At 59.8% G+C, this 50757-nt stretch carries 49 protein-coding genes and 8 pseudogenes; 27 read left to right on the forward strand and 30 right to left on the reverse strand.

Annotated features, from left to right (window positions below; translation table 11 throughout):
- Nucleotides 1–91 precede the first annotated feature (91 nt).
- Together tnpB and ALC15_RS44355 are read right to left on the reverse strand one after the other, a co-directional pair.
- Nucleotides 92–391 carry an IS66 family insertion sequence element accessory protein TnpB gene (tnpB, locus tag ALC15_RS44350; RefSeq protein ID WP_157348978.1) on the reverse strand — a complete coding sequence of 100 codons (300 nt, stop codon included), beginning with the start codon at nucleotides 389–391 and terminating at the stop codon, nucleotides 92–94.
- Nucleotides 388–525 carry a hypothetical protein gene (locus ALC15_RS44355; protein ID WP_157860968.1) on the reverse strand — a complete coding sequence of 46 codons (138 nt, stop codon included), beginning with the start codon at nucleotides 523–525 and terminating at the stop codon, nucleotides 388–390. The genes tnpB and ALC15_RS44355 overlap by 4 nt, the downstream gene beginning before the upstream one ends.
- Nucleotides 526–593: 68 nt before the next feature.
- Here ALC15_RS44355 and ALC15_RS42505 point away from each other — a divergent pair.
- A pseudogene (locus tag ALC15_RS42505) lies at nucleotides 594–770 on the forward strand (transposase); the annotation flags it as partial.
- On the opposite strand, the pseudogene ALC15_RS36560 reads toward ALC15_RS42505, so the two are convergent.
- The 3 genes and pseudogenes from ALC15_RS36560 to ALC15_RS36570 all read right to left on the reverse strand — a co-directional run.
- Nucleotides 768–1298 (reverse strand): annotated as a pseudogene (locus ALC15_RS36560) (transposase family protein); the annotation flags it as partial. The pseudogenes ALC15_RS42505 and ALC15_RS36560 sit on opposite strands and share 3 nt — an antisense overlap.
- A gap of 62 nt (nucleotides 1299–1360) precedes the next feature.
- Nucleotides 1361–3307, reverse strand: a complete 1947-nt coding sequence (locus ALC15_RS36565; RefSeq protein WP_050631469.1) for a glycosyltransferase — start codon at nucleotides 3305–3307, stop codon at nucleotides 1361–1363.
- The gene (locus ALC15_RS36570) at nucleotides 3304–4668 is read right to left on the reverse strand and encodes an HlyD family secretion protein (RefSeq protein ID WP_244486421.1); all 1365 of its coding nucleotides are present in this window, start codon (nucleotides 4666–4668) and stop codon (nucleotides 3304–3306) included. The genes ALC15_RS36565 and ALC15_RS36570 overlap by 4 nt, the downstream gene beginning before the upstream one ends.
- 1164 nt (nucleotides 4669–5832) lie before the next feature.
- On the opposite strand from ALC15_RS36570, the gene ALC15_RS45245 reads away from it, so the two are divergent.
- The 4 genes from ALC15_RS45245 to ALC15_RS45615 all read left to right on the forward strand — a co-directional run bounded on the left by ALC15_RS45245 (nucleotide 5833) and on the right by ALC15_RS45615 (nucleotide 9367).
- Complete coding sequence (locus ALC15_RS45245; RefSeq protein WP_200914732.1) at nucleotides 5833–6714, forward strand: hypothetical protein; 882 nt, start codon at nucleotides 5833–5835, stop codon at nucleotides 6712–6714.
- Nucleotides 6711–7229, forward strand: coding sequence for a GGDEF domain-containing protein (locus ALC15_RS45250; protein WP_200914733.1), 519 nt, complete (start codon nucleotides 6711–6713; stop codon nucleotides 7227–7229). Before ALC15_RS45245 ends, ALC15_RS45250 begins: the two co-directional genes overlap by 4 nt.
- A gap of 151 nt (nucleotides 7230–7380) precedes the next feature.
- On the forward strand, nucleotides 7381–9009 hold the full coding sequence (locus ALC15_RS36580) for a putative bifunctional diguanylate cyclase/phosphodiesterase (protein WP_050631471.1): 1629 nt from the start codon (nucleotides 7381–7383) through the stop codon (nucleotides 9007–9009).
- Nucleotides 9010–9199: 190 nt separating this feature from the next.
- Nucleotides 9200–9367: a hypothetical protein gene (locus ALC15_RS45615; protein ID WP_210168618.1), complete on the forward strand. Its 168-nt coding sequence runs from the start codon at nucleotides 9200–9202 to the stop codon at nucleotides 9365–9367.
- A 1171-nt stretch (nucleotides 9368–10538) separates the two neighbouring features.
- Here the strand turns inward: ALC15_RS45615 and ALC15_RS48020 are convergent.
- Nucleotides 10539–10739 (reverse strand): annotated as a pseudogene (locus tag ALC15_RS48020) (transposase); the annotation flags it as partial.
- A gap of 646 nt (nucleotides 10740–11385) precedes the next feature.
- On the opposite strand from ALC15_RS48020, the gene ALC15_RS45620 reads away from it, so the two are divergent.
- From ALC15_RS45620 to ALC15_RS36600, 4 genes and pseudogenes are all read left to right on the forward strand, one after another.
- A complete protein-coding gene (locus tag ALC15_RS45620; protein ID WP_050631473.1) occupies nucleotides 11386–11640 on the forward strand; it encodes a hypothetical protein in 255 nt (84 codons plus the stop codon).
- Between the two features lie 1209 nt (nucleotides 11641–12849).
- Nucleotides 12850–12975: pseudogene (locus ALC15_RS47355) on the forward strand (IS110 family transposase); the annotation flags it as partial.
- Between the two features lie 181 nt (nucleotides 12976–13156).
- Nucleotides 13157–13389, forward strand: a pseudogene (locus tag ALC15_RS48025) (transposase); the annotation flags it as partial.
- Nucleotides 13390–13769: 380 nt separating this feature from the next.
- Nucleotides 13770–14018 carry a hypothetical protein gene (locus ALC15_RS36600; protein WP_050631475.1) on the forward strand — a complete coding sequence of 83 codons (249 nt, stop codon included), beginning with the start codon at nucleotides 13770–13772 and terminating at the stop codon, nucleotides 14016–14018.
- Nucleotides 14019–15117: 1099 nt separating this feature from the next.
- Here the strand turns inward: ALC15_RS36600 and ALC15_RS36605 are convergent.
- The 8 genes and pseudogenes from ALC15_RS36605 to ALC15_RS36645 all read right to left on the reverse strand — a co-directional run.
- A pseudogene (locus ALC15_RS36605) lies at nucleotides 15118–15409 on the reverse strand (integrase core domain-containing protein); the annotation flags it as partial.
- A 126-nt stretch (nucleotides 15410–15535) separates the two neighbouring features.
- The gene (locus ALC15_RS45625) at nucleotides 15536–15793 is read right to left on the reverse strand and encodes a hypothetical protein (RefSeq protein WP_050631476.1); all 258 of its coding nucleotides are present in this window, start codon (nucleotides 15791–15793) and stop codon (nucleotides 15536–15538) included.
- Nucleotides 15794–15879: 86 nt separating this feature from the next.
- Nucleotides 15880–16276, reverse strand: a pseudogene (locus tag ALC15_RS46785) (hypothetical protein); the annotation flags it as partial.
- A gap of 158 nt (nucleotides 16277–16434) precedes the next feature.
- Entirely contained in the window at nucleotides 16435–16704 is a 270-nt protein-coding gene (locus ALC15_RS36620) for a WGR domain-containing protein (RefSeq protein ID WP_050631478.1), read from the reverse strand.
- Between the two features lie 583 nt (nucleotides 16705–17287).
- Nucleotides 17288–18592 (reverse strand): T6SS phospholipase effector Tle1-like catalytic domain-containing protein, encoded by a 1305-nt coding sequence (locus ALC15_RS36625; protein WP_244486422.1) that lies wholly within the window; start codon nucleotides 18590–18592, stop codon nucleotides 17288–17290.
- Between the two features lie 111 nt (nucleotides 18593–18703).
- Nucleotides 18704–20263 (reverse strand): ThiF family adenylyltransferase, encoded by a 1560-nt coding sequence (locus ALC15_RS36630; RefSeq protein ID WP_094194345.1) that lies wholly within the window; start codon nucleotides 20261–20263, stop codon nucleotides 18704–18706.
- A gap of 441 nt (nucleotides 20264–20704) precedes the next feature.
- Nucleotides 20705–21142: a putative metal-binding protein gene (locus tag ALC15_RS36640; RefSeq protein WP_050631481.1), complete on the reverse strand. Its 438-nt coding sequence runs from the start codon at nucleotides 21140–21142 to the stop codon at nucleotides 20705–20707.
- Nucleotides 21142–21561 (reverse strand): hypothetical protein, encoded by a 420-nt coding sequence (locus ALC15_RS36645; protein ID WP_128089680.1) that lies wholly within the window; start codon nucleotides 21559–21561, stop codon nucleotides 21142–21144. The genes ALC15_RS36640 and ALC15_RS36645 overlap by 1 nt, the downstream gene beginning before the upstream one ends.
- Nucleotides 21562–21729: 168 nt before the next feature.
- On the opposite strand from ALC15_RS36645, the gene ALC15_RS36650 reads away from it, so the two are divergent.
- From ALC15_RS36650 to ALC15_RS36665, 4 genes are read left to right on the forward strand one after another with little or no spacing between them, the layout of a single operon-like run.
- Nucleotides 21730–21924: a ribbon-helix-helix domain-containing protein gene (locus tag ALC15_RS36650; protein ID WP_094194346.1), complete on the forward strand. Its 195-nt coding sequence runs from the start codon at nucleotides 21730–21732 to the stop codon at nucleotides 21922–21924.
- Complete coding sequence (locus ALC15_RS36655; RefSeq protein ID WP_050631484.1) at nucleotides 21921–22538, forward strand: GNAT family N-acetyltransferase; 618 nt, start codon at nucleotides 21921–21923, stop codon at nucleotides 22536–22538. The genes ALC15_RS36650 and ALC15_RS36655 overlap by 4 nt, the downstream gene beginning before the upstream one ends.
- Nucleotides 22539–22540: 2 nt before the next feature.
- Nucleotides 22541–23041 carry a helix-turn-helix domain-containing protein gene (locus ALC15_RS36660; protein WP_050631485.1) on the forward strand — a complete coding sequence of 167 codons (501 nt, stop codon included), beginning with the start codon at nucleotides 22541–22543 and terminating at the stop codon, nucleotides 23039–23041.
- Between the two features lie 13 nt (nucleotides 23042–23054).
- Entirely contained in the window at nucleotides 23055–23978 is a 924-nt protein-coding gene (locus tag ALC15_RS36665; RefSeq protein ID WP_063781919.1) for an ImmA/IrrE family metallo-endopeptidase, read from the forward strand.
- A gap of 494 nt (nucleotides 23979–24472) precedes the next feature.
- Here ALC15_RS36665 and ALC15_RS36670 read toward each other — a convergent pair whose 3' ends face one another.
- Nucleotides 24473–27910, reverse strand: coding sequence for a CHAT domain-containing protein (locus ALC15_RS36670; RefSeq protein ID WP_050631486.1), 3438 nt, complete (start codon nucleotides 27908–27910; stop codon nucleotides 24473–24475).
- 18 nt (nucleotides 27911–27928) lie between these two features.
- Nucleotides 27929–29248 (reverse strand): alpha/beta hydrolase, encoded by a 1320-nt coding sequence (locus ALC15_RS36675; protein WP_128089681.1) that lies wholly within the window; start codon nucleotides 29246–29248, stop codon nucleotides 27929–27931.
- A gap of 216 nt (nucleotides 29249–29464) precedes the next feature.
- Between ALC15_RS36675 and ALC15_RS48190 the strand changes: the two genes are divergently transcribed.
- A complete protein-coding gene (locus ALC15_RS48190; RefSeq protein ID WP_128089684.1) occupies nucleotides 29465–29566 on the forward strand; it encodes a hypothetical protein in 102 nt (33 codons plus the stop codon).
- Between the two features lie 73 nt (nucleotides 29567–29639).
- Here ALC15_RS48190 and ALC15_RS36680 read toward each other — a convergent pair whose 3' ends face one another.
- Nucleotides 29640–30761 (reverse strand): hypothetical protein, encoded by a 1122-nt coding sequence (locus ALC15_RS36680; RefSeq protein WP_050631488.1) that lies wholly within the window; start codon nucleotides 30759–30761, stop codon nucleotides 29640–29642.
- Nucleotides 30762–30916: 155 nt separating this feature from the next.
- Between ALC15_RS36680 and ALC15_RS36685 the strand changes: the two genes are divergently transcribed.
- The 3 genes from ALC15_RS36685 to ALC15_RS36695 are packed head-to-tail and all read left to right on the forward strand — an operon-like array spanning nucleotide 30917 to nucleotide 34109.
- On the forward strand, nucleotides 30917–31915 hold the full coding sequence (locus ALC15_RS36685; protein WP_050631489.1) for a hypothetical protein: 999 nt from the start codon (nucleotides 30917–30919) through the stop codon (nucleotides 31913–31915).
- Nucleotides 31916–31962: 47 nt separating this feature from the next.
- The gene (locus tag ALC15_RS36690) at nucleotides 31963–32394 is read left to right on the forward strand and encodes a hypothetical protein (RefSeq protein ID WP_128089682.1); all 432 of its coding nucleotides are present in this window, start codon (nucleotides 31963–31965) and stop codon (nucleotides 32392–32394) included.
- Complete coding sequence (locus ALC15_RS36695; RefSeq protein ID WP_050631491.1) at nucleotides 32391–34109, forward strand: hypothetical protein; 1719 nt, start codon at nucleotides 32391–32393, stop codon at nucleotides 34107–34109. Before ALC15_RS36690 ends, ALC15_RS36695 begins: the two co-directional genes overlap by 4 nt.
- Here ALC15_RS36695 and ALC15_RS36700 read toward each other — a convergent pair.
- From ALC15_RS36700 to ALC15_RS36715, 5 genes are all read right to left on the reverse strand, one after another.
- Complete coding sequence (locus ALC15_RS36700; RefSeq protein ID WP_128089683.1) at nucleotides 34084–35265, reverse strand: radical SAM/SPASM domain-containing protein; 1182 nt, start codon at nucleotides 35263–35265, stop codon at nucleotides 34084–34086. The genes ALC15_RS36695 and ALC15_RS36700 overlap by 26 nt on opposite strands.
- 245 nt (nucleotides 35266–35510) lie before the next feature.
- Entirely contained in the window at nucleotides 35511–35717 is a 207-nt protein-coding gene (locus ALC15_RS36705; RefSeq protein WP_050631493.1) for a hypothetical protein, read from the reverse strand.
- Nucleotides 35718–36001: 284 nt separating this feature from the next.
- Nucleotides 36002–36928 carry a nucleotidyl transferase AbiEii/AbiGii toxin family protein gene (locus tag ALC15_RS36710; protein ID WP_244486423.1) on the reverse strand — a complete coding sequence of 309 codons (927 nt, stop codon included), beginning with the start codon at nucleotides 36926–36928 and terminating at the stop codon, nucleotides 36002–36004.
- A complete protein-coding gene (locus ALC15_RS46790) occupies nucleotides 36835–37047 on the reverse strand; it encodes a hypothetical protein (protein WP_244486424.1) in 213 nt (70 codons plus the stop codon). Before ALC15_RS46790 ends, ALC15_RS36710 begins: the two co-directional genes overlap by 94 nt.
- Before the next feature lie 9 nt (nucleotides 37048–37056).
- Nucleotides 37057–37692: a DUF6088 family protein gene (locus ALC15_RS36715; RefSeq protein ID WP_244486425.1), complete on the reverse strand. Its 636-nt coding sequence runs from the start codon at nucleotides 37690–37692 to the stop codon at nucleotides 37057–37059.
- 151 nt (nucleotides 37693–37843) lie between these two features.
- Between ALC15_RS36715 and ALC15_RS36720 the strand changes: the two are divergent.
- From ALC15_RS36720 to ALC15_RS42525, 3 genes and pseudogenes are all read left to right on the forward strand, one after another.
- Nucleotides 37844–38638: pseudogene (locus tag ALC15_RS36720) on the forward strand (type IV toxin-antitoxin system AbiEi family antitoxin domain-containing protein).
- Nucleotides 38639–39038: 400 nt separating this feature from the next.
- Complete coding sequence (locus ALC15_RS36725) at nucleotides 39039–40352, forward strand: DUF2130 domain-containing protein (protein ID WP_050631508.1); 1314 nt, start codon at nucleotides 39039–39041, stop codon at nucleotides 40350–40352.
- 219 nt (nucleotides 40353–40571) lie between these two features.
- The gene (locus ALC15_RS42525; protein WP_094194347.1) at nucleotides 40572–40835 is read left to right on the forward strand and encodes a hypothetical protein; all 264 of its coding nucleotides are present in this window, start codon (nucleotides 40572–40574) and stop codon (nucleotides 40833–40835) included.
- Between the two features lie 41 nt (nucleotides 40836–40876).
- Here the strand turns inward: ALC15_RS42525 and ALC15_RS36730 are convergent, their stop codons facing one another.
- The 4 genes from ALC15_RS36730 to ligD all read right to left on the reverse strand — a co-directional run bounded on the left by ALC15_RS36730 (nucleotide 40877) and on the right by ligD (nucleotide 42739).
- Nucleotides 40877–41065 carry a DUF3606 domain-containing protein gene (locus tag ALC15_RS36730; protein WP_050631509.1) on the reverse strand — a complete coding sequence of 63 codons (189 nt, stop codon included), beginning with the start codon at nucleotides 41063–41065 and terminating at the stop codon, nucleotides 40877–40879.
- 315 nt (nucleotides 41066–41380) lie between these two features.
- Nucleotides 41381–41548: a hypothetical protein gene (locus tag ALC15_RS44615; protein WP_162240541.1), complete on the reverse strand. Its 168-nt coding sequence runs from the start codon at nucleotides 41546–41548 to the stop codon at nucleotides 41381–41383.
- A complete protein-coding gene (locus ALC15_RS36735) occupies nucleotides 41548–41853 on the reverse strand; it encodes a hypothetical protein (RefSeq protein WP_050631495.1) in 306 nt (101 codons plus the stop codon). Before ALC15_RS36735 ends, ALC15_RS44615 begins: the two co-directional genes overlap by 1 nt.
- 58 nt (nucleotides 41854–41911) lie before the next feature.
- Nucleotides 41912–42739: a non-homologous end-joining DNA ligase gene (gene ligD / locus ALC15_RS36740; RefSeq protein WP_347336349.1), complete on the reverse strand. Its 828-nt coding sequence runs from the start codon at nucleotides 42737–42739 to the stop codon at nucleotides 41912–41914.
- Between the two features lie 319 nt (nucleotides 42740–43058).
- Here ligD and ALC15_RS36745 point away from each other — a divergent pair, with 319 nt between their 5' ends.
- From ALC15_RS36745 to ALC15_RS42530, 4 genes are read left to right on the forward strand one after another with little or no spacing between them, the layout of a single operon-like run.
- Nucleotides 43059–43343: a hypothetical protein gene (locus tag ALC15_RS36745; RefSeq protein WP_050631496.1), complete on the forward strand. Its 285-nt coding sequence runs from the start codon at nucleotides 43059–43061 to the stop codon at nucleotides 43341–43343.
- Entirely contained in the window at nucleotides 43344–45059 is a 1716-nt protein-coding gene (locus ALC15_RS36750; RefSeq protein ID WP_050631497.1) for a DNA polymerase/3'-5' exonuclease PolX, read from the forward strand. It begins immediately after the preceding gene.
- Nucleotides 45056–45295, forward strand: a complete 240-nt coding sequence (locus ALC15_RS36755) for a DUF2171 domain-containing protein (protein ID WP_050631498.1) — start codon at nucleotides 45056–45058, stop codon at nucleotides 45293–45295. The genes ALC15_RS36750 and ALC15_RS36755 overlap by 4 nt, the downstream gene beginning before the upstream one ends.
- A 57-nt stretch (nucleotides 45296–45352) precedes the next feature.
- Complete coding sequence (locus tag ALC15_RS42530) at nucleotides 45353–45556, forward strand: hypothetical protein (protein WP_094194348.1); 204 nt, start codon at nucleotides 45353–45355, stop codon at nucleotides 45554–45556.
- Nucleotides 45557–45579: 23 nt separating this feature from the next.
- On the opposite strand, the gene rnhB is transcribed toward ALC15_RS42530, so the two are convergent.
- The 3 genes from rnhB to ALC15_RS36770 all read right to left on the reverse strand — a co-directional run bounded on the left by rnhB (nucleotide 45580) and on the right by ALC15_RS36770 (nucleotide 47287).
- Nucleotides 45580–46440 (reverse strand): ribonuclease HII, encoded by an 861-nt coding sequence (rnhB, locus tag ALC15_RS36760; RefSeq protein ID WP_050631499.1) that lies wholly within the window; start codon nucleotides 46438–46440, stop codon nucleotides 45580–45582.
- Nucleotides 46441–46653: 213 nt separating this feature from the next.
- Nucleotides 46654–47070 (reverse strand): hypothetical protein, encoded by a 417-nt coding sequence (locus ALC15_RS44620; RefSeq protein ID WP_050631500.1) that lies wholly within the window; start codon nucleotides 47068–47070, stop codon nucleotides 46654–46656.
- Nucleotides 47071–47086: 16 nt separating this feature from the next.
- Nucleotides 47087–47287: a hypothetical protein gene (locus ALC15_RS36770; RefSeq protein WP_050631501.1), complete on the reverse strand. Its 201-nt coding sequence runs from the start codon at nucleotides 47285–47287 to the stop codon at nucleotides 47087–47089.
- Between the two features lie 211 nt (nucleotides 47288–47498).
- On the opposite strand from ALC15_RS36770, the gene ALC15_RS36775 reads away from it, so the two are divergent.
- Genes ALC15_RS36775 through ALC15_RS36785 form a run of 3 tightly spaced genes read left to right on the forward strand, consistent with a single transcriptional unit; the run spans nucleotide 47499 to nucleotide 49924 of the window.
- Complete coding sequence (locus ALC15_RS36775) at nucleotides 47499–48533, forward strand: Cj0069 family protein (RefSeq protein ID WP_050631502.1); 1035 nt, start codon at nucleotides 47499–47501, stop codon at nucleotides 48531–48533.
- A gap of 3 nt (nucleotides 48534–48536) precedes the next feature.
- Nucleotides 48537–49133, forward strand: a complete 597-nt coding sequence (locus ALC15_RS36780) for an ABC transporter ATP-binding protein (RefSeq protein WP_050631503.1) — start codon at nucleotides 48537–48539, stop codon at nucleotides 49131–49133.
- On the forward strand, nucleotides 49130–49924 hold the full coding sequence (locus tag ALC15_RS36785; protein ID WP_050631504.1) for an ABC transporter permease: 795 nt from the start codon (nucleotides 49130–49132) through the stop codon (nucleotides 49922–49924). The genes ALC15_RS36780 and ALC15_RS36785 overlap by 4 nt, the downstream gene beginning before the upstream one ends.
- 208 nt (nucleotides 49925–50132) lie before the next feature.
- Here the strand turns inward: ALC15_RS36785 and ALC15_RS36790 are convergent, their stop codons facing one another.
- Nucleotides 50133–50747, reverse strand: coding sequence for a hypothetical protein (locus ALC15_RS36790; RefSeq protein WP_050631505.1), 615 nt, complete (start codon nucleotides 50745–50747; stop codon nucleotides 50133–50135).
- Nucleotides 50748–50757: the final 10 nt, after the last annotated feature.

Genomic DNA, 50757 nt, shown 5'->3' on the forward strand with positions numbered 1-50757 from the left:
TTCGTTGAGCCCCTCAATACTGACCTGCGGCGGCCCAAGGGCCATGCCGGCACAGTAGCTTTCGTCGAACATCCAATTGGGAACCTCGCGGCTAAACCCACGCCGCTCCTCGGTATAGATGCACTTCAAATCCTTGCCGCGTCGGAAAGGTGCGACCTGAAGCGTCCGCCGAAAAAGCAGATGCCACGGATATGCAATTGTCGCGCTTCGAAGACTGTATGCAGAATGTCGCGTGTTGGCGGCGCTTGGAGCGGAAGATGTAAAGTCCGCCGTCGAACGGATCGGCTCCAAACGCCTCGCTCACCAGCATCGCCAGCGAGTCCATCCCGCGACGGAAATCGACCGGCTGCGTCGCGATCCAGATCGACAACCCGGGTCGCAGCCCGATCATCGGCCAACCGTCCCGACTGCCGCCAGCACCTCGCACAGCGCCCGCCGGTCGACCGTTCCCCTGACACGGATGCGAACCGCGCCGACCTCGATCTCGATTGCCGCCTGCTCCTCGCGCGTGTTCGCCGTCAGCACTCTTGAGACAGATTGAAGGGTTTTCCGGAAGGAGGATTTCTGGTTCATCGTAGCCACCAGGAGCGAAGATGAAGCAGAAATCCGGGCCGCGTAAGCCGGCGGCTGAACAAGTGTTGAAGGACATCCGGCGCCAGACCCGTCGGCATTACTCTGCGGAAGAGAAGATCCGTATTGTGCTGGAGGGGCTGCGGGGCGAGGAGAACATCTCCGAGCTCTGCCGCCGCGAAGGCATCGCCGCCTCGCTCCCTTGATACGGCGGTGGTAGCCCTTTCGTGCAGTTCAACGTAAGCGAACTTGGAGGTTCGGTCGATCGCCACGAACATGTGGAGCTTACCCTGTTCGGTCCGCACCTCGGCGATATCGATGTGGAAGAAGCCGATCGGGTAGCTCTTGAACCTCTTCTTTGCCGGTCTGTCGCCTTCGACGTCCGGCAGTCGGCCGATACCGTGGCGCTGCAGACAGCGGTGCAGTGATGAGCGTGTCAGTTGCGGGATGGTCGGCTGCAGTGCATAAAGGCGGTCATCAAGCGGCAATAGCGTGTAGCGCCGGAAGGCGACGATAACCGCCTCCTCTTCGACGGACAGTACCGTTGATTTTGCCCGCTTGGGGCCGGTTGGGAGGTCGGCGACCGAGGTCCGCTTCTTCCACTTGGCGACGGTCTTCTGGTTGATGCCGTAGCGCTTTGCCAGCGTTCTCAGGCTCGCTTGACTATGCTGTATCGCTCGACGGATCGCCTCTGTCGTCGTGGCGCTCCCATGAAGAACCTGGCCCATAGTGCATCCTTTGATTCGGCAGACAAGAATGCCCCATCAAAACCCGGGATCAAACATCCTAGCTAACCGAACAGCCGCATCAGCAACGCCTTGCCGACCGGCGCCGCGCGCACGCCGTGGAAGGCGCGGACATATTCGCCGGCATAGAATGCGCGCACGACATTGACCCGCGTCGCCACCGCGTCCTCGAAGCGGACGCCGAAGCCGTCGCGGGTGCGGCGGACGACGGTCGCGGCGACGTTCTGTCCGTAGACATTGCATTTGATCAGTGAACCGATGGCGGGCGGGACGGGATCGATGAAGCGCGCGCCCGAGATCGAGATGTCGGCCATCCGGATCAAGCGCATCTCGCTGTCCTGATTGATCAGGATCGGCTCGTCGCGTTCGAACCGCTCGGCCTTGCGGCGCCGCGGCTGCTCGATGCAGATGAAGCACACGATCGCGAGCACGACGCAATTGTACAGGCTCCAGGCCAGCGCCAGCCCGCCATAGGCTATGCTGTCGCCGCGCAGATGCAGGATGAAGGCATAGGCGATCGCCAGCAGCGTGATCAGCAGGGCGGCGCCATAGAGCCGCAGCAGCGGCCATTCGATGAAGCGGCGGTTGCGGTCGCCGCCCTTGGCCGTCACCTTGAATTTGTGGCCCTGCGGCCTGGCGAGGCCGGTCACGACCGCCTTCAACACCGCGGGCGCCGCGATGTATTGCGACACGTCGGTCATGATCGCAAGCGAGCGGCCGCGCGAGATCCAGGCCATCGTGAAGGCGTGCCAGACATAGAACGGCAGAAAATATTTCAGCAGCTCGAACAGGTCGGCATGAACCGCCTTGATCCCGAACAGCAGATAAAGCCACGGCACGACCAGGCCGAACACCTTGGTGCCGTAGACCGCCGCCCAGCTCATGAAGGCGTCGACCAGCGACAACCGGTCCATGAAGGCAAGCTTCGATCGCCGCGAGAACGGACCGCTGCGGCCCCGGAAGATCTGCATGAAGCCGAGACACCAGCGACCGCGCTGGGTGATGTATTCCTTCAGTCCCTCCGGCGCGAGGCCGATGGTCAGGCGCTCGTTCAGATAGACCGTGCGCAGTCCCTTCTCCTTCAGGCGCAGTGTGACGAGGTAATCCTCCGTCACCGACTCGGTCGGGAAGCCGCCGATCTGCATCAGGCCGGAGAAACGGATCAGCGATGAGGTGCCGCAGCAGAATGCCGTGTCCCAGGCATCCTTGGCCGGCATGAAAATGTCGAAGAAGAAGCGCTGTTCGTCGGGCCACACGTCGGTCGCCGCGAGATTGGTCTGGATCGGATCCGGGTTGATGAAGTGCTGCGGCGTCTGCACGACGCCGACGCTGCCGTCCTGCATCAGGCTCATGGCCCGGGTCAGGAAGTCCGGCATCGGGACGAAATCCGCATCGAGGATCGAGATGAACTCCGGCCGCTCCGGTAGCCCAGAAACGTGCTGGAGCGCATGATTGATGTTGCCGGCCTTGGCGTGGCGGTTGTCCGGACGGGTCAGATAGTTGCAGCCGAGCTCCTGGGCGAGCCGGCGCAGCCAGAGCCTGCGCCCATCGTCGAGCACCCAGACGCGATAATTGGGATAGTTGAGCCCGGTCGCGCCGATGATAGTGCGCTCCAGGATCGCCTTCTCCTCGTTGTAGGTGCAGATGAAGACGTCGACGAGCGGCGCGTTTGCGGGCAACTTCGATCGGCGCAGGATCGCATTGACCTCAGGCGAACGGTCGATCGTGCGGCTGAGGAACAGCAGCGACAGGCACACCGCGATCATCGAGGCCGCTTCGGCCAGCATGAAGGGATAGCCAACCAACGCATCTGCGGTGAGGCCCGGAGGCGGCAGGGTGTGGGTCACCCGCCACGCGAAATAGTGGACCAAGAGGACGAACGACATGCCCGTCATCATGACGCGGGCCAGGGTCTGCTCGCGATGGAGCAAGGGCAGGATTGCAAGACAGGCGCCGAAGGCGACCAGCCCGGGCGCAAATGCCGCCATCATGACTTTGCCGCGTCCGCGTTGAACACCACGCGTCCGGTGCGGCCGACCGCGCAATCCTTGCCCGTGGTGTCGAGCGCCGGCATCGAGACCGTCACGCGATACGGCTCCTTGTTCAACGCATCCGGATTGATCGCAAGGTTCGCGGGCGCGCCCGACGCGCCGGTGAGGTTGACGATCTCGCCCTGGAGCGCGGCGCTGCCGTCATTCGGCTCGAAGCTCGCCTGCTCGCCGAGTTTCAGCCCGTTGTAGACGCTCTCGGTGACGTTCGCCGTGACCACCGCGCCGCTGCAATCGAGCAGCTTGAGCAAGGGCTGCCCGGCCCGGACGTCCTCGCCGGGCGACGTCATCATCTCCCAGATGCGTCCGCCGACCGGGGCCTTGATGTCGGCTTCGGCCCGGTTGACGTAGTGCAGCTGCTCGGCGGCGATCTCGTGGGTCAGCCAGCCGATCTCCGCATCGGCATGCGCCAGATCGGCGCGCAGATCGCTGACGCGCTGGCGCATCTCCTCTTCGCGCTGCACGGAGCTCGGCCGGTCATTGTAGCTGTCGCCGAGATAGGTGCCGTTCTTGGCGGCCGTGAGCTCGACCTTGGCGGCGTCGAGGCGCCGTCGCGCGCCGATTTCGGTTTGCTGCGAGATCGCCTGCTCGCGCGTCAGGCGGGCCATTTCGACCGTCGACACGCTGCCCGACTTGATCAGCGACGACGCCCGCTCGACGGCGGCCACGGCCTCCTCCCGCCGTGCGGCGGCGGCCTCGATCGCGGTCTGGATTTCGGCGATCCGGGCCTCGAGCTGGAGGATGCGGCCGTCGCGGAACTGGCCTGCCTGGCGGGCAAGATCCTGTTGCGCCGTCTCGGCGACCGCAAGCTTGACCGCGAGACTCGGGCGCTCATTTTCCAGCCGGGACATCTGCCGCCGCAGATCATCGAGCCGGGCGCGATCGCCGCGCGCGTTGACGACGTGAAGGATCGTATCGCCCTCGCGAACCACGCTGAGCTGCGTGGATTTTTGCGGCTTCGCGCTCACGGTGCCGTCGATCGGCGAGCGCAAGGTCACGATCCTGGCATTGACCACGGCCTCCACGCTCGAGGTCTGCAACACGGCCTTGAGCGGCAGCCATCCGAAAACGGCGACGATGGCAAGGCCAATGCCGACCTTGAGCAAGCGGCGAACCATCCGGCCCGAGCCTGCGGGCGCTTCGGGATGGGGGGCGCTATCATTGACAGGCTCGCTGACCGGCTCGTCGTCCGCCGGCTGCAAGCGGTCCTGCAAATCGCGCTGCAGCCCTCGTGCGCCCGATTCCTCGTCCTTGCTAATGGACGTATGATCTTCGGGAAAGGGCTTCTGCTGTTCGTGATTCATGATGACCGGACCCTGAACTGTCAGTGCGCGCGGAGTTCAGAAACCGTAATCCTGAACGGCCAATGTGCTTTTGGGGTGCCCCTTCGACATGGCGCACCGTCCCACCGAACGGGGCGTTATAAGACGGCCCATTGATGGCCACTGACGCTATCTTGGGTGGCTGAGAGTTGCACACAACCTCGACGTTTTCAACAGTCATTTTCTACTTATGGTGTGACTAAACCGCGCGCTCGTAAAGCGGCTGCAAGACTCGACGCTGACGGAAGACACTGTGAATCGGCGTGGGATCTGGACGCCGATCAGTGTCCCACGTGCTTGATTGACTTCGCGCGTGTCAACACCTGGGGCGGACACGCCGCGTCAGGAGGCTCCAGACATGGGCCACGCTGCTGGCCGCGGGCCCGATAGAGCTGGACCGGCGATCATCCGGGACGGATCGAGTAATTCCTCCTTGCCGCAAGCCAATCTCACTGGTTGCGTTAGCGAACCTACAAGGTTTGGCAGGCGGCCAACTCAACAAGCTTACGTAACCTAACGGCCCCGGTCGCGCAGTGCGGGACATTCCCAGACGAAGGAGATCGCAGATGGCCTAAAAGAAACTCGTCAATCAAAGCGGGCTGACGCTTACGATTTTGCTCATTACGCGTGTTGACACGGAGCCGAACCAGTAACGGACCGATTGTGGCGGCGGCACTACCGGCGGGCGGTAGGCAGACGGTTGAGTACGGTAATATGCAGACTGCTTCCTCAACGGGATCGTGATTTCCTTGTCTTTCGATGGGCGTTTTCGAGCGCCTCGCAGACCGTGACAACTCGCGGCAGGAGCCGGAATAATCTGCTGAACGACAAGGCCGACCCTGTCGGTGTCGCGCGCCATGGAAAACTGCCCCTCAGTTCCGGATGGCGTTTGACACTGTCGGTGCCGCCGCCTGCTCGACGGGGTGCCCCAGATGGACAGAAAGCTTAAGCTCACGCCTCCGTCGCTCCCGCGCAGCGGTGATCGCGGGCGCAGAATTGTTGAATGGCCGTTCGGCCGCGACGCATCCTGGTTCCTTCATCTGGGTAGTACACAAGGACCGAAGGTGCTCTGGGACAAAGTATCCCGCGAGACGGCCGAGAGTCCATGAAACGACCGCAGGTCATCATGGGAGACGGTATACGCATATGAGCACCAATCTTGCGGTACACGAACCGACCAACGCGCTCCGGCTGGTCACACAGGCGTATATGAGCCTTCTCCTCATCGCCTTCGCCCTGATGCCGGCCCAGTTCATCGCCTACCTGTATTTCCAGCAGGATCCCACGCTAAAGTTCGAGAATCACCTGTTCCACGAATTCGCGATTGCCGTCGCCACTCTCGAAGGGCTGTTCGTCACCTATATGACGTGGCGTTCCTACCAGTCTCCAGGCGAACCTCTGTTGCGTTGGTTGACGCTGGGTTTTCTCGGCTTCGTGCTGGTCTATTCGCCGCACGGCGCCTTCACCGAGATGGCACACCGCAATATTTGGCTGTTTCTGCTCTATAAGTCAGCGTCGCCTCTCGCGATGTCGATTCTGCTCTTCGTTGGGCTGCTCAGCTACAACCAGCCGTCAGACGAGGTCGAGAGGTGTTCGGTTCCGCGCGCATGGCTGATCTGGTTCGGCCTATTCCTGACGATGGACATAGCCGTCGCCCCGATCGCCTACTCCCCTTATGCGGGACACCCCGCGGTACGCTTGTCCATGGAGGGCGGCGCACTAGTGTTCAGCGCGCTGAACGTCACGGCCATGCTTACTCGGCGGCTTCACTCGCCGCTCATGCTTATTTTCGGCATTTCGGTCGCGTGGTTTGCGCTATCGTCGCTCGCATTCATTCTGGCGGCGCCCTGGAATCATATGTGGTGGCTCGCCCACGCGATCTTTGCTGGCGGATTCTTCCTGCTCAGCTATGGCGTCGTCCAGGCGTTCCGAACGACGCAATCGTTCTCGACCATCTATAGCCAGGAAGAAGACGGCCCGCCTGGCCGAATCGATGGTCGAGACTCAAACTACAGCAAGTTCAAGTGAGCAATCAAAGGTTAGAGCGTCTTGCCGCCACCGACCCACTGACCGGTGCCGGAAATCGGCGACACTTCCTCGAGCATATCGGCGCCGAGATCGCGCGGGCCAAACGAACCGGTGCTCTATTATTTCTGTTGTCGCTCGATCTCGACCATTTCAAGGATATCAATGACTCACGTGGTCACAGCGTCGGCGACGAGGTCCTCCGTGCATTCGTGCGAAAGTGTCTGGAGGCAATTCGCCCTTATGACTCTGTCGCGCGCGTGGGCGGTGAAGAATTCATGGTCTTGCTGCCGGGAGCGACGCTCGACGCGGCTTGCGCGGTAGCCAAGCGCCTACGATCGACGATTGAAGGCACTGCATTGGACGTCGACGCCCAGCCGTCGGTCCGCGTCACCATCAGTGTTGGGGTGTCGGAGCTCGGGCGCGATGGAGACACCCTTGACGGATTGCTGAACGTCGCAGATCAGCGGCTCTATCGCGCAAAACATGAAGGTCGCAATCGTGTGATTGCCGCGTAGGCTTCGTTCATTCGCGCGCTTACCGTCGCGGGCCTTGCGAGGCGTTAGTCGAGTTCAGGCAATCGGCGCACACCCGCTGGTGCTAAGCGTGTCTTTGTGCTACTTGTAAGAGCTTACTGGAATAACCGGCGTCAGCGAAGGTTCGACTGTGATGAGTTTGTCAAATCCACGATCGCGCGTATTGCGCGCCGATTGGTTCGATTGGCGTAGTTCTGCCACAAGGGATTTCATTGCTCTCTTTGGGGGCGTCGTTCTTGCTTCGATCTTGGCGCATGTTTATGAGCTTGGCCCTCGATTGTTTCAGCTGGGACGGGGCTATGCGGATTCGGCACTCGACGCCATCGTATTCATGATGTTCGTCGCATTCTTTCTGAGCGTTGCGCTGACAATCTTTAGTGTTCGCCGCTATCGAGATCTCGCCCGAGAAACCAAAGCACGAACCATTGCAGAAGCAGAAGCGCGCGATCTGGCGCGACATGATCCATTGACCGGCCTGCCTAACCGTCGCCTGTTTGATGAAAAACTTGATGCGTGCCTCGGCCTCGCCGGCGACACCCACCAGGTGGCCGTTCTGATGCTTGGCCTTAGGGGCTTCAAGAGAATTAAGGACGCGCATGGCCACGCAGCGGGGGACAAGGCGCTTTGCGAATTTGCCAACAGGCTCGCCGACGTCTTGCGCACGGATGGCGTCCTGGCGAGGATTGGAGGCGACGAATTTGGGATCGTCATGCCAGACATTACCTCCCTTGAGGATCCTACCAATCTGGCGCGCCGTATTGTGGCGTCCGCCGGCGGCACTTTCGCGATCGAGACGGGGTCAGCCGAGCTTGGTGTTGGAATTGGCATCGCCATCGCTCCGATTGACGGCGTCAATCTCAACGAATTGGTCAGGGACGCAGAACGTGCACTTTATCGCGCACAAGGCGATGGCAGGTCGTGTGTTCGCTTTTTCGAACCAGAGATGGACATGCATGTCGAGCGGCGTATCGAGATCGAGCGAGAGCTTCGCAGCGCGATAACGGCCGATATTATCGAGCCGCACTACCAGCCGTTCGTTTCGCTCAAAAGTAATTGCATCATCGGATTCGAGGCCCTGGCGCGTTGGGAAAACAGGACTTTTGGGCATATTCCGCCCGACTTGTTTATTCCGATTGCAGAAGAAACTGGCCTCATCAACGCGCTTGGCAATCAGCTTCTTCGCCGCGCCTGTTTTGATGCCAATACGTGGCCGGAGATGTTTACGCTTGCCTTCAATATTTCGCCAATTCAGTTGCGTGACCCCGCGCTTGGACAGCGCATTCTATCGATCCTTGGGCAAACCGGGTTCAGTCCGAGCCGCCTGGAGATTGAAATTACGGAGAGCGCGTTCGTGGAAAAGACCGGGGTTGCGAAGACCGTGATAGATGAACTCCGTCAAGCCGGCGTCCGCATCGCGCTCGATGATTTCGGTACGGGTTATGCTACGCTTAGCCAGCTGCTTTCGTTTCGTCTCGACAAGATTAAGATAGACCGCAGCTTCGTGTCGCATCTCGACGACAGTACCGACAGCCAGGTGATCGTTCGTGCTATCCTTGGCATTGCAAATGGATTTGGTTTGACGGCCACGGCCGAGGGTGTCGAAGACGCTGGCCAGCTGGCCTATCTGGTGGCCAATGGTTGCGCAGAAGGACAAGGTTCTCTGTTCAGTGATGCCGTCCCGGCCGCCGGTATCCCCGCGCTGCTTAGTCGCGAACCCGGCCGCACGGCGGTTGAAGAGATGCGTCAAGACGTGAAATCGTGACAGGGGGTTTCGAGTCCTGCTCGGGGACCAAAGTTGCTTGCAACGCGCGAGGGTGTCTTAGCAGGAAGATCAAGCATTGTCTGACACACCGTCGTACTCACGCACGATCAGCGTTAGTCAAATTTCATCACCTTTTGGGCAACGCGTGGGCAACCATGTACCCATTACTAGAAAGAACGCTACGGCGAAGGTGACGAAGGATATCGCAAAATGCCGGGGTACCATTCGCCGCGTCACGCGCAACGTCAAACGCTGGCGAGATGCCGGTATGGCCTTACGATGGGTCGCGGCCGGCATGATCGAGGCCAACAAGGGCTTTCTTGCGTTCGTTTATCAAACGGCGCAGCCCTCTAACTAAGCACATGGTCCGAAAATCGGGGTCCATTTCAACCGCCAACTGGGGGCGACTTACGGCACGACGTGCGTCATTAATATCCCGACCAGCAGAACAGTGCTTAAGACCACAATGCCAATACAGATGCGGGCCGGGGTTAAATCGGAATGGGGTGTGGTTGTTCGAACGGGCCACGCACCTCTTGCCCTTGACGCGAGCGGGTACCGCTTCTGTATTTGTATCCTAACTTCATGCGGCTAGTTCTTTCTTTAGGCGTCCCGGCTTCGGGATCCCGACCACTGACGCTTTAGCTCTCTACCCGTCGCAACAAGGTCGCGCCCGAGAATGCTGACCCGTTCGTTCAGCGCGTGGCGTTACGCATTGCCCTCACATGGCGTCATTTTGACAGCAGATCGCTCGGACATACACTCCATCATGACCCGTTATATTTGGACTAGCATCGTACTTTCGATCTGGGCAGTGCGCTTCTTAACTCAAGGCGCGCAAGTTGGTAATCTTTCTCTACATCAACAGAATCCCGATGCTCCACGGACGGGCCGCAGCTCCCGCGATCCGCCTGAAGATACAGATCCAGCTCGAAAGGCTAACGGCGACTGACAGTACAGCATAAACATTGGATCGGGCTCCTACCTACTCTAGGGGGCGGCCGTCCGACCGGATCGTGGTCAGACACCAGGCACGCGCTTTTATGAACCGACCCGGGTTTGCCGGAGGCTCCAGCTCCTGAGAGGATGGAGCCAAGCTTTCATGTATAGACGGCCCCGCGGATGCAAGGGATTTCAACAGCGCTTTGGATACCGGTCGGGTGCGTTCATGTATACGGCCTGTCAGTGCGACCGATGCCATGGCCGCTGGCCCTGATGGAGATCGCGGATCGAGGCCTCATCAACGGGTCGCGCGTGTTTCGCTTAAAGCTCTTCGGGCTTGCTCGATCTCCAGCTCCGCCGGTGTCCATCATGCTGTCATTTGCCCTCACACCATTAGTGGTCAACATACGCGGAAAGTCAGACCGCGAGCTTAGGCCGATAGACGTCCCCGGTCGTCACCATCGCCCAGACGATCCGGGCCAACTTGTTGGCAACGGCGATGGCGACGACCATGGGTCGACGCCGTTCCAGCAGGGCTTCGATCCAGCCGCCTCCAACCCGGGAGCGTGCCTTCGGGTAGCGAACGCGTGCTCCGATGACAAGCAAGTGCCTGAGATAGGAATCGCCCTGTTTCGTAATCCGGCCGAGCCGATCCTTCCCGCCGGTGGAATTTTGCTTAGGCGAAGCCAGGCCGCGAACTCCCGCCCGGAGCGGAACATGGTCGTGTCCAGCACAGACGCGGCGAGAGCCGTGGCCGTTACGGGACCGATGCCCGGAATCGAGGACAGCAACTTCGCCATCGGATTTACTCGCTGGATCTGAACCAGCTCGCGCTCGATGGCCTCGACTTGTCGTAAAGAGGCGTTGAAGAAAGCCAAAGAGGCGCTCGACGAATGGTGCGAAGGGCACATCTCGATGACCGAGCCGCTTGACACACTTGCAGAGCTTCAAAGCACCATTTCGCTACCTAGCCCATCTTCAAACGGAAGACCAGCCCTACCGCTTCGGCTGAGCGATATCCACGTCGGAAGTCCTGCGATTAGTAGCCGCTATTCTCTTTCTCCAATGCATTATAGTTCGATTGGCACGTGGGTTGCTGGGACATCTGTGGCTTGGCTTCCCGAGTGAGGTCCTCGCCGAGGCGGCCAAGTCTCGACCGGAACCTTGCACGGACGGCACCTCCCCGTCGTCCGTGCGCTTTTCTGAAAGCGCGAGTAGTCAGCCGCACGGCTAAAGCGCCCCTTCGTGAAGATCATGCTATGACGTGTAAACAGGCTTTCGAGAACGCCATTGCGGTGCTCCGAGAATGGTCTGAGGGGCAGACCGAAACGAGCGTTGCCAGGATCGCGGAGCTAATGGCGAGAACGGCGCCTCCAGAACAGACGCTCTCTTGATCGGTTGGCTCCGACGATCACTCAGGGAGGCCTGCAGCCAATGGACAGGCTCAAATTCATACCCGCTTTCGAGGCCGCTAATCGCTCTGCCGATCCCGCCAAGTTGGCCGAACTTCGAGAGGTCATCCGCGAGCGCGGAGGTCCTGATGAATTTACGGTGGCGAGCACAGAGCTTGTGCGCAAGTATCCGCTTACGCTCCTTAGGCTGCCCAGAATCATCGGCGCGTTCACCCCCTGTTGCGTCGTGAAGGCTGACGCCATGGCCGCAAGACTCGGCGCGTCTACCGCTGCTTGAGCCTTCAACCGCGCAACCATACGTTCGAAGCGCCGGGTCAAAGCGATGACTGCCTTGCCTACTACCAGATCAAGCAGTTACCTCTAGGATCGCTACAGCTTAAGCTTTTGACACCGTCTGCGTTGGTTGCGCGGTGAGGTGGCAGCATGAGCAGCGGCGTTAACGCTCGTTACGATATCAACCGGAACCTACGGAAACTTGTCAAATGCAAGCGCCTGACGTCGGACGCGAGACGTCGCCGCCAATCGCTCCGCTGGAGACGCACCGCATGCCCTGGCGCCGTCACGACGATCCCATCGTCGTATTGCTCTTTCATCGTCGACGAGCATGATCGCTCGCGTTCTAGTGATATTCGATCAGGTGCACTCGGTCGCAGCTTGGATCTTCCTATATCGTGTCACGCGTGATGGCATCGGCTTAATGACCAACGGGATCGTGACGATGAACGTTGCACAGCCTCCAATTGACCCTGAGGGGATTTACATGACAGCGACCGAGCTCGCTGCGCAATTTAGGAGGACGCTAGCGACGATCGCCCGTTGGGCGCAAATGCCGAATTTTCCCCGTGCGACAGCCTTGAACGGCGATGCGCATTGGCTGGTAACTGAAGTACAGGTCTGGTGTCGCGAGCCCCAAAGGGCATACCGGGCCGCGCTACGTGCCAAAGAGGCGGCTATAGAGGCGGCTGTTGAGAAGGCTCGCTAGCGCCAACGCCTGATCGCAGCGTTTGCTCGCCGCCGCCCGCTGAAAGTCGAGCGATCAATTGTTCCGCCGCGTGACATGCCTCTCTCTCGCAAGATGGTCGTCCGAGCAGACGGCTCGCTTGCTCCTGCGACAGGCGATCATACTTGAATCGAAAGCGCACCGCGGAATCAGGTCAACAACGAGATTGGATCGTCCGGGGGGAGATGATGGCAAATCAGGGAGGCTGGAGCAGCCGCTAGATTAGATGACAATGGACGCCGCCCGGATACGGTCGTGGTACTCACCGAAGAGGACGTTTTAGCTGACGGCATTGACAGAGTTCACTGTCCTTGCCGCGGCAGATTGTCTCCGGCGCGTCGATCACGTTGGCGCCGCCGAAGATATCTTCTGAGAGCGCGAGCTTGAAGGTAAGCAACGGCGCTGCGGCAGCAAGGAGTCCGGAGAGAACGCGTTACGTAACCAAAGCCATGGCGCCCTCTTTGGGCGAGCCGCGCGCGACGATTTGCTGGAGCAGTTTGCGAGGCCGCTCAGCGGCCGAGCATGCAGTTCGTGGCCGTGAAGAGTAAAGAGCAACAAGCGGCGGTTCTGGTGTTCCGGACCCGTGACCTGCCGGTGCGGCAGCGAACTCAGCAATCCGAGGATCGCCTCACGGAATACGGTTAGATGGCTGCCAAGGGCCCCCACTTGGCGAAGTTGGTCGATCTGATCGAGGAAGAAGGATGATCAGTCCGCTTCCGATGTGGCCCGCGCCATGTTTTTTTTGATGCTTGATCTGTTCGCCGATTTCAATGACAGGATTGCGGATCTTGCACCAAAAGAAATCGCGCGACCCGCTTGAGAGAACGCACTCACGGAGGCTGATGACTGTTCCTGGCCTTGGCCCGATCTCCGTTTGTGGCAATTGCGACCTTGGCTCGACCAGTCGAGACATTTCCCAGCGGCCGGGACTTTGCCGCCTAGCTTGGCCCAACACCTCTTCAAAGATCGACAGGCGGCAAGCAAAAGCGCGGAGGAACATCCAAGATGGGCGAACGCACTCTGCGGGCTCAGAGCGATACGGCTTAACAACATATTTGTCCGGAAGTCGCGCGAGTCTCCGGCCGCGCTCTATGACCAAGCTTGCACCCTGATTGCCGAGAGACGTGTGCGCCTGGCTGCGCCGCCGTCGTGCGCTTCTCCGAACGCGCGAGTATCTACGCGCTGCGCCATCGCCACGATCGACAAGCCTCCACCGATCAACCCAAGCAAACAACTCGATAACCCACACAGACCAGATCGAGCTCCGCTATGCCTGACTTCCCCGGACAGCCCTGCGGTGCGAGGGGAAGAGGTTTCCGGAATGCTACGGAACGGCTTCGAATTTGCTTTATCTCCACGAGCCGACATCAAATACCCTCCCGGAGCGCAGCAAGATGGAAGGTTAGATGGTAACTGTCGCCATCGAGGAAGACGGCGACGACGAAGCATTCAGGCACGTAACCTACGCGGTCGCGACCGACGACCCTGCAGAAGCTGTAAAGCTGAGCCTGAAGGATAGCGGCGCTAAGGCCGCAATGGTGAACTGCCCACTCGAAGAGGAGCAGTTGCAACGGCTCGGCTTGCAGCCCGGTGAGTTGATCGCTCTACACCGCGACGAGGTTGATCCAATCATCCCGCGCCCTCGGCGTCACTGAACCTCAGTTTTCTGTCTGTCTCGTTGTTCGATCTGATACGGTTGCGTCCGGCTGATGACGAGTATGTCGGAATGTCATCACAGAGGGGCGGTGAGGAGCGCCCGACGCGGGATGAAAGTGCACCATCCTACCGCATGAATCCTGCAACGGCTTGGCACGCTGATTGCTGAGGCATGCACGGGCTTGGATGCTCGTACGTTGACACCCCATGAGACAGCCAAGCTCTTCTTTGCGCAGCCGTACGAACTCGGAGACTTGGCCGTGACTTCCCGTAACGACGCCTTGAAGAAAGCCAAAGGCGCTCGACAAACGGTGCGAGGGGACTATCTCGACGGCCGACGTTGCTTGACACTTGCAGAGCTTCAAAGGACCATTTCGCTACCTAGACGGCCCTCAAAGCAGAAGACCAACTCAACCAAGCCGGCTTGAACGATATCCGCGTCAGAAGTCTTGCAATCTCGGTATTCGCTTTCCTTCATTGCATTCTAGTTCGCTTTGGCACGCTCGTTGACGGGACATCTGTGGCTTGGCTGCTTTAGTGACAGCCCTCACCAAGGTGGCCAAGTCTCGACCGGGACACTTTTCGCACGGGCGGCGGCCTCTCGTCGTCCGTGCGCTTTTCTGAAAGCGCATGTAGTCAGCCGCACGCCTGCATTCTGGCATGCTGATTGCTGAGTGAGCCATCGGCTTGGCTGCTCTTCTTTCGCGCATCCCATGAGACGCCGCGCCCAGCGTAAGTTCGCACGGACGGCCTTCTAAGCCGTCCGTGCGTCCCCGCAGGACTACGCGCCCGCGCGGCTGAATGCGTCCCTTCGTGGAGATCATGCCATGACCAATGAGCAGGCCTTCGAGAACGCTGTTGCGGTGCTCCGAGAATGGTCTGAGGGGCGAACCGAAATGTGCGTCGCACTTGCCACGATCGCGGAGCTTATGGCGAGACGGGAGCTACCAGAACAGACGCTCTCGGTTGGCTCTGACAGTCACTCAGGGAGGCCTACAGCAAATGGATAGGCTCAAGTTCATTCTGTCCGTCGTCAGATGATTTGAGACTGCTTAGGCGGCTCGGGAAGGGAGGCTCTGGCTCATCAGGGGTTAGACTTTAAGCGGCCTGCAGTCGATGCTGCAAGCGACGATTTGCGATGTTGTCGCACTTGATGCGCTGACGTTCGGCCAGGATTGTCTGTGCTCGGCCAAAGTAGACATCGGCCGGCGTGAGATTGTCGATGCTCTCATGGTAGCGAACGTGGTTGTAGTGCTCGACGAAGACACTGATCTGTCGTTCGAGATCGCCGGGTAAGTAATAGTTGTCGAGCAGGATGCGGTTCTTCAGCGTCTGATGCCAGCGCTCGATCTTGCCCTCCCTGGGTCTGGGGATGATACGGAGCCCCGCGCGGTTTGCGGCACCCTGATGCATTCGAGCCTCGCGGTTACAATCGAGGGGGTGCCGCTGGGGTTGGCGGCCGTTAAGTTCTGGACCCGGAAGAAATTCAAGGGGACGGCAGCGCTTAAAAAGAAGATCAATCCGACCCGGATTCCCTGAGAAAAAAGAAAGCGTCCGGTGGTTGGAAACTCTCAAGCAGTCTACGCAACTCTTGGATCATCCCGGACGCCGCATCCATATCGGTGATCGCGAGAGTGACATCTACGAGCTTTTCTGCGCAGCACAGGAGATCGGAACTCATTTCCTGATCAGGATCTGCGTCGACCGCTTGGCTGGAGACGGGGATCACACGATTGCCGACGAAATGGACGAGGTCGCCGTCAAAGGGCTCCATCGCATCGAAGTCAGAGACAGCAACGGCGATCCCGACCAGGCCGTTCTTGAGATCAGGTATCGCAAGATTCGCGTCCTGCCACCGATCGGCCGGCCGTGGCGCTCCACATACGTTCGGGGCTCACGTAGATAATCCAGTGCTGATGCGGACGGCACGAACGCGGCGTGCAGGATCCGGCTGGTCGCGTCATCAAGATAAGCAATCAGCGAGCGCTCGGGCCCGCGGTTCTCGAACCAGTGGTGCTCCCGGCGGTTACGCGGCTGGTGGACCGAGGGCAGGCGGCGTCGCACCGCATTGCCGCAGCCCCCGCAACAGCCGAAACACCTGTCGCCGTTGCAACCGCAGTACGCTGGCCGCCTCGGCCACAGTCAGTCGTTTGGCTTGAACCTCCAGAAGCACATTGAGCCGCAAAAACTCGGCTTCGCTCATCGACACCCCACGATTGCCGTTCTCCGCAACTGCATTCCAACCGTGAAGTGCCATCTCAACTTTGCGGAGGGGGTCATCTCGATATTGCGGCTACACTGATGATTCGCATAAGATTGATTATGGAATACTTTTGCAAGTCTTGCGAATATGACTGAAACGACCTTGGATTACTTTGATATACTTATTTCGGCTTTTCGTCCAGCCCAGCCATCTCACGCCGGGTCGCAGCTTGACGAGTGCCGCTGGACGTAACCACGACGGGTTTTTCGTCTGAGCCACGACTCAAGAGCCTCGACGGCCTGCACGTGACCATCGAACAGATCGAGCCGCCGTCGACCGCGCCCACCGAGACGGCCCCATTCACGCACCAATGCCGTATCGCCAAACAGCGTCGGCTCGATCGAGAGCACATAGAACCGCGCCATGTTACGGGCCGGATCGCGGCGTTCTAGCACGAGGTATTGCACGGTGAGTTCGGACATGCGTGAGAATCGCAATTACCGAATCGACCGTCCAATTAAATAAATGAATCGATCAGCGCCAACGATTCAGAAATTTTATGCAGGCGGGCAAAGAGACGGTCGCGGTCAGGCTCGCGATAGCCCGCTGATTAAGCCCGCAGGCTCCGGCCGCGCTGGTGGCGGCGTACGCCTTAGAGATGTCGTCTGAGCAAGTTGCCCCCTGCGTGGTCTCGACGGAGGTCCCCTCCTCCGACCTCCGGCATTGCGCAAGACTTCCTCGAGCTGCGCGACGAGCTTCGCCCGGTGCTCGGCAGGAAGCTTGTCTAGATTGATCTGCTTCCAGCGGCACCGCCGGCAGGTCCGCCGCACCAAGGACGCCCAGCAGGCTCCAATCCGGCTCACCGCGCTAGAACCCTATGAGGAAATCCTTGTGAGCTTGCGGCATTTTTCCCGCGATTTCGGCGATCAGCGTCTCTCGGGTTTCGAGCAATTCGTCCAGGGTCACTTCATTGGCGGTCATGCCTTCGAAGCCGTGCGTGATTCGTGCTGGATGTCCTTGCGGCGAGGAAGCACGTACGGGACCGCTAGTCGAAGCCAGATGCGCCTATTGGTCTGGTACCGCCTCTTGCGGCTTGTCGGCCTGAACGGACGTCTGCAACCGGGCGGGGTCTACCTTTTTGCGCTGTGCCCATTCGACGAGATTCTTGGGTCGATAAGCGGGATCAGCGCGCCACCGTTTGAATACGCTGGTGTCGATCGTCTCGTTGACGGTGGGGTGCGTCCCGTCGTCGCGCACTTCGGGATCGGCGCCGATCGCGCGATAGAGAGGCGAACTGATGAGGTGGTAGATCCCGTAGCCGAATTTGCCGTAGGAATCGGCGATCGGCGCCGTGACGGAGTCTCCGTCCAGCTCGACTTCCGAACGGAAAGCGAGACCGTGCGATTCCGCTTTCTTCATCAGCCAGCGCAGCGGTGCCTGGTTCAGAAGATCGGTCTCATAGCCGCCCCCGACGTTGGCATGGGCGCCCACGAACCAGCGTTGCTCAACGCCGGACACCGGTCGCGGCTGAGCAATGACTGCATTCGGATCTTTTGGATGGCGGATAGTCCAAAGAGTAGGCGCGAAGTCGTTGCGATGTTCATCTATCGCAAGTGCGTGATATCCGTTGAGGATATGGATGCGCAGACCGGTCTGGAGATAGTCGAACTGCGATCGGCTGATTCCGGCGATGTTGCCGGCAGCCAGACCGACCGAGCCGACGGTATCCCAGACTCCGATCATCTTCACGTCCGCCGGCTGGGAGTATTTGAGGAGCCATCTTTCCTGCTCCGACAGCTTGCCCGCGTCCCCGGACGCCTGCATTTCCTTCAGTCTCCAGATGCTCTCTTCGTCGCCCTTCCTATAGCGTTCGAACAGTTCTGCCACGCCGATCGGCGAACCGGCTTTCAGAACGCCATCGATCGCAATCAGTCCGGCAAGTGCTCTTGCGGTATATGCGCCCCGGCTGAAGCCGAAGATGAAGATCTCATCGCCGTCGTTGTAGTTCTCGATCAGCCATTCGTAAGCCAGCCGAATGTTGTCATCCAATCCTTGACCAAACATTCCGCCAAGAACACCGTTCACGCCGACCGAGTAGTATACGAGTTGGGGCTTGTCGTCCTTGCTCTTCGCCGCAGTGAGCGCCCGCATCCGCCAGACGTTCGTATTGCTGTCGACGCTATTCCAGGTGCCGTCGAGATAGACCGCGAGGCGCTTCTGCTTCTGGTCAGCGCCGGCGAAGGTTGGCTGGCCCCCACTTTTTTCTGCGGGGCGCCCGACGATTACGCCGATCCAGACGATCGCCACTACGCCGAGAACGAGGGCGAACCAGTGCGCCATCCTCTCAATGAATCTTAGAAACTTCTTCATGCGTGGCTCCTGCCCGTATCGCTGACCGGCCCAATGTAGAATCAACGTTGTTTTCGAAGGATAAAGCGCCTGCCAATTCGACGCACGTCATACGCTAGAATTATTCACCGTCTACTTTGACGAGCTTTTCGAACGCTCCACGCACGCGCTGATGGAGACGCTCCGCTCCGCGGGATTACCAAAGGCCTTTGCCTTACGGGTTCGTAAGTTTTGTCTCTGGATCGTCGACCTTCTTCCTCTGCACCTCGGCGTCATGCTAGGTGCGATTCGCGCCGGACAAGGTCCCCAGAGAGCGGCATTTACCGATCGCAGCACGGGGTTGCCGCAGAACTCGCAACCTCCCTGAGGCGGCCGGAAAACGCGCCTGCGTCCGATTGGAGAGTGCCAAGGGCTAACTCTCCAGTAGTTGAAGTCGACATTGTTGCGTCCGGATCCGGCTCTTCGGAGCACCTCTAGAGCAAGAAGGGTACCCGCCAGAACCGACACAAAGGCGAAGGGCGCAACGACTCTGCGCCCCTCTAATGTCCGCAGCGCCCCTTCACCGCAGAGTTTCTTGAACAGCGTGTCGTAGGCGATTCCAATCAGAGCCGAAGCTTCGATGCCTTGAATCTTCGCGGCAATCTGATGTGCAGCGGAAGGGCTGATCCGTTCGGACCTCACGTCCTCAACGGACACACCGAGATGCTCCGCGATATGGTGCTCTCTAGTGAACTCCTCCTGATCTGCCTCGTAGATGCAGCTCAAACACGCGCCCCGCGTCGGCTGCCGATGATAGTGAACTACTAGCTCGCGAATATCTGTCGTAGAAGCATCGAAGACCTCTCCTGGAAATTCCATCTGGATCTTCCGTCTAGCCCGTCGGCTATCGACCGCGACCAGAAGTCGGGTCAACCAGGGACCATCCGACTTTTCCGGCAGATCCTGCAGCCTATACGATCTGGGCGTCAGCTTCAGACCCAGAAATTCACCCTGCGCGTGGCTCGACAGACGCTCGGCCTTCGAAAGGCCGATGTCGTCCTTACTGAACCAAATCTGACGGTTTAGGTTTCCGGGACTGACGACGTCGTCGTCGACGATGTGCAGGATTCCCGTGAAGTTCAGGTGTCTCGCTGCCCAAAGGAAGCCGTTCCCGATGGCGCCTGCACCGGCAAGATAGGAGTCTCCCAGAGCGACCGGCGCATCAAACGCCTCCGGATCGATTCCCAACTGATCGAAGGATATCCGCTGCGGCAGTGCGGCTTCGAACGGAAGCCGAGCTCCGAACACGGCTTGCATGGTCGCTGCTGCCGCGTAGCAGGCAACCAGGAGGCAAAGAATCCGAGGAATATCTGCGCAACGTTCCTGCGCAGGATCGCCTCCGATCACAGCTGCATCGGATCCCACATGAACCAACAGGGATGGCAGGCTGGTCTTGGCATCTACTCTGCCGATCAGCACTTCCAGAGCCGTATCTGGTTCTGCCCGGCCAAGAGTGACCGTCCCGATAGTCCTAGCCAGAAGAGCGACCAAATCGTCCGCTACGGCGGCAGCAGTAGCATCAGCAGGATCGAAGGTGATCGCCACCCCGAACTGCAACGCGTCGCCGGCAGACTCCAGATCGGTCCCGAGCGCCGCGGCAAGCATTGCTGCGTTCTCGCGCCTGGCTTCCGCAGTTAGACTATCCGTAGACATTCTTGCACCACTCGCTCGCCGGGCACTTCGTCCCAGGTCGCCGCGTCAGAGAACCTATACACCTTGGTTTGCTCCAAAAAGTTCTCGGAAAAGGTATCCCGGGCGAACCTCGGCACGACGAGCGACAAAGCCCCTCCATGCCGAACTATCGCCCAAGCGTCGTCCGCCTTCGAATGGAAGGCTCCTGCGGATGCGAATGGACCTGAGCAGCAACCATAAGCCTTTCCGAACGGAGCTTTGTGCGCAGCACGTCCATTCCCTCGACGGGGATCTGGAATCGGTTGGCCCTAGCGAGTTGAAGAGGCCGATAGCACTCGACGACGCTCGTAGCCTCGCGACCGCGACGACCCAACCACAAAACAACGCACTCGCTGTTCTGCTCTCCAGCGGCCCGCAGAAACGATAACGTCGCTTGAACGACCTGGCTCGAACAATGGATCATCAACCTGTTCCCTTGAGCCAAGCATTCCAGATCTGAGTGATGATGCCCCCGATTGTGTAGCTCGAGCTTCCGCGACAACCGTCCCAGTAATCCGTCACGTGACTGGGGTGCGTGTGGTATTCGCGAGATCCACGCATGCAGACGAAGGGCAAGTTCGTGACATGGTGAGGCCCGGCGTGGAAGACTCCCGTCGGGTTCGGCAGCAAAACCCGCAGCGGCTCACCGGAGGGCGTCTCCAGGCGAATGGAAGGCGGAAGTTCGTTCCAATTATCGCAGGTCAACGTCAGCCGCAGGGGCGTCCTGCCGCTGGCGTTGAACGAGCAGTTGATGAGCGGGAAGTCGATGCGATGCATCGTCCATCCCCGCCGCGCGCACAGTACAGGGCCGAGATGTTTCGTTTCCTCCCCGAACAGCGCTTGTACGGCGGCGGGATGCATTAGCCACCGCCCCCTTCGCTCGGGCCCCAGTCGATCTCGGCCTTACCGCTAAGGCCGTTTTCGACGTAACTCTTCGAAGGATCGAGCGTCCGCTTCCCCCCGGGCGTGATCACGCTCGCAATCCAGCCGGTGACGTCCTTGATGTTCAGTTCCTTCTTCGCCTTATCCAACTCATGCTGGATGGGCTGGTTTTCAGGAACCGAATTGAACCCTTCGGCGGGATAGAAGCCGGCCGTCGTCGAGATCGAGACCTCGATGTGATTCTTCTTGGCTTTCTCGATCTCCTCCTCTGCCTGTGCCAATTCGCTGCGTGCCTTGGCCATCTCCTTTTCGGCCTCGGCGTAAAGAGCCTCCGCCCGTTCAAGGTCCGCGCGGGCCTTGGCGAGATCGTGCCCAGCCTTTTCCAAATCGTCGCTCATGACCCTCCTCCATGCCGGGAAATCATCATGGATCACCATATAATACATATTTTTTATGTAGTCAATGGCCATTTTAAATGTAAAAAAAGTTGACTTTGTAGCCGAACAGTACATAATGCAGCCTACAACGAAGCAAATTCGTAGGTTTTGGCTATGGATCGCCGGCAAATGACGCTCATCTTGAGCGACAAGGAGATGGAAGTTCTCGATGAGCTTTCGCAGCGGCGGGGCATGTCTAAGACGGCCCTGCTCCGCCAGGCTCTCCGCCTCTATCAATCGGTCACCGAGCGGATCGAACGCGGAGAGAAAGTCTTCGTGGAGCATCCGACCACGAAAGATAAGGCCGAGCTCGTCGTGCTATGAAAAAGCTTCTCGGCGCCGCCGTTCTGTTGAATCGGCATACGGGCGAAATCGAGCCTGCGCAGATATTCTCGGGATGCGACGACGTAAACCGTCGACATTACGAAGATCTGTGGAAGCCGGAGCTGGAGCGACGCAAGGCCGATTTCACGAACTGGGATGAATCCGCAGCGGGCAATGCACAAGACTCGCACTGGGAATGGGATGAGATCATGACATCGACCCTCTCCTATGAGAGTTTTGTCATCGAATGCGGCGGCGTGACGCAAGGCTTGATGAACGTCAACGTCGCCACCAAGTTCGCGAAGCTCCCGCCGCACAACGGACGTGAGCTCGCCTATATCGATCGTATTGCGACTGCGCCCTGGAACAGGCACAAATTCACCGAGGCGCCCAAATACAAGGGCGTAGGTCGCGCGCTGTTCGCTACCAGCGTCAGCTTAAGCTTCGATCTCGAGTTTCGCGGCAGGATCGGCCTGCATGCGCTCGAGCAATCGGAGACCTGGTACCAGGAACTAGGCCTTACTGACTGTGGCTTCGACGAAGCAGAGGGAATGCGCTACTTCGAGATGACGGAAGAACAAGCGATCGAATTCCTCAAAGGAGCGGAGGTTTGACCATGAAACTTCTGTTTTCGACGCAATGGCTTGAGCAGAAGATCAAGTCGGATCCGGATATCGAGACGGATGCCGGGAGGCCGCTTGAGCGGAATGCAGTGGCGGATGACCTAGCAAGCGGAAAGTCATCCATCGTGGCACCACGTACCGCCCTCCAGTTGAGGATTGCGTTAGGTGCGCTCGTTCGCCAATTGCGCATGCGGGATCGCCTAACGTTACCGGAATTGGCCGTGAAGGCTGACGTCTCGGAAGAAGAGCTCCGGCAGGTCGAAACCAATCCAAGCTACACGGCGCGCCCTCGTCTTCTCCATAATCTTTCCAGTTTCTTTGGAGTTTCGCTGAACAATCTTTCTCAGATGTCCGGCGCGACGGTCGCAATAGATCGAAAACTGTACAATACAGCAGTCCAGTTCGCGGCTCACTCGGACGATGTTTCCAATCTTTCGCAAGAGCAGTTGGAAGTGTTGGAAGCATTCGTCGGGGCGTTAAACGAATTGGCATAGGCGAGTGCGAGTGATGATCGAGGCTGAGGTCGGAGAATACGAAAGGCGCGAGATCGACACTCAGGTCAACCGCATCTTACGCGACTTGGGAACTCCGGAGCCGCCCGTACGTCTCGCGGAAGTGCGAAAGCTCCTCAAGCTCGATCTCCGCTACTACAAGAGCACTGATCCCGGGTTTCTCGATGAAATCACTCACCGCTTCAAGCTATTCGCCAGAAAGACCATCCCCGACGTAGGCAGAATACTGAGCGACGCATTGACCAAGTCAAAGTTGACTGCGTTCTGGGTGCCGTCATCCATGCGTATTCTCTTGGACGAGACCGTACCGGAACCAAAGCACCGCTGGATCGAGAGCCACGAAATCAGCCATAGCGTCATCGGATGGCACAAGGATTTCTTGCTGGGTGACAACAGGGTCACCCTCGATCCGACCTGCCACGCTACGATCGAGGCAGAAGCCAACTACGGCGCAGGTCGCCTGCTCTTCATGTCGGATCGGTTCACCGCGGAGGCTCGCGACTTGGAACCGACATTCGACTCGGTCAAGAAGCTTGCCAAACGGTATGAGAATTCCATCGTGTCGACATTCTGGCGCTTGATCGAGAGCCGCGATCCGGAGCATGCTGCGTTCGGAGTCGTCAGTTCCCATCCTAAATTCCCGAAGATCGGTGCTCACGACGGGCCGTTGGCATGGCGCTACTTCATCAGGTCGCCGGCCTTCAAAGGCAAGTTTTCCAACTTAAGCCCGGAGATGGCATACGCTCTCGTCAAAGCACACGCTACCAATCGAACGAAGGGGCCTGTGTTCGAGGTAATCGACATACTTATGGATGACGCCGGCGAGAACTGGGAGTTTCGAATCGAGTGCTTTTCGACGACGCGGGCGGTGTTGACGTTGGGCCTCGCATCGAAGAAGAAGGCCTCCGTATTTGCGTAGCTGACTTTATCGAAGTCGCCTGGGAGCACTAAGATTTCACGCTGGGTAAATGGGACAATCGATTTCTTTCGTTCGATCCTTCCCCGCCGGAGGCGAGGAGCCCGCCGCATCGCAATAAGACGGCAGGTCGACGGCGCCGACCGGCCTCAACGTGGCGCCTGGTGTCCGTGTCATCCGTCCACAAGAGAGCGCTTCAAGGCTACGATGGCCTGCACGTCAGGGCACGTTTTGACGCTGCGAGGGCACAGCGTGGACCCGGAGGGGAATGTCTTTCCGAGCGTGGTATGCCCTGAACCGGGATGTCGCTTCCACGCATTCGTCCGCCTCGAGAATTGGACATTCGGAAGCGTCGGATAGTCACGCAAGCTGCGGCCTGGGCGACGAGCCGTACAACGGCACGATCCAACCCTGACCAAAGACACGTCAGCTTTGGATCGACGTTGCCGATTGGGCATTCATCGCTTCGGCCGACTGTTCCCGGGAGTACTAGCTAGCTAGTCGCCATAATAGACGAACGGCGCCCAGACAACAGGCCGGCGCTTGGCCGGATCGGCGTCGGCGATGAATTCTCTCTTCGTTTCCGACAACGCGACGCCGGGCGCCTGACCGTCCTTCACCTTGCGGAAGAAGCTCTCGACGAACTGGGCGGTACTGCCGTCGAGAACCGGCCACAGGGTAAGAACGGTGCTCGCATTCCCTCCCGCATAGAGAGCGAAAGGCAGACCCAGGATGCCCTCGCCCGACACCCACTTGCCGACCCCGGTCTCACAGGCCGAGATGAAGACGAGGTCGCTCCTGAAGTCGAACGTGGAAAGTTCAGACGCCCGCAAGTAGCCGTCCTCGTTCGCGCCAAGGTTCGTTTGCGAAAGCACTATACCGCTGAGCTCGGGATTTTGCTTATCGAGATAACCGTGCGTGGAGAACACCACATAGCGATACTTCTGAAGCCCGCCCTCGTTCTGAAGCCGCCTGACGGTGGCCTCGGATGCATCAGCGCCCGAGAACATGTCGCGGCCAGCCTTCAGAGAGAACAGCCCGGCCAGTTCACTTAGCTCCTTCGCAGCGCCCGGCAGGTTCGGCCAGGTCAGCAGACCGGACGAGCTCGCGGTCGGTCCACGCAACGCATCGATTCCGGACAAACTGCCGTCGGAAGGCGGAGCTACTGCATAAGTCGGATCACCCACCGCCAACATCTGCGACCGGTCGGTCTGCGTGTATCGCTTCACGCGCTCCTTCGACAAGCTCATCAGAGAGATCGACTGGATCGAAGAAATGTCGTGCTTTTCGACGAGAAAGGATCCATCGACCTTCAACGTCTCCAATGGAACCGATGCGAGAGGCCCGTCCGGGCTGATGTACCATCGCCGGGCCTGCAGCACGTCCGCAGGCAATGCTTTCGAAAGCCACGACGACAATTCCTGCCGGATCTCCTCGATGTCACCGACAAGCTTCGCTTCTGCAACCGCTCCGGCTTCGGCGGGCTGCATCCGGAAGGATCCGTCCTTCAACTTCCAAACGAGATTTCGGGGCACTCCAGGCGGCGGATATCGCAATCCCGCGACGCCGTCGGGCATGGCCAAGGCCGCCCGGTAAGCCTCGAGCGTGGCGGGTAGGTTCGCCAACTGCGGAAGGATTACCGTACCCTGCTTGCCGCTCCCGTTGATCCAAATCAGCAGCAGATCGCGATCGCCCTGGATGAAATCGAGAAACGCGCCATTCTCCGGAAGCAACGAAGCGGCATCCTTCCCGCTCACAAGCTGGAAGTCAGTCGCCTCCCGATAGAGAGGATACTTGGAGCGCAGTTCAGTATCCATTTTGGAGAAATCGGATGCCAGCCCGTCGCGTTGCGCTTCCAGGTCGGAGCGAAGCGTCACGTCGGAGACACTCGGAATCCGTCCGTCGAGGGCGGCAATCCGGAACTCGAATTCGGACAACGCGTTCCTATCGGCCTCGGGCAAGGTGTTCCGCGCGACACCGCGCGCGGAGGAAGTCTCGATCAGCGTACGTGCCTTCGACAACTCTGAAACTCTCACCGCGCCATCGAAATCTCCCAAGCGGGCCTCCAATACGGCGAGCGTCTTATAAGCTGGGGTCACCGTCGCGAAGAAGCTTCGCCGCAGATTGTCGGGCAGCCCACCTGCGGAGCGCAGGGCTTCCGAAGCCTCGACGACCCGGCGGAGCAGCTTTTTCGCGTCCTCAAACTCCTCTCCTGCCACAAGCACGGAGGCGAGAGCGCGCATGCTGTATACCGTGGCGATGTTCCGCGGCCCCAAGCGTTCGCTACGAAGCGTAATCACTTTCTCGAAGAACTGCTTTGCTTCCGCGCGCTGACCGGCGTCGCCGAGCGAAGACGCCAGATTGTGCAGGCTCTTCAAAGTTTCCGGATGTGCCTCGCCGAGTGTACGTACCCTGATGGCGTAGACTTCACGATGCTCGGCGATTGCCTCGGAAAAGCGGCCCAGAGCGGCGAGGATGGCGGCGTGATTGCTGCGCGAAAGCAGCGTCAGATGATTCTCCGGACCGAGCACCGTACTGCGCAGCCGGACGACCTCCGTGATAACTTCCAACGCTTCGTCGTTCCGACCAGCGCTGATCAGCGCTTGCGCAAGATTGTTCTGCACGCTGAGACGACTGGGATGGGTTTCCGGGAGCCTCTTGGCCAAGACCATCGCACAATACCGATAGGCTTGGATCGCGTCGTCATTCCGTCCGAGATCGGACAGCACGGCAGCGATGTTGTGAAGCGTGGCGATCGTATCGATGTTTTCGTCATCGAAGAGGGTTCGCGTTACCGTGAGTATCCGCTGGTACATCGAAAGCGCTTCGGCGAACCGACCGGACCGATATAGCAGCCCCGCGTATTGGTGACCGATATTCATCGTCTCGGTCTTGCTTTCTCCGATCACCTCCACGGCCAAGGAATATGCTCTGCGGGCCGCTTCGACCCCTTCGGAGACACGCCCACTGTTGAATAGGGCGTCCGCCATGTCGGAAATGGCTTCCAGCGTACGTGAGTTTCGTTCCCCGAGCCGCGCAACGAGAGCGGCGGTAATCGCACGGGATTCGCTGACGGCCTCATCGAACTTCGATTTGTCGATCAGCTGCCTTACCATCACCGTCCGGGTGACGAGAGTGTCCGGATGGTCAGCACCCAAGACCTCGATCCGCAGGCGAAGTACTCGGGACAGTACGTCGTCAGCGGCCTGGACGCGGCCCAGACGCCGCAGCGCGTATCCGAGATTATGCTCGCTCTCGAGAGTTTCCGGATGCCTGTCGGATAGCAGTTTGAGGCGCCCTTCATAGGCCAGCGCGAAAGCTTCCCTACCTGCGTCGTAACTCGATTGCCGCAACAGCGTGATTCCGAGGGTATTCCTGAAGCGCAGCTTGTCACGCGCCGGATCGCCTGGCAGGGGGTCCGCCTTGGCGATCACATCCCGGATCATCTTTTCCGCTTCGGCAGCGCGTGCGGTGGACAGGACGAGAGCGATCCTATCCTTAACTCGCAGCACGCGTAGGCCGTCCGCACCATCCGCTTCAATAGCCGCATTCAGCGCTCTATCGAGCGCCTCCGCCGAGGGAGCATCACCGGACGCCGCCACCCTGGCGACAAGAAATAGTGTATCGGCCATCTCCTTCTTCGAGAGCCCTGCGGAAGCATCAAGGGCCGCTTGAGCCGGGGCGACGGCTTCGTCGAAACGGGCCTGCCCCAACAGGTCTTCCGCACGAACCGTAGCCGCGCTCCTTCTCTCGGCTTGCGAGAGCGGGGCAGACATCGGCATGGCATCGAGGACGGCGAGCGACTCCCGATAGGCTCCTTTATCCTGAAGGAGCCTGGCTTGCTCTATGGCCGCATCCGGAGCCTGCTGCGCGTATCCGTACGAGGCCATCAAGGGGAGCAGAAACGCCGGAGCAAGACGTCGTAGGTTGCGCATATAAGCCTCGCCGCTAGATTACTTGAGTACCCACCAAGCGGACGGAGGCGTGCCTTCCCTGGGAAGGCTCCGCTGATCAGCGCTGAAATGCAGATTCATCGTGTCGGCGATATCTCCGAGCACCTTGGCGCTGTCGACTACGTAAGAATGACCGAAGGCGCGAACGATCGGTGCAACCGCGGAAGCGTCTATGGTCTCGTACCCATCGAAGGTGAGGACTCCGTCGACGGTCTCCCCGACGCGGCGGAAGTCATGGACGATCTTCGACGCGCGCAGGGCAACGTCCCCGCTGGAAGCATAGATAGTTCTATGCACGTCGATTGCGGCGAGCCCGGGAATGATCTTTTCCTTGAATATCTCCGCGTTGATGTCTGGAGCCGCCAACATCAACTCCCTAAGGTTGGGGATGGTCTTTCCCTTCGATGCGCGATCCCTAAGAACCGTGGTGACAAGGCGGTTTCCCATGCTGTGCGCTATGAGAAAGACCTCGGACGCTCCGACCGCGGCAACCTTGTCCAGAAAATCGTCGAATGCGGCCTCTGAGAGCTGAACGATCTCTTCGTCGTGCCAGTAGCCCTTCGTAGTGCCCAGGGAAGGCCAACTGAAGAAGATGGCCGCTCCGGGGAATGACAGATCGTGCGCAAGCTGAGCCGTCCGCAAGGCAGCATCTTCAAAGCTGTTGTTGTATCCGTGGACGAATACCAGGAGGGACTTCTTCGTGCTCTGACTAACGGCCTTTGCGAGTTCAGTGGTTGCGGCAACGGTATCTAGCGGAACGACCTGTTTGAAGACGAAATGCTTCGATGGATCGGGATTGACCTCAAATTTCCATAGTGTGGGAAGATTCATGTCCCCCGCCTTTCTCGCGGTAGGAATCGAAACCACCGTCTTTCCGAACTGGCTCTCGGCTACCCGCTCCGGTCCGAAGAACTCTGCAGGCGTCGAGCTTCCTGTCGCCTTCCGGTTTGTCGCGAAATATGTTGTGATCTCCACCCACTTCGTGGGCGGGTCGCTTGGCCCGCGGAACACCTGGATCGTCATGTCGGAACGGGTGCATTCGCGCGCGTAGACCAGATCGAGGAGTTCGCCCTGGACCTCCCTCAACTGCACTTCGAGGGCGTTCTTGGAAGCGGAATCTGCCGCTGCGGAAGCGACGGCGGTCTTGAGATCGGCAACCTGTACGTTTAATTTTTCGATTTGTTCGTCGATTTTCGGGGCTGCCGCCGATTTGATCGCGACGCATATCTCCGAAGTGGACGGCGTCGAATTCTGCGCAAGCACTCCGCTGGCTGACAAAAAGGTAAGCGTTACGGCAATACGGATCGCTGACGAAATCAAATGAGCCTCCCAAATTTCCAACCATCGCCCAGGCACCAAATTTCAAGCTAGCCTGCGGCGATACTATCGTTCAACTGAAAGCTGCAAGATACCAGAAGATCGCCAGTAGTCAGCACTAAAACTCGACGCCATTTCGTCCGACCACGGCATGGGCTAATTCAATGGCAGATTGATTAGGGCTGAAGTTTTCCCCTAAGAGAGGGCTGCCCTCCAGGGATCGGCAGCAACATCAACCAGATCGCGCGCCGCAAACACCAGTGTGCTGCCGGGTCTGCGAATTGCCGTCGCGCCCCCAGCATGTCTCCGACGCGGCGCTGAAACGCTGCCGACGCACACGAACCGTCCACCCCGACAACTGACCCCATTCGGGGTCATCCGCCTTTGGCTTCCGTCAGATCGCCAACGAACGCGGCGTGATCCGATCTATCGGAGCATAGAGGAGACCGTCTCCGCCGATCTGAACCGGTCCGTCGCTGCGGCGCGCCCTCGCGTCGAGGCGTTGGCCTGCGAGAGCTCTCCGGATGACATCCGCATCGACCCCTACGAACCGGATCGAGTTCGGCATCGCTTGGGCGAGGGTCTGAGCTTGACCGAGGGGAAACGGCAGCACGCCAAGCGGTCCAACGGGTACGCCTAGATAGGTGGCAGAGTCCTCACCGTCAGACCCGAGGAACGCTCCCTCCTGAGGCCTGTTGCCGCCGGCAACGTGCTCCGCCAAGAGCTGCGATGCCATCTCGCTGAACCCCATGCCGGCCAGAAGGTAGCCGACATGAGCCCGGGCAATGTCCTGAACCATATCGTCCCGTTCGTGGGCCGACGGGGGTTCGCCGTGCGTGTCCGGATCCAGCACGTAGAGGAAAGCATCGCGTGGTGGGATTTCGACACCCCAACGCGACATGACCGCCCAGCCCTTTGCGCGAACCGCGGTCCAGCTATCCTTCCCGGCCACGTTCCGCAATCTCTCAACCACGACTCCCTTGAGTTGGCCCTCGGCAGTTTTTATAGGACCAGGCAACCCGGTGCCGGTGCCGTTCGACGCCTGACTGGTACCCTTTGCCTCGGCGACCGCAACTCGACCCGATCCGGAGCCGCATATCCAATCCGGAAGCTCGGTCCCCTTTCCGGCTAGTCGGGTGACACGCAGACGCTTCGAGACGTTCGTTGGATCTCCGTCGATCGGTGTGAACCAATCGAAACCGTGGTATCGGGCGAGGTAAGCCCGGGCGAAAAATCGGCCGAACAAACCTGAAAACGCGCGCCGCATCTCCTTGCCGCGGCCAGGCCCCTTGCCCTTCCAAATGAGTCCGTCTCCGCCGGGGACGAGGAGCTCTTCGAACAGCAGGGCCAATGGCCTGCTCGATCCGCCACCGGTCTGAAGGAGCTCTCCGATGGCACATGCGGCCACGAAATCGGTATCCACCTCGCATTGGCCGCCGGGACTTATGCCGGAAAGCAACTCCTTTGGGCAGGCGCTGGGCGGCCGGACTACATAGCGAATCTTGTGAACGCTCATCTGTCCCCACGCCCTTCATAATCTCCGTTAAAATCTAATACCCGCCCGAATTTCGCAGCGTTTCCTCCCGCGCGACCATGGATTCACTTAGATTGTGCCGGACTTGTCCTGCAAGCAAAAATTGAGCAAAATTCTACCGTGCGGAGACAATCGACGTGGATGCATTCGTTTTTCTGAAGGGATTGCCAGCCGTTCTCGGCATCGTGGGCTTCTTCGTCTATCTCTGGGCCGGCCAGTACCGCATCGGCGGCGACCTCATGAAGGGCGTCGTCGATAAGCTGCGCGCCGCTCCAAATGTCGACATCAAGGATTACGCATCGCTCACGCCGACGCGCATCGGTCAATTGATCGAACGGGACACGGCCGTCCGCAGTGTGGTGAATGATCAGGACGTGAAACTGATCCGCCTCATCGTCATTCTCCATAACGTCTTGACCTTGATAGTGCTTCTGGTCTGCGCCGCACTCGTCGGCCTCGGCATTTGGCTCATCGCAAGGCCTGAGCCCCTGTCAATCGTGGCCAGACCGCCCGTTGCCGCACGTGCGAACGCCGACCTCGCGCTGACCGATCTCGATCTGGTGAAGGTCGAATGGGATGCGAAGGGACTGACCGAAAGCGTCAGCGTTTTCCTGGAGAACGTCGACACGAATGCGAGAACGGGCAAGAAAGCGGTATTGGCGGATGTCCGGAGCGTAACTTTCGGCGCCGACGATCTCCACGACGTCGCGAGCAACCGGAAATATCGAGGTAAGAACCGGGTGCGCACGGTCATCGAATGGAGCGGCCAAGCCGTGCGTTCGGACATCGCGGATATCCTTGTCGGCATCAAATACAGGTTGATGATCGGCGGGACGCTGATCACTCCGCAAGGAAGCCGGTCGATAAATACCCTTCTGGCCACCATCGACGACAGTACCGAGCAACTGCCGCGAGATTACTGCTTTTCCGTCGACTTCGCCGGCTGGAGTCGCTCGAACTCGGCCCTGGTAGCTCCCCTCAAAGCCTGCAACTCCAAGGCGGAGGTAAACCTGCCCTTCCTTCAGCAGGTCGAATGGAGCCGCCCGCCCGGCCTTGTTCTCAATGATCCCCTGGCCGACAGGCCAACTGCCCGGCTGTGCATTGCGGCGCCGCAGCGTCCCGACAATAATTGCTGACGGACCATGTCGATGACGGCTCATACGCCTTTCTCTGGAGAAAGATCATGACGGAAGTGAACCGCGAAAATCTCAAGAAATGGGCCCTCGCCATCGTAGCCGAGGTAGAGCCTGATGACGCGTTCGTCGTGGAAGACGGCTTCGACGCGCTGGTGGAGGAATGGCATCGAGCTGACGCACAGGACGAGGGGCGCTTCATAGGCGGGGCCGAAGTCGCGACTTTCGCCGCTATGGTCGCTCCGTTTCTTCTGGCGTTCTTCGGGGACGTCGCCAAGGACGTCGTCAAAGACAGAGTAAAGACGGCCGTAGGCTCCCTGCTCGATCGGGTGCTGGATCGTCGCGCCACCAAGGACGACGTGGAGAAGCTTCGTAAGGAAGTGACATCGGCGATCAACAAGAGCCGCTTTTCGTCGGCCGAGAAGGCGAAACTGGAGGCAGGTTTCGCCAAGCTGTACGCCAAGGTCGGCCCGAAGAAATGAAGGCCACTCATCCTGTGAGTCTGCTGCGCCGCCTCGGCATTTCCGACGGCCCCGCCGCGGCGGCAATCATCATCTCGGTTTGTCTGCAGTATCTTTTTCTAGCGAAATTGTGGGAGGGCTACCCGCTACGATACATGGGCGACGCCATCCATCCGAACGTCGTGCTCTCGATGATCAGCCTGACTGTGCTGGGCGCGATTGTCATAGCAGCTGCATCGCTGAACCGATGGCGAAACGGGACAAATGCCGCGTCGAAGCTTGAACGACCCGCCGTGAACACGTCCTTCGATTCCATCCGATCGGCGCTGGAGCATATCGCGGCGCGTTCGACCCTGCCTTCGCCGCCCGGCCTCTTGTACACTCCGAAGAATGGTGACGCCTTGGAAGCGAGAGAACGCGTGACACCGCCCGGCGATGCGGTCGTCGTCGGTCTCAACCAGCGTATTCGGCAGCGCGATCGACCGCGTGCCTTCGAAGCCATGTTAGGGCATGAGGTATCCCACCTCGAACTTGCCGAAACACGGCTTGAAATCTGGGCAAGACGCGGCATCCTCCTGCATTTCCGAACGCTCGGCTGGGCGGTCGCGCTATTCTGCCTAGTACTCGGCTTCATCGATCGCAGAGGCATCGGTAGCCATCCCTCTCTCGGAGGCTTCATTCCGGTCTTCGATGGCGCTGTCTTTGCCGGCCTGTCTTCGCAGTTCGCGGTTCTGATGCTCTCGAGCGCGATCGTTTTCGTCTATTCATACTATTTCGTCGTTCGCCGCGAGCACGTCCACGACTTCCGCGGCTCCCAACTTGCCGGAACGGACGCCTTGGCCGACGTCTTCGCCGCCCAGCGGCCGCCGGCGTTCCGGCCGTTCGACGCCTTCAAAGATTTCTTCAATCTGCATCCTGATCCGGCCGCGCGACACCGCGCGATCAGAAATCGTGACCTGATCCTGATTTCGGTGATCCTGTATCCGTTGGTCATGTCGGGCTTGCAGCCGTTGACATTGTTGCTGACGGCGGGCTGGCGCGACTTTTTCGGCGTGTCGAGAGAGGCTTGGAATCTCGGCCTGACTGTCGCCTCCGGCCTCTTCCTGTATGCCGTTCTGCGCGCTGATCTTGCAAGGTTGGGTTTGGGTCTGCTTTTGGACCCACGTCGGTACGCCCTGTTCGTTCCGATCTACGCTCTGGTCGCGGGTCTAGCCACACAGATCCCGCGCATCGTGCTGGAAGTCCTATACGGCTGGCGTCATGAATTTTCGCTCGACCAGATCGCCGATCGGATTTGGAGCGGAACGCTGATCGGGGGTGGTCGCATCGCGCTCATGACGGCCGCCATCCTCGGCCTGCTCGCCTTCCTGAACGGCGTCCGCATCGCCGCAACTGGCGAAACAAGGCCCGGCAAATGGAGCGCTATAGGTGACGTCGTCGCCGCCATTCTGGTGGTCGGAGCGTTCACCATCGCAAGCCTATCGAGCCTTCAGTTCGTTATCGGCGTGCTGGCATTCTGCGCGCCTCTGATTTTCGCTTGTGCAATATTTTTTGCATTAGTTTGTCGATGTCTGGACTGCGGTCGCAGGCGCACTTCTGCGCTGCGGCTGTCGACGCGATGCAGTTGCGGGAGGGACCATTTGTCTCTGCCAAAGCTTTGGACTCGACATCCATTTGAGGTCCAGCTGTCGGTGCCGAACCAAGTGGACATCAAGGGTCGAGAGAAGCCGGCCTAAACTGGTCGGACTCCGCGAATGTGAATTCGCTTTCCTGGAGGGCCACTCCGAATTGCCAGGCGATCTTCTGCGGCAAAGCCTTGCGCCAGTACAAGCTCTGCTCGTGCAAGGAATGCGAGTCGCCTTCCAAGTGCTTCTTCGGACAGCCGCCCCAACAGACCGGAAGGAACGAGCAGCGGCTGCAATTGGGCTGCCGCGTGGGGTCGAAGCCGGTCCACCAGTCCGCATCGCGGCCGGGCACCATGTCGCCTCCGGCACGGCGGATGGCGACGGGGCGGTTCTTCTCGCCCACCTGAAGCCCGCACCGATAGTGATTGCCGTCCGCTCCGATCACGATCGAATCGTTGGCCAGCGCTGCACAAACGGAGGTCCTTGGCAAAGGATACAGCGAGCGGGTTGTGGTTTCGTCAAGAGTTTTCTCGTCAGGGACCATCTGCCGGGACCGTTCGCGAAGTCTCTCAAACTCTTCCTCAGAAAGTTTCGTGCGGCTTAGAAATCCGGCGCGCTCGGAAAAGTCGGATATCCGTGCGAGTTGAAAAACGCACGGAAACGCTCTGTCGAACCAGCCGCGATCCTTGCAGAAGGCGATGAAGCCGTCCAAATCGCATTGGTTTCCGTGATCGGCATTGAACCTTACGTCGACGCGTACCACCTCGAGCAATCCGTCGACCACCGCGGTCGCCTGATCGAACGAGGAGACAGACGGATCGGGCGCCCTGCCCTTTCTATATCGGCGTCTCTTGTCGTGGTTCGCTTTGAGGCCGTCAAAGGAAATCTGCACCTGCCGAAGGCGGTGCCGCCTCACGAAGCCGGCGATGTCGTCCGGCCAGCATGTCCCGTTCGAAATTACGGAAGCGGAGTAACTTACCCCGATCTCCTCGCATAACGATTGAAGCGCAGCGGACGCTGCATCGATGAAATCGACGTTGAGGAGCGGCTCTCCGCCGTACCAGTCGACGTGAAGGCTGTCCTTACCCGACGCGACAAGGCGCTGTCGGGTCCAATCGACTATCGCCGGAACATCGCCTTCTGCGAGAGCATCGCGGGATCTCTCTTCGTAGCAGTAGTAGCAACCCAAGTTGCAGTCCTGCGTCGTCGTGAGGGTGATGACCATAGGCGTCCGTCCACGCGCATGCCAATAGCGCTCGCGGATCATGTGTAGCTCGTCGAATTCGTGGTCGACGAGAAAGCCCCCTCGCCGTAGTGTGGCGAGGAGCGTACGCGGGATCGTCTTGGCGGCGACCCTCCGCGGAGGACCGCAAAGCAGCTGCGCAAGCTCGTGCGCGTCCTGGCCCGACAGCCGAACCGAAGCGCCCGTACCCGCGTTGTACAGGACGTTGTCGTCGCCTAGCGGGACGCAGAAGTTGTAGCGCGATGATCGCAGACGATGCCGCGCTGCAGTCACTTGTCGATATCGACGATGGCGAGGCAGATATTCGTGCCGTACCCGCAAAGCCGAGCACCGACGCGACCGGCCTTCTTCAGATCCGGAGTGATAGTTTCGACCTGAACGACGTGCAGCTTGCCGGGTCGGACCTTCAACTTTACGTCCTTGTCGTCGGAGACGATCAAGCTCACCTTCGGCTTCTTGGTCGGTTTTCGCGCCATGGCTTCCTCCCGCCCCGTTTTCCGTGAACAACCTATGGTCGCATATTCTTCGCAATCGTCAAGTGCAGCCTTTTGCCCGTCTGAACTTAGGAATCCATGACGGCGGCGTGCGCCTGGCATCGAAGCCGTATCGAGGCTAAGCGTCCAGCGAACTCGTTTTCAATCGCTCCACCGGGTTTCGCCGATGATGTGGGTACGCGACTTCGCGACGGCCGTCGACGGCAGGCACGTCGGCAAGTCCGTCGGCAGGGTCGTAGCCGGTGGTGGACCGATTGAGACTTTGGTCAGGTGGCGTTCAAGGTCGCTTCGGCTGCTTTAATCTTGCCGAGGATATCCTCGAAAGAAGGGATTCCTCCGAAGATCATGCCGGCCATCTTCTGGTAGTCCGCCTTCAAAGGTTCGAGCATGCCGTCGACCGGTACGATACCGAACGTTCCGGGAGTCGCCTGGTCGAGATCGAGAGGCTTCCGGTTGAAGTAGAGGCGGGCATGGCGAACGCAGCTTTCCGCGAGCTCCAGATCTTTCAGTGCGGCTTCGCCGTGTTCGGAGGTCAGAAGCCGGAATATATCGTAGTAATGGCGCGACAATCGCTGCCCGTCCTTGTAGAGCTCCCCTCTGTTCTGGAACCAGTGTCGCTGTCCGTGCAGGATGATGATCTTGTCCCAGAACGTCCTCTCGGGCTTGATCGTCAGCACGTTTGGCACGGTGAGGTCCAGGCCGTCGGTGTCGGTGGCAGAATACGGACTGATCGTTTTCGTCTCATGCGGATCGAGCGCCGACTTGGCGCCGGATTCGATCTTCACGACGCGTCGGACGTACCGCTCGTCGGAATCCGCGAATGCGCTTGGATAGTGGAAGAGCAGGGATTGAACGTCGGGGTCGTCCGGATCGGGCTCGATCTTGAACGTCAGTCCTTCGAGCTCACCAGCGGCGAAGTTCGTCAGCGCGTTCTGGAATTCGCCGTTAATGAAACTGCTGCACCGCTCCTTTATTTCGTCAAGCTTTCGCTTGCGTTCGTTCGATCCCATCGCGCGGAGATCGTCGTCTGACGGGAAGTTTTCGCCGGGCAGGTCGTCGCGGAATACGGTGATGTCGATGTCTTCCGAGAACCGCTGGATCAGATCGAAGGCCTTCGAGAGTGACGTGCCGCGCCCTTGAAAAGCAGACGCTGCTCGATGCCCGCCTTGTTGTAGAGCGCGTCGAGGATCCAACAGACCCAGAAGTCCTTTTCGATGTTCTCCGGGGGGCAGGAGAGACGCTGTCCGGTTTGTTGGAACAGTCCCCGCCGGTCTTCAGCGCTTGCTCGAATGATCTGCGGCAGGTCGGTCATGATCGCATCTCATTGGCCGCGGATCGGCGGGAGCGGATCTGGCGCCGTTGCGTCGGACTTGAGGATATCTTTTACGATAGGAACGAGCCAGTCGGGGAGATCACCCAAGTGGTCCTGCAAATCCTTTCGCATGCGGTGCCCGTCGTCGCCGTCGTTCAGGATGGACTTGAGGCGCTTTGCGATCTTGTCGCCATCCGAAGGAAGAACGTCGCGCAGCCAAATCAGAGCTTGCACCAACTGCGCGGCCGGGCGGTCAGCCCACAGAAGTCGACTTGGCGCGACTTTCTTGAAGTCGATGACCATTTGGTCGAGTTGGATCGGCTTCACGCGGGCGTCCGTCCACACGACCACCTTCGCCGGCACGGCGTTGGTAAGTCCCAAGTTGTTGGCGGCGGTTATTCCGTCGACCAGTACTTTGGCGCCGTCCCGTCTCGCGACCGCCTGAATCACCGACTTGTAGTCCGGTGGCGAAATCTTCTTCGTCAGTTGGTTGGTGCGAGGAAGATCGTAGAGACCTTGGTCGATGCGCCTGATGCGGTTGTCACTCCGGAGGCGGTGGAGGGCGACGTCGACAGCCGATCGAGTGCCGGTGTCCGCAAAATCGCGTGCGGTCCATACCTTGCTCGGCTGAGGGTCATGGCTCATCCGATCGTATATCTGGTTCGCTGTGCTAGCCATTTTACGGTTCCATTGTAAGAAATTTGCGCCTTAAATCTTACAAAGTCAAGACCCTGTAAGAAATATGACTCATATTCCTTACGACCGGTTGGTTTGGAAAAGTGCTAATTTACTTAGTATGGCTGAGCAAAAGGACAGAAAGCTAAACAAGCTCGAAAGGACTCTCCCGCAGGGGCTTCTGGTCGATGCAGCCTGGATGGAACGGCATGGATATTCCACCAGCCTGCGCAATACGTATCGGCCGGTTGGCTCGTTCAGCCGGCGCGGGGAACCTTCAAGCGCCCGCTCGGCGAACTCTCCTGGCAGAGTGTCGTCGTTTCACTCCAGCGATTGCTCGGCTCCGATCTCGTCGTTGGCGGACGTACCGCCATCGAAGCGCAAGGCCTCGGCCACTACTTGAGCCAGGCGGGTCCTTCGACCGTACATCTATATGGAACGTGGCCTGCTCCCGGCTGGCTCGGCAAACTCCCGCTCAAACAGAAATTCCGCGTTCACCGCACGCAAAGCCTGTTCAAAACGCACGGGAGCCTGCCCGGATCAAAGTCGGGAACGACGCGAGAAATACCGGGACCATTCGACTGGCCTCTCACGGTATCGACGCCCGAACGTGCGTTCCTCGAACTGCTCGACGAATTGCCCCGCCACGAAAGCTTCCATCAGGTCGATGCTCCTGGCGGAAGGCTTGAGGAGCCTGAGTCCCCGGCGGCTGCAAACGCTTCTGAACGACTGCAAAAGCGTCAAGGTAAAACGACTGTTCTTCTGGTTGGCGGAGCGACATCAGCACGCTTGGCTCAAACACATCGACAAGTCGAAAGTCAATCTCGGCAGGGGAAAGCGAATGCTCGTCAAGGGCGGCAGACTCGACACCAAATACCTCATAACCATCCCGGACGACCTCAATGCCCCTGTCTGAAAAACTCGGCATCAAGTGGTGGCCTTGTTGATCGGGACCCCCTCCGCCGCGGCGATCCCGATTTTGTGGCGAGCCGTTCCCTTTCTGCCGGGGCTCCATTCCGGCCTATAAATTCTTTGAATAAATCAATCCAATAGAGCGCAATAGGCCAGCAGCTTTCGCCGCTTCCGCTGGCATCCAAATTGGCGCTTGATCCTGTTTTGTTCTCATCTAGAATATATTCCCAAATAGAGCGGCTCGCCCTGAGGCGTGGCCGTACGTCGACATGTCGATGATGCCTTCCGTGGAAAATCCCCCGGCCAGGTCGATATCGGCGACTCGGATGTGGACATCGAGAGCGGCGACATCGCAATCGCGCGCGGAAGGTGTTCAATCCTGCTCTACGATGACAGGGGAATTCATGAGTTTCAAAGTAACCGCAGCCGGCGCTTCACACGAACCTACCCTGCATTGTCCCAACTGCAATCACGAGATCCGGTTGACGGAATCACTGGCCGCTCCCCTCCTCGCTGAAACCCGTCAGCGCTTTCAACAGCAGCTGGCCGGCAAAGATGCAGAGATGGAGCGTAAGACCGAGGCACTGCGGCTGGAACGCGAGCAGGTCGCTAAGGACCGCGAGCAAATCGAGGACCACGTTGCGAAGCGATTGACCGCCGAACGAGCCCAGCTGGTCGCGGCCGAAAGCAAGAAGGCGCGAGAGGCGGCCGCAGCCGAGCTGCAGGCGAAGGAAGCGGAAACCGCGGAGCTGCGAGCCAGCCTGCTTACAAACAACGCAAAGCTCGCCGAGGCCCAAAAACAGCAAGCCGAACTGATGCGACAGCAGCGCGCACTCGAAGAGGAAAAGCGCGAACTCGACCTGACAATAGAGAAGCGCGTGCAGGCCTCAATCAGCGAAATCCAGATCAAGGCCAGGCAGGAAGCCGACGAGGCTGCGCGCTTACGCGTTGCCGAGAAGGACCAGACCATCGAGTCGATGTCCCGAACGATCGAGGAGCTCAAGCGCAAGGCCGAGCAGGGATCACAGCAATCCCAAGGGGAAGTGCTCGAGCTCGAGCTCGAAGAGCTTCTGCGCGGACGTTTTCCGACCGACTCGATTGAGCCGATTGGAAAAGGTGAGCTCGGGGCGGACGTTATTCAACAGGTGAATGGTGCTATTGGCCAATCTGCCGGCATCATCCTTTGGGAAACCAAACGCACCAAGGCATGGAGTGATGGGTGGCTCGCTAAATTGCGTGACGACCAGCGCCGTTCCGGCGCCGACGTCGCTCTGATCATCTCCCATGCGCTGCCGAAACAAATCGAGCAATTTGATCTCGTCGACGGCGTATGGGTGGCTCATCCGCGTTGCGCATTGCCGGTCGCCGTGGCGCTCCGCCAGGGTCTGATCGACGTGAGCAGTTCACGCCTCGTTCAGCAGGGCCAGCAGACCAAGATGGAGCAGGTCTATCACTACCTGACAGGCACGAAGTTTCGACAGCGGGTCGAAGCTGTCGTTGAGAAATTCAACGATATGCGCGAGGACCTCGACAAGGAGCGCAAGTTTATGGGCCGGCAATGGGCCAAGCGGGAAACCCAAATCCTCGCCGTCATCGATTCGACCGTAGGCATGGTCGGCGACCTGCAGGCAATTGCCGGTAAGGCCATGCCGGATATTCCAAGCCTAGATACTCCGTTGTTGGAGAACGCTGTTGAGGTCGAACGAAAAGCTGGATGATCCCTCCCCAAGCCTCTTTACGGTGCATCCGCGCGCGAGCCGCCTAGGATCGCATGCAGACTTCGGCCGGCTGTTCACGTCAAGCGCGTAACCAGAAGCGGGCAGTTCGCGGTCGCATTGCACGCCGAACCGTGCTCTCTCGTCATTCTGAATCGCAGCCCTGCGCTAACGGGGAACGAACGACGGACATAAGGATTCGTCGTATCAGGAGCTTTCTCAATGCTGATGGCGCGTGAACGAGGGCCAGCGATACGGACGCTGCGCGGATGGGCGATCCAGGTGCTCCAGGAAGCGGGCGCCATCCGCGAGTGCGAAGAACACGGTTGGATGCAAGATCGCGCCGATCCGCATGCACGGGAGCGGGCCATTGATATCGCTCGTAGAGACCCGCCAGCAGGCGTCTCCCTTGATGCAGCGGCGGCCGAGGTTCGCGACGTACTGAACTCGATCGGAGATACCTGTCCGGAATGCCCCGCAGACTAAGGGCTGGTGTTAAGCCTCAACGTCGGCCCGGCCTTCCCATTTCAGCGACCCAGCCTCTTTTCGACGCGCTTACGAGAATTGCCGACCTTTTTGACGGCCTTCTTCACGGCCGACGCCGAGCGGCCCGTCTTCTTCGCTTCGTACCGGACTTCGTAGTCCTGTCCCTTGGCTACCCGGGCTCGGTCCTGTTTGCGCCCACGCGCGGTCTTTGTCTTCTTCGCTGCAGCCACTGGCTTCTCCTCTTGCAAATGATGCCGGTGCAACGCCGCAAGGATTCGCTGGGTTCCTTCTTGGCGCATACTCTTCGGGCGCAGCGGAAGGGAGTTGTCCAGTCGTCGGTAGCTCGCTCAGTGGCCGCAGGAATGCTCGAGCATGGTAGGAATCCATCCGTCGAGAAGCAGGCCATCCCAAGATACGACCCCTTCATCCCATTTGGCGCCGTGCTCGCGGTACATCGAGGCCAACTGGGGTCTCCATTCGATCATCTGATCGTTGAGCCCATCGTGGACCTGACATGCGATCCGGATCGAACGTCTCCATAGAATTCACGCGGGATGTCCAGGATCGACATCCTTCGGCGTCTTCTTCTCACGCTGAGGGGTCATCTTCGCCGGGCTTTCTTTGCCAGGGACACCGCGGGGACCGAGCTCTTCGCGCTGGATATCGTCTTCGGAGTGTTCCGGCTCGACGCCATTGATGGGCCTATCGGGCATCATTCCATCCTCGCTTTGTCCTTCAGGTCGCGGATCCGGATCTCGGCTTCCTCCTTCGAGGTCACGATCTCCGATTCATCAGGTACGCGCGCTATCGCGCTGAGCCTCTTCAGCTCGGCGAGTTGTTCCGAGGTGGGCTTTTCCATTCTCGATTCCCCAATCGCTTGCACGACGGCTTCGTCATCGAGCACGTCCAGCAGCTGGTTTATGGTCTGGTCGCAATCTCTGGGACCGGGCTCGACATGACGGGCCAGAATGCCCTGAGCCTCTTGCACTGCCTTCAGCACTCGCTTGTCCGGATCCATGACCGGCACTCCAGATACTCTGAAGGCAGACGCCCCTAAGAACGGCGCGTTCCTTTGCTCAGGCCCTTGAACGAGCTTGCCCGGAGAAGGCCTCGGAGGTGATATCGCGATACTCGATGTCCGCGTAGAACTTGGGCTCGACCCAGGTGGCCTCTGGCTTCCTGATGGTCTTCGTGAGCTTCTGCTTCGGGCTTACGACTGTATCGAGCGCCTTGCGGATCTGCGCGGAGGTGGTCCGGCTCCATCCCGTGCCGACCTTGCCCATGTAGACAAGGTTCTTGCCTTCCCTCTTGCCCAAATAGAGAGCGGCTACGCCGGACGGGTCCTTGACGAAGCCGACCACGGGGAATTTGCCCTTCTGAATGACCTTGACCTTCTGCCAGGCCTCCACCCGATCCGACCGGTAGGGCGCGTCCACGCGCTTGGAGACGATGCCTTCGTAGTTCAACCTGCGGGCGGCGGCGAACAGCGCTTGGCCGTCTCCTTCGTGGTGCTCGCCATAGAGGACTGGCTCCTCGACCCTGTGTTCGTCGATCAGCTCCTTGAGTAGCCTCTTCCGCTCGATTTGCGGCTCCTTGCGCAAATCTCTGCCGTCCAGCCAAAGCAGATCGAAAGCGAAGTAGACCAGTCGATCCTGATCGCCTCTGCCGAGATCCGCCTGTAGTTCGGAGAAGTTCGTTCGTCCCTCATGGATGACGACGACTTCGCCATCGACGATGGCCTGACCTTCGATATCGAAGGCGCCAGCTATCCGAGAGAACCTGCTGACCCAGTTGTAGCCATTGCGCGTGTAGGCCCGACGGTCGTCGCCGTCGATGCGGAGCTGGATGCGGTAGCCGTCGTATTTGATTTCGTGAATCCACCGCGAACCCGAAGGTGCATTCATCTTCAGGGTCGCAAGCTGGGGACTTATGAACCCCGGCATCGGAGGGGCTTTCGGCTCCGCGGCCGGTGCCTTGGTACGCTTTGCCACGCTACGCAACTCACAAAAAACCCACCGCCGGTCGGGCCGACGGCGGGCAGTTTACCTACCTTACTCAACGAGTCTTCCAACTTCGAAGGCCTTCGCGTGTTCCGAAGGGGCAGAGGTGTGGTCGTCACGCCCGCCGCAGCCGCCGCGCCCTAGGGTTCCTGTCGGTCCGCCGGACCTCCATCCTCATCGAATTCAAACGAACTATGGGCGAGAGCCGGCGTTTACTGAGATCATGTCAGACGCCTTCGACTATTTCCGGGCCTATGCCGTCCGAGCTCTTTGCAGGGCCAGATCGATGCCGCGGGGCAAGATGAAGCACCTGCAGCTGGTGGCCGGTCGTATCTACAATCTTCTCAAGAAAGAGGCCGCCTTCGGCCCAAACACCCAACACCTTGAGGATTTTCGGGCAGCCCAGAAGCTCGAGAGGTCCCTCGATCGCAAGCCGGATGATGGCTCGATCGCTCAGATTCACCTTGCTCTAGGGAGTAAGCAAAGCACGGGACGGGAGGCTCGTTGAATGCCCACCGTCGACGCTCCCGGTGTAGCGAGCCTCCTGCGAGAATACGCACAGCGAACTGCCTTGCGTGGCGGCAATCCTTACAGAGCCAAGGCCTATTCACGGGCCGCGGATAGCTTGGCGGCTCTTGCTATCCCTCTTCACGTGCTCGTCGCCGAAGATCGGCTCACGGAGATCCCCGGCGTCGGCGACGCCATAGCCGACATTATCACCAAACTGCACAAGACAGGCACTCATCCGAGCCTCGAAAAGCTCCGGAAGGAGATTCTGGAGGGGGTGCTCGAGATGCTGGCCGTGCCCGGCCTCCGCCCCGAGAAAGTGCTGCGTCTCTACAAGGATCTCGGCATCACCTCGCTCGCGGAACTGGAGGCCGCCGCAAAGGATGACCGCATCAAGAAGGCCAAAGGATTCGGTGCCTCGCTGCAGACCAAGATCCTGCAGAACCTCGCCATAGCGAAAAGCGGTGAAGGCCGCCTCCACCTGCACCGTGCCGCCGCCCTGCTCGCACACGCCAAGGCCTCTCTGCGCAAGTCTCAGCCCGAGCTGAAGCGCATCACGATCGCGGGCGATTTCCGCCGAGGCTGCGAGCTCGTCGGCGATCTCACGATCGTTGCGGAGGCTCCCAAGGGCGCCAAGGCACTGAAGCGGTCGCCGGCAGATGGACTGCAGATCCGACTGTCCGATCGCGAGCACTTCGGAGCCGCTCTTCTCGTCGCCACAGGCTCCTCCGCTCACATCGAACAGCTTCAGGCGCTGGCGGCGGAGAAGGGACTTCGTTTGGATGCAGACGGCTTGCACAAGGGCCGCACTCTGATCGCGGGCGACGAGGCCGACATCTACCGCGCGCTCGGCCTACCCTTCATCGATCCTGAACTCCGGGAGGGGCGCGGCGAGATCGAACTCGCTCTGAAGGGGAAACTGCCGAAGCTGGTCACGGACCAGGACCTTCGCGGAATCCTGCACTGCCACACCGATGCCTCCGACGGCACCGAGACTCTGGACACTATGGCCAAGGCCACACGTCAGCGAGGCTTCGAGTATTTCGGTGTCGCCGACCATTCCAAGTCCGCCCACTACGCCGGCGGTCTGTCCGTCGAGAAGATCGTCGAGCAGCACCGGGAAGCAGACCGACTGAACAAGCGCTTCGGCAAGGACTTCCGGATCCTCAAGGGCATCGAGTCCGACATTCTGGCCGACGGCTCGCTGGACTATCCGGATGACGTGCTCGATCAGTTCGATTTCGTCGTCGCCAGCATCCACGGCCGCTTCAAGTTGGATCGCAAGGCACAGACCCAGCGCCTGCTTAGGGCCATCTCCGATCCTCATACCACCATCATCGGCCACATGACCGGGCGGCAGCTCCAGCGGCGGCCCGGCTACGAAATCGACATCGAGAAGGTGCTGCGGGCCTGCGCCAAGCACGACGTCGTCGTCGAGATCAACGCCCACCCATGGCGGCTCGATCTGGATTGGCGCTGGCACCAGGCGGCGCTCGAATTCGGCTGCATGCTGAGCATCAATCCAGACGCGCACTCGATTCCCGAGCTCGACCACACGCACTGGGGCGTCGAGATGGCCCGCAAGGGCGGTGTCCCTGCCGACCGCGTCCTGAACGCCATGACGCTTGCGGAGATCACGCGCTACCTCCGCCACAAGCGGCGCTCACTCGCCCGGGCGCCTGATCGGCGGCAATATATGAATGGGAGATACCGATGACAGATGTTTCCAAGATCAAGGAGCACATGGACGTGCTGTCGTCCGATAGGAAGATGGTGGGAAAAGTCGATCATCTGGACGGATCCGACAAGATCAAGCTGACGAAGCAGAGTTCGCCGGACGGTCAGCATCATCACTTCATTCCGCTCTCTTGGGTCGATCATGTCGATCAGCACGTGCATCTCAACAAGAGCGGCTCCGACATCACCTCACACTGGCAGCACGCTCAAAGCTGACCAAAACGTGCGGCAAAGGCGGAGGCGCCGGCGGGCGTCTCGTTAGGAGGACAACTTATGGGTATCGCGAAATACGAAATATTTGGGAAAGATGGCACTTGGCGCATACGCCACGACGGCAAAGCGGAGAATGAATACGCTTCGAAGGAAGCTGCATTCGAGGCTGCAATTGCAGCGGCTTCAATCGCGCTCCGCGAGGGCCACGATGTCACAGTGACCGCTCCGTCTAGTGAGACCACAACCGGTGCGGCCAAGCACTAACGAATTCTGGAGACCGAAGCGGGTCAAGTGCTTCCAGCGCGCAGCACCGACGCTTCGAGCTCTGAATCGGTGCGTTCCGATGGCAAAGGCCAAGGTGGCAACGGTGGCAAGCCGAGGACTTCACGCACAGGGCCAAACGAACGTCGATGGGCAGCGCATGCGCCTAGCCTGGACAGAGCAGCATAATGGGCGCGCACTGGGTAACCCTTGTGGTCAGCGAAGCCGTAGCCGGGATGACGCATGTCGAGCGTTCGCATCAACGCATCGCGCGAGACCTTCGCCAAAATAGAGGCGGCAGCGATGCTCGCGGATTTGGCGTCGCCCTTGATGATCGCTTGCTGCGGGATCGCGATGTCCTTCAAGCGTTTCGCGTCGATCAGAAGATGCTGCGGAGTTACCCCCAGCCCTTCAACGGCCCGCCGCATGGCAAGGATTCCCGCCCAGTAGATGTTGATGGTGTCGATCTCATCAACCTCGACAAACGCGACAGACCATGAGGCCGCCTTTTCCTTGATCTCTTCGGCGAGAGACTCGCGCGAATTCGCGTCCAGTTTTTTGGAATCGTCGATACCAAGGATGCGCGTGCCGGGCTTGAATATTACCGCCGCAGCGGCGACCGGCCCCGCAAGCGGGCTCATTCCGGCCTCATCAATACCTGCGACCGCTTCCTTCCCCTCTTGCCAGAGAAGTGTTTCGAAGCGGAGCATCTTGCGAAGCCGCTGCCCTTCGGACCGGTTCTCGAAGCGCCGCTTTTCAATCGAGGCGAGGATTGAACGCGCTCCCGCGCGGCCGTCGGCGCGCAGCATTTCCTCGAGGCCGGCCTCAAGAGGCCTGCCCTCGATAACGTAGCGCTGACGTAATTTTTCGAGTGAGTGGCGGTTCATGAGACCCCTCGACTGGAATAAGACCGGTGATCGCCAAGCTTTGTGGCGATTATCTGATGTCACAGCCAAGGAACTCTAGCGTTCACTGTTGTCGTGGCCTTCTGCGCCGTCCCGGCAAACAGGTAATGGCGGTGCGGTTGGGACTGGGGAGGCCATCGACAGTCCGTGACTTCCGAGCCGCCGCGCCAAGCTTTATTGGACCTCGATCACAATTCAGGAGGCGTTGGCTCTGGTCCGTTCGCGCGCTTCGCGGCGACGTTCACGGCGTTCGCGCCGCCGCTTGGCCCGATCTGCGGGCTGCCGAAGCGGGGGAACGGGCGCTGGCGAGCTCGCGATGGTCTCCCCAACCGAAGGCGTCTGGATCGCCTCCGAGGCTGCTGGGCGGGACTCCATGAACTCGAGAACGGCCCGCCCCTGAGCAGTGATCTTCCATCCGCCGCTTATGCGCTCGACGAGTCCTTGCGAGAAGATGTCGAGATCCGGAACCCGCGCAGCGAGGCGCCGGGTGCGATCCGCCCAATCGCGGCCGCTTGTCACCAGGATGGCCATGTCGCGTTTGAGGTCCTCCATGACGGCGAAGCCGTCCGGATAGCTCACCAGGATCTTGAGGACCGTCACCTGGAAGTTCACGCCCGCCCCGGATCGATCAGCGCCACATGGTGGGCGCTCGGGACAGGGCGTCGCGGCCGACCTGCCTGAGGCTATCGGGCGAAACCTCGCCTCTGGTCGCGGCCTCCAGGATCTTCGATGCGACGTGAGTACGTGCTTCGATCTCGCGGTGCGAGACGGTTTCGCATACTTCGTCGAGGACCGCGCGCAAAAGCGCGGTTGTTGTGGTGTCGAACATGAGCTGCCCCCATCAGGGAAAACGACACTCTAGCTCAATTTTGGCGCTGAGGAATCAACCATGTTAAGTCTTGCGGCAAGCCTTCCGGTCGGAAAACCGCGGCTTGAAGGATCCATGCGATCTCACGTAGACTGACGGTCCGGGACCAAGCAGACTCCCGGCGAGACTTCGGTCCAAGTTCTGCGCAGCACGCAACACGTGGAGCTTGCGCATGGATAGCGAACGACAACCCTCGTCCAGACGTACCGTTGCCATCCTCTCGCGAGGAGATGCCGTCGTACGTCGAGATGCCACCTCGAAAAGCGGCCGCTTCGTCGACGTCTTCGAAGCGCTCGCAGCCGTGGGCGTCGAAGGGCGCCCAGCCATCTACGACGAAAGCTTCGCCAACGCCGTCCGCGAAGAACTGCTCGCAGTGGACGGCGTGCTCGTCTGGGTCAACCCAATTCAAGACGGCCGAAACCGCGCCGATCTCGACGCGCTGCTGCGCGACGTCGCCGCGCAGGGCGTGTGGGTGAGCACTCATCCCGACGTCATACTCAAGATGGGTACCAAGGAGGTCCTTTACCGCACCCGCTCGATGGGTTGGGGATCAGACACGGCCCTGTATCAAACCGCCGCGGTGATGCGCGCCGAGTTGCCGGTCCGGCTCGCCGCCGGGCCACGGGTGATCAAACGCAACCACGGCAACGGCGGCCGAGGCGTCTGGAAGGTCGAGAAGCTGCCGGATTCATCCAGGATCAAAGTCCTGGACGCGACTAAGGACGCGCCGGAGGAACTGACGCTCGATGATTTCCTGCATCGCTGCGCGGAGTATTTCGAGAACGGCAGCGTCATCGACCAAGCGTTCCAGCCCCGCCTGAGCGAAGGCGTCGTGCGCTGCTACATGGCCGGCGACCGCTGCGCCGGCTTCGGTTATCACAAGGTCAAAGCCCTGGTCGAGCCGCCTTCCGCGCGCGCCGGGGCCGGCCCGCGGCTCTACACGTCCAACGCCGACCCGCGCTTCCAGCGGCTGCGGCGATTGATGGAGGACGAGTGGACGCCGCAGCTCACCTCATTGCTGGACATCGCGCGAGACGACCTGCCCGCGATCTGGGACGCCGACTTCATGCTCGGTCCCGTCCAGGCCGATGGAAGCGACAGCTACGTGCTCGGCGAGATCAACGTCAGCTCGGTGCATCCCTATCCGAGTGAAGCGCCGACAGAGATCGCCAGGCGGGTTGCCGACCGGCTGCAGCTTAAGCTCTGACGCATGCTGACGGTCAACGGGCTCAAGCGCCTGCACCTCTGCGTATCATTCGACCTGCAGGACGGCGAATGCGTCGCCCTGCAGGGGCCGTCTGGAGTCGGAAAGACCTTGCTGCTCCGCTCCATCGCGGATCTCGATCCAAACGAAGGAACGGTCAAGCTAGACGGCACGCTCAGAGAGGCGATGCCCGCCCCGGCCTGGCGAAGGCGGGTGACCTACCTCGCCGCCGAACCCGGCTGGTGGTCCGACACTGTGCGGGAGCACTTCACCGCTTGGGATGATGCCCTGCCGCTGGTCACGCGCCTGGGGTTGCCGGACGACTGCGGACCTTGGTCGATCCAACGGCTTTCGACCGGCGAGAGACAGCGATTGGGGCTCGTGCGGTCGCTCATGCTGCGATCGCGGGTGCTTCTGCTGGACGAGACAACCTCTGCGCTCGACCCGGCATCCGTTACAGCCGTGGAAGCCTTGATTGCCGAACGCATTGCGAATGGAACGAGCGTGCTCTGGAGTACCCACGACCACGGCCAAGCCCGGCGCGTCGGGTCACGGATTTTCGCAATGAAGTCCGACGGCGGCATCGAGGAAAGCCGGCCGTGACCTACATCCAGCTCTCGTACGGCAACCTGGTGCTGCCCGCGCTCCTTGTCGTCATGGACGGCGTCCTGTCGCTCGTGCTCCGCCTCAAGCTCGAGAAGCAACTGGCCATTGCGACCATGCGCATGGTGGTTCAGCTCGTTCTCGTCGGATTCGTTCTGACGTTCCTGTTTGCTGCAGTGTCGCCGCTCTGGACCGCTCTCGCCGCCCTGATCATGGTCCTATTCGCTTCGCGGGAGATCGTCGCGCGACAGAAGCGACGATTGACGGGTGTTTGGAAGTACGGCCTAGGAGCAACATGTACCCTTCTCGCCGCCGGCACCGTCACGATGTTCGCGCTCCTGACAGAGCTACGCCCGGATCCTTGGTATCACCCACGTTATGCGTTGCCTTTGCTAGGCATGATGCTGGGCAACACGATGACCGGAATAAGCCTCGGCTTGGACGTGCTGACAAACAGCCTGGTGCGCGAACGAACTGCCGTAGAAGCTTGTCTTGCACTCGGCGGCACCCGACACCAGGCCCTGTTGCCGATCATACGGGACGCGTTGAGAAGCGGCTTCATGCCGATCATGAACAGTATGGCGGCGATCGGCCTCGTTTCCTTGCCGGGTATGATGACGGGCCAGATTCTCGCAGGCGTTGAGCCGGTCGATGCAGTAAAATATCAACTGTTGATCATGTTTCTAATTGCTGGCGGGACCGGGCTGGGAACGTTGGCCGCGGTCCTGGGCGGCGCACGTCTGCTGACCGATCACCGACACCGGCTACGTCTCGATCGCATTTTGACCTAAAATTAGGGATGCGGTCTCGCTCTGTCGAAAATAGGTAGCGGATTGAAGAAACTCCATTTGAGACCGTAGCCGTCGGCGACCTTCAAGCAACAGCTCATTATCACCTCCACTTCTGGCCCTCGGCGTCATTTAGCTGCCTGCAGAATTTGGTTGCCATCGAGGCATAGCGGACCCTGGCAAGCCCTACGCTGGAAGATAGATTCGCGGTCTAACCGCGCGCGCCTCGCAGCGCTGCTTCCAGTCGCGCCTTCTCTTTATCCCAGCGGGTTTCTTCTGCCTGCGACCTCTTCTCGATAGCGTCGAGCTCAGCCTGGATGGCCGCAGCCCGCTTCGCGTGCTCCTGTTCGGCCTTGTCCAACGCAGCCTGTGCCTTGTCGACCGCCTGCTGACGGCGTTCACGCTCCTTCTGCCTGGCAGCCTCCTCTTTCGCTCGTTCAAGCTCGCGGCGCCTCTCTTCCCGTTGGTAGTCGAGAGCGGCCTTGCGCTCCGCCGCCTTGTCGACGGGGCGAGAGGAAGGCTTCTTCGCCTTTGAGCCTTTCGACTTGCGGGCAGCTTTCGTTGGTCTGCCGCCCTCAAGATTAGTGGGCAGGTCGGCATGCTCTTTGAAAGATCCGTCGGATCCGACCGGGCGCCTGAGCACGACGCCAGGCTTTGCCATGGTTGCGGCGATGACGTCCGGATCATCGCTTTCCTTCGCCGCGCCCTGATGAAAGAGATTGCTGTCTGCGCCCCACGCTTCGAGCGCAGCTTTCATGGAAGGAGCGGCTATAGCCAGATCGAAGAAGCCCAGCGACGTCTGGTAGGTTTTCAGTTTTCTGGCCATCGGTCTGATC

The organism is Bradyrhizobium viridifuturi (assembly GCF_001238275.1).
GTDB lineage: Bacteria > Pseudomonadota > Alphaproteobacteria > Rhizobiales > Xanthobacteraceae > Bradyrhizobium > Bradyrhizobium viridifuturi.

What these genes read in the sequence shown, in the direction of transcription:
- tnpB (WP_157348978.1), bottom strand. Translation starts at nt 391, where the DNA reads ATGATCGGGCTGCGACCCGGGTTGTCGATCTGGATCGCGACGCAGCCG.
- ALC15_RS36565 (WP_050631469.1), bottom strand. Translation starts at nt 3,307, where the DNA reads ATGATGGCGGCATTTGCGCCCGGGCTGGTCGCCTTCGGCGCCTGTCTT.
- ALC15_RS36570 (WP_244486421.1), bottom strand. Translation starts at nt 4,668, where the DNA reads ATGAATCACGAACAGCAGAAGCCCTTTCCCGAAGATCATACGTCCATT.
- ALC15_RS45245 (WP_200914732.1), top strand. Translation starts at nt 5,833, where the DNA reads ATGAGCACCAATCTTGCGGTACACGAACCGACCAACGCGCTCCGGCTG.
- ALC15_RS36580 (WP_050631471.1), top strand. Translation starts at nt 7,381, where the DNA reads ATGAGTTTGTCAAATCCACGATCGCGCGTATTGCGCGCCGATTGGTTC.
- ALC15_RS45620 (WP_050631473.1), top strand. Translation starts at nt 11,386, where the DNA reads ATGGACAGGCTCAAATTCATACCCGCTTTCGAGGCCGCTAATCGCTCT.
- ALC15_RS36600 (WP_050631475.1), top strand. Translation starts at nt 13,770, where the DNA reads ATGGTAACTGTCGCCATCGAGGAAGACGGCGACGACGAAGCATTCAGG.
- ALC15_RS45625 (WP_050631476.1), bottom strand. Translation starts at nt 15,793, where the DNA reads ATGGAGCCCTTTGACGGCGACCTCGTCCATTTCGTCGGCAATCGTGTG.
- ALC15_RS36620 (WP_050631478.1), bottom strand. Translation starts at nt 16,704, where the DNA reads ATGTCCGAACTCACCGTGCAATACCTCGTGCTAGAACGCCGCGATCCG.
- ALC15_RS36625 (WP_244486422.1), bottom strand. Translation starts at nt 18,592, where the DNA reads ATGAAGAAGTTTCTAAGATTCATTGAGAGGATGGCGCACTGGTTCGCC.
- ALC15_RS36630 (WP_094194345.1), bottom strand. Translation starts at nt 20,263, where the DNA reads ATGTCTACGGATAGTCTAACTGCGGAAGCCAGGCGCGAGAACGCAGCA.
- ALC15_RS36640 (WP_050631481.1), bottom strand. Translation starts at nt 21,142, where the DNA reads ATGCATCCCGCCGCCGTACAAGCGCTGTTCGGGGAGGAAACGAAACAT.
- ALC15_RS36645 (WP_128089680.1), bottom strand. Translation starts at nt 21,561, where the DNA reads ATGAGCGACGATTTGGAAAAGGCTGGGCACGATCTCGCCAAGGCCCGC.
- ALC15_RS36650 (WP_094194346.1), top strand. Translation starts at nt 21,730, where the DNA reads ATGACGCTCATCTTGAGCGACAAGGAGATGGAAGTTCTCGATGAGCTT.
- ALC15_RS36655 (WP_050631484.1), top strand. Translation starts at nt 21,921, where the DNA reads ATGAAAAAGCTTCTCGGCGCCGCCGTTCTGTTGAATCGGCATACGGGC.
- ALC15_RS36660 (WP_050631485.1), top strand. Translation starts at nt 22,541, where the DNA reads ATGAAACTTCTGTTTTCGACGCAATGGCTTGAGCAGAAGATCAAGTCG.
- ALC15_RS36665 (WP_063781919.1), top strand. Translation starts at nt 23,055, where the DNA reads ATGATCGAGGCTGAGGTCGGAGAATACGAAAGGCGCGAGATCGACACT.
- ALC15_RS36670 (WP_050631486.1), bottom strand. Translation starts at nt 27,910, where the DNA reads ATGCGCAACCTACGACGTCTTGCTCCGGCGTTTCTGCTCCCCTTGATG.
- ALC15_RS36680 (WP_050631488.1), bottom strand. Translation starts at nt 30,761, where the DNA reads ATGAGCGTTCACAAGATTCGCTATGTAGTCCGGCCGCCCAGCGCCTGC.
- ALC15_RS36690 (WP_128089682.1), top strand. Translation starts at nt 31,963, where the DNA reads ATGACGGAAGTGAACCGCGAAAATCTCAAGAAATGGGCCCTCGCCATC.
- ALC15_RS36695 (WP_050631491.1), top strand. Translation starts at nt 32,391, where the DNA reads ATGAAGGCCACTCATCCTGTGAGTCTGCTGCGCCGCCTCGGCATTTCC.
- ALC15_RS36700 (WP_128089683.1), bottom strand. Translation starts at nt 35,265, where the DNA reads ATGATCCGCGAGCGCTATTGGCATGCGCGTGGACGGACGCCTATGGTC.
- ALC15_RS36705 (WP_050631493.1), bottom strand. Translation starts at nt 35,717, where the DNA reads ATGGCGCGAAAACCGACCAAGAAGCCGAAGGTGAGCTTGATCGTCTCC.
- ALC15_RS46790 (WP_244486424.1), bottom strand. Translation starts at nt 37,047, where the DNA reads ATGACCGACCTGCCGCAGATCATTCGAGCAAGCGCTGAAGACCGGCGG.
- ALC15_RS36715 (WP_244486425.1), bottom strand. Translation starts at nt 37,692, where the DNA reads ATGAGCCATGACCCTCAGCCGAGCAAGGTATGGACCGCACGCGATTTT.
- ALC15_RS36725 (WP_050631508.1), top strand. Translation starts at nt 39,039, where the DNA reads ATGAGTTTCAAAGTAACCGCAGCCGGCGCTTCACACGAACCTACCCTG.
- ALC15_RS42525 (WP_094194347.1), top strand. Translation starts at nt 40,572, where the DNA reads ATGCTGATGGCGCGTGAACGAGGGCCAGCGATACGGACGCTGCGCGGA.
- ALC15_RS44615 (WP_162240541.1), bottom strand. Translation starts at nt 41,548, where the DNA reads ATGCCCGATAGGCCCATCAATGGCGTCGAGCCGGAACACTCCGAAGAC.
- ALC15_RS36735 (WP_050631495.1), bottom strand. Translation starts at nt 41,853, where the DNA reads ATGGATCCGGACAAGCGAGTGCTGAAGGCAGTGCAAGAGGCTCAGGGC.
- ligD (WP_347336349.1), bottom strand. Translation starts at nt 42,739, where the DNA reads ATGAATGCACCTTCGGGTTCGCGGTGGATTCACGAAATCAAATACGAC.
- ALC15_RS36745 (WP_050631496.1), top strand. Translation starts at nt 43,059, where the DNA reads ATGTCAGACGCCTTCGACTATTTCCGGGCCTATGCCGTCCGAGCTCTT.
- ALC15_RS36750 (WP_050631497.1), top strand. Translation starts at nt 43,344, where the DNA reads ATGCCCACCGTCGACGCTCCCGGTGTAGCGAGCCTCCTGCGAGAATAC.
- ALC15_RS36755 (WP_050631498.1), top strand. Translation starts at nt 45,056, where the DNA reads ATGACAGATGTTTCCAAGATCAAGGAGCACATGGACGTGCTGTCGTCC.
- ALC15_RS42530 (WP_094194348.1), top strand. Translation starts at nt 45,353, where the DNA reads ATGGGTATCGCGAAATACGAAATATTTGGGAAAGATGGCACTTGGCGC.
- rnhB (WP_050631499.1), bottom strand. Translation starts at nt 46,440, where the DNA reads ATGAACCGCCACTCACTCGAAAAATTACGTCAGCGCTACGTTATCGAG.
- ALC15_RS36770 (WP_050631501.1), bottom strand. Translation starts at nt 47,287, where the DNA reads ATGTTCGACACCACAACAACCGCGCTTTTGCGCGCGGTCCTCGACGAA.
- ALC15_RS36775 (WP_050631502.1), top strand. Translation starts at nt 47,499, where the DNA reads ATGGATAGCGAACGACAACCCTCGTCCAGACGTACCGTTGCCATCCTC.
- ALC15_RS36780 (WP_050631503.1), top strand. Translation starts at nt 48,537, where the DNA reads ATGCTGACGGTCAACGGGCTCAAGCGCCTGCACCTCTGCGTATCATTC.
- ALC15_RS36790 (WP_050631505.1), bottom strand. Translation starts at nt 50,747, where the DNA reads ATGGCCAGAAAACTGAAAACCTACCAGACGTCGCTGGGCTTCTTCGAT.